The sequence below is a fragment of the Bacillus sp. T17B1 genome (genome assembly GCF_026796395.1).
Taxonomy (GTDB): domain Bacteria; phylum Bacillota; class Bacilli; order Bacillales; family Bacillaceae; genus Bacillus; species Bacillus spizizenii_A.
This window is the reverse complement of sequence record NZ_JALAYA010000010.1, coordinates 1-57,671: the sequence shown is the minus strand read 5'-3', so window position 1 is coordinate 57,671 and position 57,671 is coordinate 1. Positions and strand designations below refer to the sequence as shown.

General features: G+C 41.3%; 50 protein-coding genes, 2 tRNA genes, 10 pseudogenes and 1 riboswitch. Of the genes and pseudogenes, 42 read left to right on the top strand and 20 right to left on the bottom strand.

Annotated elements, in window-relative coordinates; all coding sequences use genetic code 11:
* Positions 1-36: 36 nt before the first annotated feature.
* Entirely contained in the window at positions 37-1,425 is a 1,389-nt protein-coding gene (locus tag MOF34_RS06740) for a PLP-dependent aminotransferase family protein (RefSeq protein WP_268399377.1), read from the top strand.
* A 300-nt stretch (positions 1,426-1,725) separates the two neighbouring features.
* On the opposite strand, the gene bslB is transcribed toward MOF34_RS06740, so the two are convergent.
* Complete coding sequence (gene bslB / locus MOF34_RS06735) at positions 1,726-2,250, bottom strand: biofilm surface layer hydrophobin BslB (RefSeq protein ID WP_019713414.1); 525 nt, start codon at positions 2,248-2,250, stop codon at positions 1,726-1,728.
* 655 nt (positions 2,251-2,905) lie between these two features.
* Between bslB and MOF34_RS06730 the strand changes: the two genes are divergently transcribed.
* From MOF34_RS06730 to MOF34_RS06710, 5 genes and pseudogenes are all read left to right on the top strand, one after another.
* On the top strand, positions 2,906-3,778 hold the full coding sequence (locus MOF34_RS06730) for a YitT family protein (protein ID WP_268399319.1): 873 nt from the start codon (positions 2,906-2,908) through the stop codon (positions 3,776-3,778).
* A gap of 473 nt (positions 3,779-4,251) precedes the next feature.
* A complete protein-coding gene (locus MOF34_RS06725; RefSeq protein ID WP_032728046.1) occupies positions 4,252-4,566 on the top strand; it encodes an ArsR/SmtB family transcription factor in 315 nt (104 codons plus the stop codon).
* A gap of 12 nt (positions 4,567-4,578) precedes the next feature.
* Positions 4,579-5,886 carry an arsenic transporter gene (locus MOF34_RS06720; protein ID WP_268399316.1) on the top strand — a complete coding sequence of 436 codons (1,308 nt, stop codon included), beginning with the start codon at positions 4,579-4,581 and terminating at the stop codon, positions 5,884-5,886.
* A gap of 15 nt (positions 5,887-5,901) precedes the next feature.
* Positions 5,902-6,321 (top strand): arsenate reductase (thioredoxin), encoded by a 420-nt coding sequence (gene arsC, locus MOF34_RS06715; RefSeq protein ID WP_019713418.1) that lies wholly within the window; start codon positions 5,902-5,904, stop codon positions 6,319-6,321.
* Positions 6,322-6,536: 215 nt separating this feature from the next.
* A pseudogene (locus MOF34_RS06710) lies at positions 6,537-6,671 on the top strand (GNAT family N-acetyltransferase); the annotation flags it as partial.
* A gap of 39 nt (positions 6,672-6,710) precedes the next feature.
* On the opposite strand, the gene MOF34_RS06705 reads toward MOF34_RS06710, so the two are convergent.
* From MOF34_RS06705 to MOF34_RS06695, 3 genes are all read right to left on the bottom strand, one after another.
* Positions 6,711-7,154: a carboxymuconolactone decarboxylase family protein gene (locus MOF34_RS06705; RefSeq protein ID WP_268358381.1), complete on the bottom strand. Its 444-nt coding sequence runs from the start codon at positions 7,152-7,154 to the stop codon at positions 6,711-6,713.
* Positions 7,155-7,239: 85 nt separating this feature from the next.
* Positions 7,240-7,419 (bottom strand): hypothetical protein, encoded by a 180-nt coding sequence (locus MOF34_RS06700; RefSeq protein ID WP_080010242.1) that lies wholly within the window; start codon positions 7,417-7,419, stop codon positions 7,240-7,242.
* The gene (locus MOF34_RS06695) at positions 7,416-7,586 is read right to left on the bottom strand and encodes a hypothetical protein (RefSeq protein WP_268399313.1); all 171 of its coding nucleotides are present in this window, start codon (positions 7,584-7,586) and stop codon (positions 7,416-7,418) included. The genes MOF34_RS06700 and MOF34_RS06695 overlap by 4 nt, the downstream gene beginning before the upstream one ends.
* Positions 7,587-7,916: 330 nt before the next feature.
* On the opposite strand from MOF34_RS06695, the gene MOF34_RS06690 reads away from it, so the two are divergent.
* From MOF34_RS06690 to MOF34_RS06670, 6 genes and pseudogenes are all read left to right on the top strand, one after another.
* Positions 7,917-9,080, top strand: a complete 1,164-nt coding sequence (locus tag MOF34_RS06690) for a sensor histidine kinase (protein ID WP_419901024.1) — start codon at positions 7,917-7,919, stop codon at positions 9,078-9,080.
* Positions 9,073-9,714: a response regulator transcription factor gene (locus MOF34_RS06685; protein WP_268399310.1), complete on the top strand. Its 642-nt coding sequence runs from the start codon at positions 9,073-9,075 to the stop codon at positions 9,712-9,714. Before MOF34_RS06690 ends, MOF34_RS06685 begins: the two co-directional genes overlap by 8 nt.
* Positions 9,715-9,833: 119 nt before the next feature.
* Positions 9,834-12,005, top strand: a complete 2,172-nt coding sequence (locus tag MOF34_RS06680) for an MMPL family transporter (RefSeq protein ID WP_268399308.1) — start codon at positions 9,834-9,836, stop codon at positions 12,003-12,005.
* A gap of 136 nt (positions 12,006-12,141) precedes the next feature.
* Positions 12,142-12,578: pseudogene (locus MOF34_RS20955) on the top strand (nucleosidase); the annotation flags it as partial.
* 444 nt (positions 12,579-13,022) lie between these two features.
* Entirely contained in the window at positions 13,023-14,348 is a 1,326-nt protein-coding gene (gene brnQ / locus MOF34_RS06675; protein ID WP_268399306.1) for a branched-chain amino acid transport system II carrier protein, read from the top strand.
* A 151-nt stretch (positions 14,349-14,499) separates the two neighbouring features.
* Positions 14,500-14,946, top strand: a complete 447-nt coding sequence (locus MOF34_RS06670) for a hypothetical protein (protein ID WP_268399305.1) — start codon at positions 14,500-14,502, stop codon at positions 14,944-14,946.
* Between the two features lie 343 nt (positions 14,947-15,289).
* Here MOF34_RS06670 and MOF34_RS06665 read toward each other — a convergent pair whose 3' ends face one another.
* The 3 genes from MOF34_RS06665 to mneP form a co-directional block, all read right to left on the bottom strand.
* On the bottom strand, positions 15,290-15,979 hold the full coding sequence (locus MOF34_RS06665; RefSeq protein ID WP_268399303.1) for a DUF554 domain-containing protein: 690 nt from the start codon (positions 15,977-15,979) through the stop codon (positions 15,290-15,292).
* 82 nt (positions 15,980-16,061) lie between these two features.
* On the bottom strand, positions 16,062-16,874 hold the full coding sequence (locus MOF34_RS06660) for a MerR family transcriptional regulator (RefSeq protein ID WP_268399301.1): 813 nt from the start codon (positions 16,872-16,874) through the stop codon (positions 16,062-16,064).
* A 192-nt stretch (positions 16,875-17,066) separates the two neighbouring features.
* Positions 17,067-17,960, bottom strand: a complete 894-nt coding sequence (mneP, locus tag MOF34_RS06655; RefSeq protein WP_268399300.1) for a manganese transporter MneP — start codon at positions 17,958-17,960, stop codon at positions 17,067-17,069.
* Positions 17,961-18,403: 443 nt separating this feature from the next.
* Between mneP and MOF34_RS06650 the strand changes: the two are divergent.
* From MOF34_RS06650 to MOF34_RS06620, 7 genes and pseudogenes are all read left to right on the top strand, one after another.
* Positions 18,404-18,868: pseudogene (locus MOF34_RS06650) on the top strand (nitroreductase family protein); the annotation flags it as partial.
* A 26-nt stretch (positions 18,869-18,894) separates the two neighbouring features.
* On the top strand, positions 18,895-19,833 hold the full coding sequence (locus MOF34_RS06645) for a ring-cleaving dioxygenase (RefSeq protein ID WP_268399298.1): 939 nt from the start codon (positions 18,895-18,897) through the stop codon (positions 19,831-19,833).
* 132 nt (positions 19,834-19,965) lie between these two features.
* The gene (locus MOF34_RS06640) at positions 19,966-20,355 is read left to right on the top strand and encodes a DoxX family protein (RefSeq protein ID WP_268399297.1); all 390 of its coding nucleotides are present in this window, start codon (positions 19,966-19,968) and stop codon (positions 20,353-20,355) included.
* Positions 20,356-20,533: 178 nt separating this feature from the next.
* On the top strand, positions 20,534-20,872 hold the full coding sequence (locus MOF34_RS06635; protein WP_019713436.1) for a thioredoxin family protein: 339 nt from the start codon (positions 20,534-20,536) through the stop codon (positions 20,870-20,872).
* Positions 20,873-21,155: 283 nt separating this feature from the next.
* Positions 21,156-21,755, top strand: a complete 600-nt coding sequence (locus tag MOF34_RS06630; RefSeq protein ID WP_268399295.1) for a TetR/AcrR family transcriptional regulator — start codon at positions 21,156-21,158, stop codon at positions 21,753-21,755.
* Positions 21,752-22,054 (top strand): DoxX family protein, encoded by a 303-nt coding sequence (locus MOF34_RS06625; RefSeq protein WP_268399293.1) that lies wholly within the window; start codon positions 21,752-21,754, stop codon positions 22,052-22,054. Before MOF34_RS06630 ends, MOF34_RS06625 begins: the two co-directional genes overlap by 4 nt.
* Before the next feature lie 205 nt (positions 22,055-22,259).
* Positions 22,260-22,733, top strand: a complete 474-nt coding sequence (locus MOF34_RS06620; RefSeq protein ID WP_268399292.1) for a GNAT family N-acetyltransferase — start codon at positions 22,260-22,262, stop codon at positions 22,731-22,733.
* 10 nt (positions 22,734-22,743) lie between these two features.
* Here MOF34_RS06620 and MOF34_RS06615 read toward each other — a convergent pair whose 3' ends face one another.
* Positions 22,744-23,127: an HIT domain-containing protein gene (locus MOF34_RS06615; RefSeq protein ID WP_268399290.1), complete on the bottom strand. Its 384-nt coding sequence runs from the start codon at positions 23,125-23,127 to the stop codon at positions 22,744-22,746.
* A 302-nt stretch (positions 23,128-23,429) separates the two neighbouring features.
* Here MOF34_RS06615 and MOF34_RS06610 point away from each other — a divergent pair, with 302 nt between their 5' ends.
* Both MOF34_RS06610 and MOF34_RS06605 read left to right on the top strand, forming a co-directional pair.
* Positions 23,430-24,611: an MFS transporter gene (locus tag MOF34_RS06610; RefSeq protein WP_268399289.1), complete on the top strand. Its 1,182-nt coding sequence runs from the start codon at positions 23,430-23,432 to the stop codon at positions 24,609-24,611.
* Positions 24,612-24,629: 18 nt separating this feature from the next.
* Positions 24,630-25,196, top strand: a complete 567-nt coding sequence (locus MOF34_RS06605; RefSeq protein WP_268399287.1) for a TetR/AcrR family transcriptional regulator — start codon at positions 24,630-24,632, stop codon at positions 25,194-25,196.
* A gap of 40 nt (positions 25,197-25,236) precedes the next feature.
* On the opposite strand, the gene vmlR is transcribed toward MOF34_RS06605, so the two are convergent.
* The 3 genes from vmlR to dinB all read right to left on the bottom strand — a co-directional run bounded on the left by vmlR (position 25,237) and on the right by dinB (position 29,241).
* The gene (gene vmlR, locus MOF34_RS06600; protein ID WP_268399285.1) at positions 25,237-26,865 is read right to left on the bottom strand and encodes an ABC-F type ribosomal protection protein VmlR; all 1,629 of its coding nucleotides are present in this window, start codon (positions 26,863-26,865) and stop codon (positions 25,237-25,239) included.
* Positions 26,866-27,197: 332 nt separating this feature from the next.
* Positions 27,198-28,571: an amino acid permease gene (locus tag MOF34_RS06595; protein WP_268399283.1), complete on the bottom strand. Its 1,374-nt coding sequence runs from the start codon at positions 28,569-28,571 to the stop codon at positions 27,198-27,200.
* Between the two features lie 172 nt (positions 28,572-28,743).
* Positions 28,744-29,241: a damage-inducible protein DinB gene (gene dinB / locus MOF34_RS06590; RefSeq protein WP_268399281.1), complete on the bottom strand. Its 498-nt coding sequence runs from the start codon at positions 29,239-29,241 to the stop codon at positions 28,744-28,746.
* A gap of 187 nt (positions 29,242-29,428) precedes the next feature.
* On the opposite strand from dinB, the gene MOF34_RS06585 reads away from it, so the two are divergent.
* Together MOF34_RS06585 and MOF34_RS06580 are read left to right on the top strand one after the other, a co-directional pair.
* The gene (locus MOF34_RS06585) at positions 29,429-29,887 is read left to right on the top strand and encodes a MarR family transcriptional regulator (RefSeq protein WP_268399279.1); all 459 of its coding nucleotides are present in this window, start codon (positions 29,429-29,431) and stop codon (positions 29,885-29,887) included.
* On the top strand, positions 29,884-32,541 hold the full coding sequence (locus MOF34_RS06580) for an MMPL family transporter (RefSeq protein WP_268399278.1): 2,658 nt from the start codon (positions 29,884-29,886) through the stop codon (positions 32,539-32,541). Before MOF34_RS06585 ends, MOF34_RS06580 begins: the two co-directional genes overlap by 4 nt.
* 57 nt (positions 32,542-32,598) lie before the next feature.
* On the opposite strand, the gene MOF34_RS06575 is transcribed toward MOF34_RS06580, so the two are convergent.
* A complete protein-coding gene (locus MOF34_RS06575; RefSeq protein WP_019713447.1) occupies positions 32,599-33,228 on the bottom strand; it encodes a nitroreductase family protein in 630 nt (209 codons plus the stop codon).
* Positions 33,229-33,243: 15 nt separating this feature from the next.
* A complete protein-coding gene (locus MOF34_RS06570) occupies positions 33,244-33,738 on the bottom strand; it encodes a MarR family transcriptional regulator (RefSeq protein WP_268399276.1) in 495 nt (164 codons plus the stop codon).
* Positions 33,739-33,965: 227 nt separating this feature from the next.
* Here MOF34_RS06570 and MOF34_RS06565 point away from each other — a divergent pair.
* Positions 33,966-34,192 (top strand): annotated as a pseudogene (locus tag MOF34_RS06565) (AzlD domain-containing protein); the annotation flags it as partial.
* 190 nt (positions 34,193-34,382) lie between these two features.
* Positions 34,383-35,588 (top strand): MFS transporter, encoded by a 1,206-nt coding sequence (locus MOF34_RS06560; protein ID WP_268399272.1) that lies wholly within the window; start codon positions 34,383-34,385, stop codon positions 35,586-35,588.
* 40 nt (positions 35,589-35,628) lie between these two features.
* Here the strand turns inward: MOF34_RS06560 and MOF34_RS06555 are convergent, their stop codons facing one another.
* The gene (locus MOF34_RS06555; RefSeq protein ID WP_268399270.1) at positions 35,629-36,366 is read right to left on the bottom strand and encodes a sulfite exporter TauE/SafE family protein; all 738 of its coding nucleotides are present in this window, start codon (positions 36,364-36,366) and stop codon (positions 35,629-35,631) included.
* A gap of 239 nt (positions 36,367-36,605) precedes the next feature.
* Between MOF34_RS06555 and MOF34_RS06550 the strand changes: the two genes are divergently transcribed.
* The 3 genes from MOF34_RS06550 to MOF34_RS06540 all read left to right on the top strand — a co-directional run bounded on the left by MOF34_RS06550 (position 36,606) and on the right by MOF34_RS06540 (position 40,013).
* Positions 36,606-37,280: a GntR family transcriptional regulator gene (locus MOF34_RS06550; RefSeq protein ID WP_268399268.1), complete on the top strand. Its 675-nt coding sequence runs from the start codon at positions 36,606-36,608 to the stop codon at positions 37,278-37,280.
* Positions 37,281-37,403: 123 nt separating this feature from the next.
* Positions 37,404-38,666, top strand: coding sequence for a glycoside hydrolase family 18 protein (locus tag MOF34_RS06545; RefSeq protein ID WP_019713453.1), 1,263 nt, complete (start codon positions 37,404-37,406; stop codon positions 38,664-38,666).
* A gap of 159 nt (positions 38,667-38,825) precedes the next feature.
* Positions 38,826-40,013, top strand: a complete 1,188-nt coding sequence (locus MOF34_RS06540) for a glycosyltransferase (RefSeq protein ID WP_268399267.1) — start codon at positions 38,826-38,828, stop codon at positions 40,011-40,013.
* Between the two features lie 37 nt (positions 40,014-40,050).
* Here the strand turns inward: MOF34_RS06540 and MOF34_RS06535 are convergent, their stop codons facing one another.
* Together MOF34_RS06535 and phoB are read right to left on the bottom strand one after the other, a co-directional pair.
* A complete protein-coding gene (locus MOF34_RS06535) occupies positions 40,051-40,761 on the bottom strand; it encodes a membrane lipoprotein lipid attachment site-containing protein (protein WP_268399265.1) in 711 nt (236 codons plus the stop codon).
* A gap of 65 nt (positions 40,762-40,826) precedes the next feature.
* Positions 40,827-42,215 carry an alkaline phosphatase PhoB gene (gene phoB, locus MOF34_RS06530; protein ID WP_268399262.1) on the bottom strand — a complete coding sequence of 463 codons (1,389 nt, stop codon included), beginning with the start codon at positions 42,213-42,215 and terminating at the stop codon, positions 40,827-40,829.
* 350 nt (positions 42,216-42,565) lie between these two features.
* Between phoB and MOF34_RS06525 the strand changes: the two are divergent.
* Positions 42,566-42,670: pseudogene (locus tag MOF34_RS06525) on the top strand (thermonuclease family protein); the annotation flags it as partial.
* Positions 42,671-42,967: 297 nt separating this feature from the next.
* Positions 42,968-43,585 (top strand): hypothetical protein, encoded by a 618-nt coding sequence (locus tag MOF34_RS06520; RefSeq protein ID WP_268399260.1) that lies wholly within the window; start codon positions 42,968-42,970, stop codon positions 43,583-43,585.
* A gap of 850 nt (positions 43,586-44,435) precedes the next feature.
* On the opposite strand, the gene MOF34_RS06515 is transcribed toward MOF34_RS06520, so the two are convergent.
* On the bottom strand, positions 44,436-44,921 hold the full coding sequence (locus tag MOF34_RS06515; protein WP_268399259.1) for a DUF4944 domain-containing protein: 486 nt from the start codon (positions 44,919-44,921) through the stop codon (positions 44,436-44,438).
* A gap of 18 nt (positions 44,922-44,939) precedes the next feature.
* Positions 44,940-45,417: pseudogene (locus tag MOF34_RS06510) on the bottom strand (GNAT family N-acetyltransferase).
* A gap of 245 nt (positions 45,418-45,662) precedes the next feature.
* Between MOF34_RS06510 and MOF34_RS06505 the strand changes: the two are divergent.
* Together MOF34_RS06505 and MOF34_RS06500 are read left to right on the top strand one after the other, a co-directional pair.
* A pseudogene (locus tag MOF34_RS06505) lies at positions 45,663-46,451 on the top strand (hypothetical protein).
* A gap of 136 nt (positions 46,452-46,587) precedes the next feature.
* Positions 46,588-47,202 carry a YdhK family protein gene (locus tag MOF34_RS06500; protein WP_268399375.1) on the top strand — a complete coding sequence of 205 codons (615 nt, stop codon included), beginning with the start codon at positions 46,588-46,590 and terminating at the stop codon, positions 47,200-47,202.
* A gap of 172 nt (positions 47,203-47,374) precedes the next feature.
* Here MOF34_RS06500 and pbuE read toward each other — a convergent pair whose 3' ends face one another.
* On the bottom strand, positions 47,375-48,541 hold the full coding sequence (gene pbuE, locus MOF34_RS06495; protein ID WP_268399257.1) for a purine transporter PbuE: 1,167 nt from the start codon (positions 48,539-48,541) through the stop codon (positions 47,375-47,377).
* Between the two features lie 54 nt (positions 48,542-48,595).
* A riboswitch (purine riboswitch) is annotated at positions 48,596-48,695 on the bottom strand.
* Between the two features lie 176 nt (positions 48,696-48,871).
* Between pbuE and MOF34_RS06490 the strand changes: the two genes are divergently transcribed.
* The 8 genes and pseudogenes from MOF34_RS06490 to MOF34_RS06455 all read left to right on the top strand — a co-directional run bounded on the left by MOF34_RS06490 (position 48,872) and on the right by MOF34_RS06455 (position 55,977).
* Positions 48,872-49,183: a PTS sugar transporter subunit IIB gene (locus MOF34_RS06490; RefSeq protein WP_019713462.1), complete on the top strand. Its 312-nt coding sequence runs from the start codon at positions 48,872-48,874 to the stop codon at positions 49,181-49,183.
* Positions 49,183-49,504, top strand: a pseudogene (locus MOF34_RS06485) (PTS lactose/cellobiose transporter subunit IIA). Before MOF34_RS06490 ends, MOF34_RS06485 begins: the two are co-directional and overlap by 1 nt.
* A 19-nt stretch (positions 49,505-49,523) precedes the next feature.
* Positions 49,524-50,852: pseudogene (gene celB, locus MOF34_RS06480) on the top strand (PTS cellobiose transporter subunit IIC).
* 17 nt (positions 50,853-50,869) lie between these two features.
* The gene (locus tag MOF34_RS06475) at positions 50,870-52,267 is read left to right on the top strand and encodes a glycoside hydrolase family 1 protein (protein ID WP_268399254.1); all 1,398 of its coding nucleotides are present in this window, start codon (positions 50,870-50,872) and stop codon (positions 52,265-52,267) included.
* A gap of 139 nt (positions 52,268-52,406) precedes the next feature.
* Positions 52,407-53,120, top strand: coding sequence for a transcriptional regulator GmuR (gene gmuR, locus MOF34_RS06470; RefSeq protein ID WP_019713466.1), 714 nt, complete (start codon positions 52,407-52,409; stop codon positions 53,118-53,120).
* 28 nt (positions 53,121-53,148) lie between these two features.
* Positions 53,149-54,048, top strand: coding sequence for an ROK family protein (locus MOF34_RS06465; protein WP_268399252.1), 900 nt, complete (start codon positions 53,149-53,151; stop codon positions 54,046-54,048).
* Positions 54,045-54,992 (top strand): mannose-6-phosphate isomerase, class I, encoded by a 948-nt coding sequence (gene manA, locus MOF34_RS06460; RefSeq protein WP_268399250.1) that lies wholly within the window; start codon positions 54,045-54,047, stop codon positions 54,990-54,992. Before MOF34_RS06465 ends, manA begins: the two co-directional genes overlap by 4 nt.
* A 143-nt stretch (positions 54,993-55,135) precedes the next feature.
* Positions 55,136-55,977, top strand: a pseudogene (locus tag MOF34_RS06455) (glycosyl hydrolase).
* 173 nt (positions 55,978-56,150) lie between these two features.
* Here the strand turns inward: MOF34_RS06455 and MOF34_RS06450 are convergent.
* The gene (locus MOF34_RS06450; RefSeq protein WP_268399247.1) at positions 56,151-57,005 is read right to left on the bottom strand and encodes a manganese catalase family protein; all 855 of its coding nucleotides are present in this window, start codon (positions 57,003-57,005) and stop codon (positions 56,151-56,153) included.
* 331 nt (positions 57,006-57,336) lie between these two features.
* On the opposite strand from MOF34_RS06450, the gene MOF34_RS06445 reads away from it, so the two are divergent.
* Positions 57,337-57,413: transfer RNA gene (locus tag MOF34_RS06445), tRNA-Arg, on the top strand.
* A 14-nt stretch (positions 57,414-57,427) separates the two neighbouring features.
* Positions 57,428-57,501, top strand: a tRNA-Gly gene (locus tag MOF34_RS06440).
* Positions 57,502-57,671 lie beyond the last annotated feature (170 nt).

The window sequence follows — 57,671 nt, the reverse complement described above, 5'->3', positions numbered from 1 at the left end:
AAAAAAATGCATACCAGTTAGGAGAACAACGTGCAAATGGATGTCACGCCTTTTTTGAATAGAAATCTGGATATTCCGCTTTATCAGCAGCTTTACCGCTATTTCAAAGAAAACATGCATCAGGGGCGTATTCAAAAAGGAATGAAGCTCCCTTCAAAAAGACTCCTGGCGAGTCAGCTTTCCATCAGTCAAACGACTGTAGAACGTGCCTATGAACAACTGGCTGCTGAAGGCTATATCGTGAGCAAGCCAAGAAGCGGTTGGTTTGCTGATTATCATGATTCTGATTTTGCCTATCGTAAAATACCAAGCGCACCAAGTAAAGAAAAAGCACAAGAGCTTACACAATGGATTGATTTTCATTATGGAAATGTAGATTCTTCTTACTTCCCTTTTTCCGCATGGAGAAGAAGCATGGTTAATAGTTTAGACCAATATGGCCACGAGCTTTATCGGCCGGGACATGTTTTAGGAGAGTTTGAGCTGAGAACGCTCATTACAGAGTACCTGTATCAATCACGCGGTGTTCATTGTGCCCCTGAACAAGTCATCATAGCTGCCGGGAACCCTATTCTCCTGCAAATCCTGTGCCAGGTTTTTGAGCCGAATATTTTGATAGGATATGAGGACCCAGGTTATCCAAGAGCACGCAGGATTTTTGAAGCCAATCGTATGAATATTCTTCCTATACCAGTCGATGATGAAGGAATCTGTATACAGAAGATTAAAGAACAGCAGCCACACCTTGTATATGTCACGCCTTCTCACCAATTTACGCTGGGAACCATTATGACGATTAACAGAAGAATTGAACTGCTCAAATGGGCGGCTGAAAATCAATCATTCATCATAGAGGACGATTATGACGGGGAATTTAGATACACAGGACAGCCGGTCCCATCCTTGCAAGGGCTTGACCAGCATCATCGTGTCATTTATATGGGCACTTTTTCTAAGTCTCTTCTTCCCTCGCTGCGTATCAGCTATATGGTTCTTCCTTCGCCTCTTATAAAAAAAGGCCATGAGATCACGTCCTTATATAAGCAAACGGTGTCCTGCCACAGTCAGCTCACGCTAGCCGACTTTATAAAAAATGGAGAGTGGCAAAAACACATCAACAGGATGAGAAAGCTTTACCGTAAAAAAAGAGCCATCTTACTAGAAACAGTGCAAAAAGAATTGGGGGAGTATGTCAGAATTCGCGGAGAAAACTCTGGACTTCGCATCTTACTTGACGTTTATTTGCCATTTAGTGAAAAAGATTTAATTGAGAAGGCAAAGGAATATGGAGTGAAAATTTATCCTGTATCTCTTTCCTACAAAGACCATCCTCCTACAAAAACGGTCTCACTTGGATTTGCGGGGGTTTCTGAATTCAACATACGAGAAGGCATCAAAAAACTGAGAGTTGCTTGGGAGATATAAGGAGCTTTCAGCTACTTTATTCAGGAGGAACGTTAATGGCCCTCTTTTTATGTATTGATTAGAAATCTTTTCACATCGAATTATTTTGTTACAATAACTATAAAAATAAAATAATACTGCTTCAAGTAGCGTAGAATTTAATGAACACGGTTCTCGCGGAACTGAGATTGGCTGGCATGCGTGGGGTTTAAAAGCTTATACTACAGTTGGTAGCAACCGTGGTATGCTTTTGATGTAATAATAAAAAAGGGCAACAAATGAATGTTACCCTTTAGGAAAACGGAATCACGTAAGAAAAGATTAACGGGGGTTAATAACCACCTGTGTTTCAGCAGATGTGCTGCCCAACTCTAGCCCTTTTGTAACAGCAGCTGTAATAGTATAAGAGCCTGCCCGCGGAAGTGTCTTGCGAACCATGACTAGTTTGAATTCAGTAGCTGATAACAGGTCAAGCGTAAGTGGTAGTCTAATTTTTTTCCCGTTATTTAATATTTGAGTTTCTTTAAGTGTTCTTCCGTTAATGGAATCTCTTGTATTCGCATGGAAGCCCTCAGGAAGAATAAATTCTACAGTACCAAGTGAGAGAAGAGCATTTGGTTTATATGTCACTTCAATATCCGAAGTTGTCCATTCGGTGCTGCTGTCAATCGTTTTTGCTTCGATAGATGCGTGCAAATTCGTTTGATAATCTGTGTTAGATGAAGCCTCTACATGTCCTCCTGTTTCTAATGACACTTGCGCATTGGCTTGTCCAGGAAACAAGACTGAAACTAGGACTGCTGAACTGATGAATAAAGAAGAAATTAATGAAGTTCTTTTTAACATGACATTTTTCCCCCTCAAGATCACTGTTGAAATTAGTCAGAGCGTCCTCTGCAGAAAAAGAGTAGTTTGTCATAATTCGCGAATTACCTTATCTTTTTCTTAAAATTAATCTAGCATTATTTTCTATGGAAGTAAATTATTTTTTTGGAATTTTATAATTTTTATTTCTCTGGTAATGCGTATGAAATTCGAAAGGTGCAAAATGCCTGTTTTTGAAGAAGAAATACCTCTTTAGAAAGCATAAAATAAGATAATAGCCTTGTTTATTAGTTGGGTATAAAGATTCAGCGCGAGGTGATATCTGATATCAATTAGAGTGTCTTTTAGTGAAATTTTACTTTACGTAGGGAAAATATACCAAATAAATTAACTTAGCTGAATATTTTCTACTGTATTATTACGGAAATTAAATAAAAACACAGATAATAAAATTAGAAAGAATGGGGCATTTGAAGGGTCAATATTGACTGCCCTTCATAATTAGGATTCGGATAAACCATAATATACAATATTGTAAGCATGTGCTGATGCATTTCAGAAAGATATCAGAGAAATTCCACAATTAGTGAAAAGGTATCCGTGTTGAATCCTTCAGATAAAAAATAAATGTATGGTATATTTAAAATAAGATTATATATTTGAAACGAGGTATCGCATGAATACAACAAAAAGACAAAAGCAATTCAAAATAAAAATGATATTCCAAATCATTATGGTTATCATTGGTGGGATTATAGCGGCATATGGATTAGAAACAGTCTTAATCCCAAACAGTGTCTCTGATGGAGGGGTGACAGGTCTAAGCATTGTTGGATCACAACTATTCAATCTACCGCTGGGAATTTTAATTGCTGTTATTAACATTCCATTTGTCTGGTTAGGGTATAAACAAATTGGGAAAGGCTTTGCACTATTATCTATTATCGGAATCATATCACTCGCCGCGGGGACAAGTGTTTTCCACCACACAGCAGCTATCATTGAGGGAGATACCTTGTTAATTACCGTTGTCGGCGGGATTATCCTAGGATTCGGAATGGGGTTGGCGCTGCGAAATGGCGGCGCGTTAGATGGAATTGATATGCTGGCTGTGCTGTTATCCCGAAAACTGCCATTCGGAACAAGCGATCTCATTCTATTCTTAAATCTTTTTGTGTTTATTTTTGTTTCCGTAGTATTTGGCTTACAAGGGGCATTACTTTCGGTTATCGCTTACTACATTGCATCAAAAGTCATTCATGTCGTTGAGGAAGGCTTAAGCGGCTCTAAAATGTTCCAAATTATTACAACTCAGCCTGAATTGATGGTAGAGACCATACGTGATCAATTAGGCCGAAGCGCCACATACAAAGAAGCTTACGGGGGTTTTTCCCACGAGAAATTTAAAGAAATTACATGTGTCATCAACCGCTTAGAAGAAACCAAACTAAAGGAAATTATTAATGATATTGATAAAACAGCGTTTGTTACCGTTTATGACGTAGCTGAAGTGAAGGGCAGCAATTTTAGAAGAGTCAATCATCATTAAAAAAATGATCTTTTTAACGATAGCTCTCGGAAGATTAGACATGACACCAGTCATGTTCTCTACGGACAATCCTTATTTTCAATAAGTGAGTTGGCAAAGCTGTTCCAAGCATATGCCAAAATAGTAGGCATTGCATTTCCGCCTTCCTTTGCTGAATATTGCACTAATGGAATTAGTGACCAAGGCAATAGTGAAAATCCTGTTCTTATCGGACAGGATTCTTTTCATTTTGTAAACTGCCTGGTTTATATAATAGAGGAATAAATGAAAGCGGCTATATGCCGTAATGGCTAAGGGATATACAAAGTGAAGATTTCATCTTTAATTCGACATAAACAATTGTTTATATAAATAAAAACTTATATAATGGCAGAGTAATCTAAGGAATTGAATTGCTGATCTTTATGATTTCAATATATTGATTTGAAGGAGGGGGTCATTTGATTAATGGTTCAAAAATAGGCGTTGCAGCGATGACCCATTGTTTAAAAACACTTAGTGATCCAACAAGGCTTGTGATGATGAAATTATTTCTTGAAAAAGAGTATTGTGTCTGTCAATTGGTTGATATGTTTGAAATGAGTCAGCCTGCCATAAGCCAGCATTTGCGAAAATTAAAGAATGCGGGATTTCTAAATGAGGATAGAAGAGGGCAATGGCGGTATTATTCAATAAATAGTTCATGTCCTGAGTTTGATACATTGCAATTTCTTTTACTTCAAATCGATCAGGATGACGAATTGTTAAAGCACATCAAACAGAAGGAAACACAATCGTCTTGCCAGTAAGGAGGTATTAGATTGACTTCAGTCATTTTGGCGGTATTGATATTTTTAGTAACTTTGGTCTTGGTCATATGGCAGCCGAGAAATTTGTCTATAGGGTGGTCAGCCTGTGGAGGCGCTGTTTTAGCTCTAATAGCCGGAGTTGTCAATTTTCATGATGTCTTAACTGTGACAGGGATTGTTTGGAATGCGACATTGGCATTTGTGGCCATCATTATTATATCGTTAATCCTCGATAATATCGGTTTCTTTGAATGGGCAGCGCTTCATATGGCGAAGGCTGCAAAAGGAAACGGTGTGCGGATGTTCGTTTATGTATCTATATTAGGAGCTATTGTCGCTGCATTTTTTGCAAATGACGGTGCAGCACTTATATTGACACCGATTGTATTAGCGATGGTCAGAGCATTACATTTCAATGAAAAATTAGTTTTTCCTTTTATCATTGCCAGCGGGTTTATTGCAGATACGACTTCGCTTCCATTAGTCGTGAGCAATTTGGTCAACATCGTTTCAGCAGATTATTTTCATATTACGTTTATTGATTATGCATCCAGAATGATTGTCCCGAACTTGTTCTCGTTACTGGCGAGTATCATTGTACTTTACCTTTTCTTTAGAAAAAGCATACCAAAACGTTATGATTTGACAGAGGTTAAAAAACCTGTTGAAGCCATAAAAGATCAAAACATGTTCAAACTATCATGGTATATCTTAGGCCTGCTGTTAGTGGGATACTTTGCAAGTGAATTTTTCTCTATTCCTGTATCAGTTGTAGCGGGTATCATTGCCATCTTTTTCTTAATTGCAGCACAAAAGAGCCCAGCCGTTCAGACAAAGAAAGTATTGAAAGGAGCACCATGGGCTATCGTGTTCTTTTCCATTGGCATGTACGTTGTCGTGTATGGTGTCCGCAATGCTGGATTGACAGATGTCCTTTCAGATGTGATTCAAGCCGTCGCTGACCAAGGGGTGTTCGCAGGTACAATTGGAATGGGCTTTATCGCGGCGATTCTTTCGTCCATTATGAATAATATGCCAACTGTCATGATTGATGCACTGGCTATTGCCGGCACAGATACACATGGGGTGATGAGAGAAGCGCTCATATATGCAAATGTCATCGGTTCAGATTTAGGACCTAAAATCACGCCAATTGGTTCCTTGGCGACACTATTATGGCTCCATGTCCTTTCACAAAAAGGTGTGAAGATTTCCTGGGGCACGTACTTTAAAACAGGAATCATTCTGACAATCCCAACATTATTGATTACACTTGTCGGCTTGTATCTATGGCTGATGATCATCCATTCATGTTTCTAAAAGGAGAAGATAAATATGTCAAAGAAAACAATCTATTTTTTATGCACTGGAAATTCTTGCCGCAGTCAAATGGCTGAAGGGTGGGGAAAAGAATACCTTGGTGACAAGTGGAACGTGTACAGCGCAGGAATCGAGGCTCATGGATTAAACCCTAATGCTGTCAAAGCAATGAAAGAAGTGGGTATTGATATTTCCAATCAAACTTCAGATATCATTGATCCGGACATTTTAAACAATGCTGATTTAGTTGTTACTCTCTGTGGTGATGCAGCTGACAAATGCCCAATGACGCCGCCGCATGTAAAACGCGAGCATTGGGGATTTGATGATCCGGCAAAAGCACAAGGAACAGACGAAGAAAAATGGGCATTCTTCCAAAGAGTCCGTGATGAAATTGGAGAACGCTTAAAACAGTTTGCTGAAACAGGGGAATAAAAAGTAGATATACTCAGCTTTTCCTTTGGTTTATATAAATGTGTTGTTCAACAGGTGTCTGCGGGCTAAGCGCAGGCACCTGTTTTTTTGGTTTAACTTGTCTGTGAAACGTGAGCTGTCCGCTTAAAAGGAAAGCTATTTGGCTTGTGACAGAGGAAATTGATGTTGGTAACAGAACCTTAAAGGAGACGCTGTTTGAAGGGAGTTGTCAGTTTGCAGGAGACCAAGGGAATCGAGCTTTTAATAATTTCATTGCAGGATATTATGAAGAACAAGCGAAATCAACAATACGGTTTACCCTGTTTTCTTCTAACGATATATGGGATAGGGTCATGAAAACAATAATGAGAAAGAAGGAGTAAGATTCGTTAAAATCTTACTCCTTCTCATTATCTTGAAGTTGCTTGATTCCCCATTGCAATAGAGATGCGATTCCAACTGTTTATCTGATTGATGATGAGAACTAGGTCAACATATTGTTTTTCATCATAATGTTCCCGCACTCGATGATATAGCTCATCAGGAACCCTTTTAGATGGAATGAGCGTGATGTGTTCAGATAGTTCGAGCGCTGCTTTCTCTTCAGGTGAATAAAAATCACATTCATTCCAAGCAGGTAAGCAGTAAATTCGCTGTTCCGTTTCCCCCATTTTGCGGGCATCAGAAGTATGCATATCTAAGCAGAAAGCACACCCGTTTATTTGAGAAACTCTGATTTTAATTAGCTCCCTCGTCAATCGGTTAATTGAAGATTGTTTCGTGTATTTCTCCATATCCATCATCATCTTCATACCTTCAGGTGCAACATCATAGTAGGACACTCTTTGACTCATAAGGCAAGACTCCTTTCCTTAAGATACATAAATTGTATCCCGGCATTGATTATTTTACCAATGTACAGTTTGTATGGCGTCTATTTCACGATCTTTTGGCAAGAAGCTGCTTTGAAAAAAAGTAAGGATAGCCAACAATGATGAGAGGAGCTGCTAATGCAAGGAGTATCCATGAACCTGAGTGACTGTCTCTAATGACCCCAATGAATATACAAGTACCAATTAGAAAATATAAAAAAACACCTATAAACCAATACATATTCATTCCTCTTTTTCTTTACACGTTCTATTTGATTGAACATTTTTGTTTCTATGCTCGTCTGTTTCTTCGTTCACATTGCTTAATCGATCAAGGCACTGATTTCTTAACACTTTCTCAGTTCGAATTCCTTTTCTTTTTAATGATAAAATGGTGAGATCAATCGATTTCAATGATGATCATTCCTTCAATGAATAGTGAGTTCCTCATTATTTTAAATGTAAAGTTGGAAAGATAAAACGTACATAAAGGCAGAATGCTTATGTACCTTTGGGCAATGCTCGTATGTTGGGAACATCTAATGGTTCACAGCACCTTGGTATTGTTGTGTTCCATCTCTTCCTATAAAATGATTGGATAAATGTATGTTGCACGTTCAATGAAATGGGTTCTATTTTCATTAGTCTCTGTTCGGTTAAACTGGTAAAGGAAGTGGATAAGGTTTGCAGATAAAGAATTCTATCAAAGAAAAATACTACCCACATGATAGGCGGGCATTAAATATGCTTGCCCTCAGAGTTCCAGGACTTGCATTTATTCTCATGATCTACATAGCCTCTATCGTGCTGCAATTTGTTTCTGGGAGCTGGTCCATTTTATTGCTTCATGTGTTTACAATATTAATCGCAATTTTTGTGTTACTGCATTGGCACTCATATCGGTGGGTGAAGAAGAGGGTGATTCTGTATTTCGTCGTACAAGGTTTTATCACTTTTACACTTGCTAATCTCATGACTGGCTTCTTAGTGCTGATCATCATTGGCCTTTATGCATTTTTGATTGGACAGATTATAGGAATGGCAGACAGAAGAAAGACTTTCCTCATCCTTTATTTATTGCTTCTGCTGTCAATCAATGTGCCAAATCAGATTCACAAAGGTGAATACTTGCATTTTCTTGTCATTGCCGTACCTATTATGATCGTGATTATTACTTATGCCGCTACATTTTTTTCCCAAGTTGATGAAAAGATAAAAGCGCAGCTGACTCTTGAAAGACTGGAGCTGGCTCATCAGCAGGTAGAACAGCTGACGCTGCAAAACGAGAGACAGCGTATGGCCCGGGACTTACACGATACGCTTGCTCAAGGGCTAGTCAGTTTAAATATGCAGCTGGATGCGATTCATGTTCATCTCGCCAACGGCAATATAGAGAGAGCAAAAGAAATCATTCAACAATCAATAAAAAGAGTGAGAGGTACATTAGCGGATGCGCGTTCAGCGATTGACGATCTACGCAGCAAATCAGAAGAAATCGGTTTTTTAAAAGAAAGAATTACTTCACTATTGGATCATTTTCAAGAGTCGACAGGCATGGGTGTGTTTTTAGACTACAGATTACATCAGGTGTTAGACGTTCGTACAGCTGAAAACTGTTATTACATCATTGGAGAATGCATAACGAATGCAGCTAAGCATGCTGAAGCAGAAACGGTCTCGGTATCTATCTGGGATGATGATAAGAGAAGGCTCTATTTAACTGTGAAGGACAATGGGAAAGGATTTGATGTTGAAAAGGGCAAGAAAAAGAGAGGACATTATGGGCTTCTCGGTATAGAAGAACGCGTCAGAGCAATGAAAGGCCAATTCAATATAAAGAGTGTAAAATCTAAAGGAACACAAACTGAGATCACTGTACCAATTCAAGGAGAGATGAAAGATGAATAAGGTTTTAATCGTTGATGACCACCTTGTCGTGAGGGAAGGTCTGAAGCTTTTAATTGAAACGAATGATCACTACACCATCATAGGAGAGGCGGAAAATGGCAAAGCAGCAGTCCGCCTAGCAAATGAATTAAAACCGGATATTATTCTCATGGATTTGTATATGCCAGAGATGAGCGGATTAGAAGCCATTAAACTAATAAAAGAAAAACATGACATCCCCATCATTATTTTGACTACGTATAATGAAGATCACTTAATGATCGAAGGAATTGAATTAGGGGCGAAAGGATATCTATTGAAGGATACGAGTTCAAAAACCCTTTTTCATACAATGGATGCAGCAATAAGAGGAAACGTGCTATTGCAGCCAGATATCTTAAAACGTCTGCAAGAAATCCGATTGGAGCAGATGAAGAAGCAGGGCAGTAATACGCAGCTGACAGAAAAGGAAGTCATTGTTCTAAAAGCAATTGCTAAAGGTTTTAAAAGCAAAGCGATCGCCTATGATTTGGGCGTCTCTGAGAGAACAGTAAAGTCCAGGTTAACGTCCATTTACAATAAATTAGGCGCAAATTCAAGAACTGAAGCCGTGACGATTGCCATGCAAAGAGGTATTCTGACATTAGACAAATAACATCAAATTTGAAATTTGCCCAAACGTACATGCCCGAATGTACGTTTTTTTTATTTCATTGTCAACTACAATGAGAAAGCAAAGAATGTTATCTAGCAATGTGATGAAAGGAGATTATCATGTCTAGAATGTTATATAAATTAGGAGGATGGGTTGCTCGCAATCGCATAAAAGTAATATGTGCGTGGATCGTTGTGTTAGTTGCTTCGGTAGGCCTTGCAATCACGTTAAAACCAAGTTTTTCTGAGGATATGTCCATACCTGACACACCTTCGGAAAAAGCGATGGATGTCATTCAAAAAGAATTTCCTCACGGTCCTGATAAAGGGAGCATACGGGTGATTTTCGGAGCTGAAGATGGAGAGAAACTTACTGCAGAGTCAGCCAAAAAAGCAATCGAAAATACGTTTAAGGAAATCAATAAAGATGATTCCGTAGACTCGATTGCAAGTCCTTTTGTGACAGGAACAATCGCGAAAGATGGCACAGTTGCCTATGCTGATATTACGTATAAATCTTCAGCAGATGATATAAAAGATTACTCTATCGAACATGTAAAAAACAGTTTGAAAATAGCTGATGCTGAGGGCTTGCAGACGGAGCTAAGCGGAGATATACCAGGAGCCGAGATGGAGATAGGCGGAGTGTCTGAAATTGTCGGCATTATCTTGGCCTTTGTCGTTTTAGCCATTACATTCGGCTCCTTATTAATAGCAGGTTTGCCGATTTTAACTGCGCTAATTGGTTTAGGTGTAAGTATTGGACTGGTGTTGATTGGGACACAAGTATTCGATATTGCTTCCGTCAGCCTTTCATTAGCTGGAATGATTGGCCTTGCTGTTGGGATAGATTATGCTTTATTTATTTTTACGAAGCACCGCCAGTTTTTAGGCGAAGGCGCACAAAAAAATGAATCAATTGCGAGAGCGACAGGAACAGCTGGAAGTGCAGTTGTTTTTGCGGGACTTACTGTGATCGTCGCACTTTGCGGATTGACTGTCGTTAACATTCCTTTTATGTCTGCAATGGGGCTGACAGCAGGGCTTAGTGTATTGTTGGCTGTTCTCGCTTCAATCACGCTTGTGCCTGCCGTTTTGTCGATAGTGGGGAAACGGATGGTTCCGAAGTCAAACAAGAAAAAAGAAAATCAAAGCGCTGAAACAAATGTCTGGGGACGCTTTGTCACAAAAAATCCTATCATGCTAAGTGTATGCAGCATTCTTATTTTGCTCGTCATTAGTATCCCGTCGATGCATTTGGAGCTGGGCTTGCCTGATGCAGGGATGAAAGCGAAGGATAATCCAGATCGCCGGGCTTATGACTTGCTTGCCGATGGTTTTGGAGAAGGATTTAATGGTCAATTAACAATCGTAGCGGATGCCACAAGTGTGACAGAAAATAAGGCGGAAGCCTTCGCAGATGCAGTGAAAGAAATAAAGGAGCTAGACCATGTATCAAGTGTCACTCCTGCACGGCCTAATGAAGAAGGGAACTTTGCCATCATTACGGTAGTTCCAACAACAGGCCCAAATGATGTGGTAACGAAGGATTTGGTAAAGGATGTACGCAGCTTATCAGATAAAAACGGGGTAGATTTGCTCGTTACTGGATCGACTGCAGTGAATATTGATATTTCAGACCGCCTTAATGACGCGATACCGGTGTTTGCTGTACTCATAGTTGGTTTTGCGTTTGTCTTGCTGACAATCGTATTCCGTTCGTTGCTTGTGCCTCTAGTTGCTGTTGCAGGATTCATTTTGACGATGACAGCCACACTTGGAACCTGTGTATTTGTTTTACAAGACGGTAATCTCATCGACTTTTTGAAAATACCTGAAAAAGGGCCGATACTCGCGTTCTTGCCGATTTTATCTATTGGAATACTGTTTGGATTAGCCATGGATTATCAAGTATTCCTTGTAAGCAGAATGCGTGAAGAATATGTAAAAACAAAGAATCCAGTACAAGCGATTCAAGCTGGATTAAAACACAGCGGTCCTGTTGTCACCGCAGCCGGCCTGATCATGATATTCGTTTTTGCAGGATTTATCTTTGCTGGTGAAGCTTCTATAAAAGCCAACGGGTTGGCTCTTTCCTTTGGTGTGCTCTTTGATGCATTTATTGTACGAATGACACTGATTCCAAGTGTCATGAAGCTGATGGGGAATGCAGCCTGGTATTTGCCAAAATGGCTTGACAAGATCATTCCGAATGTGGACATAGAAGGGCATCAACTCACGAAGGAAATACAGCCAGAAATAGATCATGAACAAAAGAAACAAATCATGTAATAGAAAAAGCAGATCTTTTATGATCTGCTTTTTTGCTTAACGTTTATTCCCTGATCATGCTGTAGGCGATTCTATAGCCTTTCAATATGGTAGTATTTAGAAGATGAAGCCCCGGCAGTTAAAAGGAGAAGACGTTATGGCACAATCGCTCATTTGCGATATGGTTGAAACTTTGTTTCAAACTGAAAAAATTAGAATGGTCACTAGATGATGCTTTCGATTATGTGAGGACACTTGGCAAATGGGATACGGCCCTCCCTATTGAGAAATACATGAGGTGTTCCTTTTATTTGTAAGGTTAATGACTAATATCAATCAGGGGAAAGGCGTATTATATTCTCATGTTAAAGGATGTTCGGTTATTTTAAAAACAATTATTCAATTTTTATAGCGAGTAATGGCTTAATAGAATATCAAAAAGCAATTGCGAGTTTACAGGGGGGAACTGAAACATTTAGTATTCAACAAATACATACACTGAATAAAAGTGATTTCTTTAATACTATTCTGCAAAAATACGTCATTCAACATGCAGTTGTCGGAGACGGTCTATCTGACATAAATGCGGCTAGGCTAAAACATCTTTCATGTAAATGACAAAGAAACATACCATGGTTTGGTATGTTCTTGGGTTACAGCATTCATTTTAATATCTTTTAACGCTTAGCGATCTAAACTAGCCTGGATAATGTTATTCTTAAATATCTAATGATTCTGTTGAAGTAAGCTTAACACTCGTAAATGGTTCTCTATTTATTATACACAGGATTATTGGGATCCTTACAGCGATCTTGTTTTTTGTATGGATTTTGTATGGTACATTAAATATGTTGCTCAAAGGTGTGAATCAAATTTGCGGAATGTGTTTCGAGGTGGATTATGTTATTTGAACTTAATAAAAATATGTAAGACTGAAACAAGCTTATGATTTTAGAATCAACGCCGTGCCAATGCAAATAGCAGCTGCAATGTTTGCTGGTCATTTAAAAAGTATTTACGGTAATCGGAGGATTTATCATGTCAAAGAAAGTTTCTTCTTCCTATATCATCATTATAGGATTAATGCTATTTGCATTGTTTTTTGGAGCAGGAAATCTCATTTTCCCGCCTATGCTTGGTCAAATGGCTGGAACAAATGTATGGATCGCAAACGCTGGCTTCTTAGTGACAGGAGTTGGCTTGCCGTTGCTGGCGATGACAGCATTTGTTTTTTCAGGTAAACATAATTTACAATCGCTAGCCAGCCGTGTGCATCCGGTGTTTGGAATTGTGTTTACGACGATTCTTTATCTGGCAATCGGGCCTTTTTTCGCAATCCCGAGATCTGGGAACGTATCGTTTGAAATTGGAGTGAAACCTTTTTTATCAGATGATGCAGGCCCTGTTCCATTAATCATATTTACAATTTTATTTTTCACAGTTGCATGTCTGTTATCGCTCAATCCTAACAAAATCATTGATGTAGTCGGGAAATTTTTAACGCCAATTAAATTGACATTTATCGGATTGCTTGTAGTGGTAGCTGTTGTCCATCCAATCGGAACCATTCAAGCACCATCAAAAGAGTATACATCACATGTATTTTTCAAAGGCTTTCAGGAAGGATACCTGACTCTGGATGCCCTTGTAGCGTTTGTGTTTGGAATCATCATCGTGAATGCAATTAAAGAACAAGGTGCTGCCACCAAAAAACAGCTGGTATTGATATGTGCAAAAGCAACTGCGATTGCTGCGACACTTTTAGCCCTTATCTATACTGCCCTTTCGTATATGGGGGCCTCCAGCGTTGAAAAGCTGGGGCTTTTAGAAAATGGAGCCGAGGTTTTGGCTAAGGTTTCATCCTTTTATTTTGGATCCTATGGTTCCATCTTTTTGGGCTTAATGATTACAGTAGCCTGTCTGACAACAAGTGTCGGACTGATTACAGCGTGCTCTTCCTTTTTTCATGAATTATTTCCAAACATTTCGTATAAAAAAATTGCTGTGATTTTAGCGGTGTTTAGTACGCTTGTCGCAAATATAGGGTTAACACAGCTCATTAAGGTATCGATGCCTGTCTTAATGATGATGTATCCAATCGCGATTTCCTTAATCTTTTTAACGTTTTTACATTCTGTATTTAAAGGGAAGGCTGAAGTGTATCAGGGCAGTTTACTGTTCACGTTTATCATAAGCCTATTTGACGGTTTGAATGAAGCTGGGGTGAAAATTGAAGTGGTGAATCGTGTTTTCACTCAGATTCTTCCTATGTACAGCATAGGGCTCGGATGGTTCATTCCAGCTATTATAGGGGGATTAGGCGGCTATATACTGAGTATGGTCCGAACAAAAAATTGTGATTAGCGCTGTGATAAAACGATTCAAGGATTAGCAGCGCCACTCATCTTCATAGACATTATTGATTTCCCTGGTCAGGGTACTAAAAATTGAACAATCACTCAGATTTGCAGGTGGAATAAAGCTTTTGTCCGCCTGCTTAATTGGGGGGAAGAAGATGGCTGATCAAAGAAAAGCTTTGTGTATGAGATTAGCACAAATAGACAAACATGAAATATCGATACTTCGTGAGCTCCAGTTGGAACGGGAGAAGATCTTTTCAAGCTTAAGAGCATTAGAAAGGTCTAGTAAAGAAAAGCAGCGCCCATCTCAAGTCGTGCTCGTTGAACAAACAGCAAATGATGTAAAGACATATCATATAACATCAAAACCAATCCAACAGAAAAAAAGAAGGCAGGGCAGAGCTGAATCAAAAGCTTCTCGTGAAGCAGCGTTACACATATTAAAGCAGCAGGATAAGCCAATAAACAGTATTGAGCTGAAAAGAAGGATTGAGAAGGAAACCGGTGTGCATATCTCTAATATGACATCATTTATGAATACTTTAATGAGAATGCACCCAGAGGTGAAAAAACCTTACAGAGGACAATATAAAATGATTTGATTCTTGCACGGTATTCGGCTTCTGAATTCGAAAAACTGCATAATCTTGTCTAGTGCGAAATCGCATAATGAAACTTTTTTACAATCAAAGAACATTTTCATTTTGATACCAAGGGTTGTGAATACCTTGGTATTTTTTGTGCGCGTGTTGTAGAGTGAACGGCTGTCCGAAACCTGCCGCCTAGTCATTAGGATTGGTTCATGTGAAAAAATAGAGCCCCATTACAGAGGCTCTATTTTTGTGAATATCAAATACGGATCCACCACTCACCATCTGTTTCACTGATAAAGCATGACGGCATTAGTGAGTGTTAATTTATTGAAGCATGTGTTGCAGGTCGCCATTAAAAGCGCAATCCACATACATGAATCACGAAAATAACAACAGGCGGAATCAACAGAGAGGGCAGCAGATTTAGCGTTTTAAACTTTTTCATTCCCAGAATGCTTAACCCTGAGCTGAGAATGAGTATGCCTCCTACAATTGTGATTTCATTTATGAGATCTGTATTGATTGCGCTCTCCATCACTTTAGCAAATAAATAGATCGAGCCCTGCCAGGCAAACAATACAATGGCAGCCGCTGCGATTCCAAAACCAAAAGTCGAAGCGAGCACAATGGAGGTAATCCCATCTAACATCCCGTTTGTCAGGAGATACGTATAGTTTTCATTCAGAGCCGCTTCAACAGGGCCCAGTATTGACAGCGAACCCATACAAAATAATAAGATCGCAGTTGATAAACCCTCCGCTAAATTGCTTTTAGAGAATTTATTCACCAGATTGTTGAATCGTAATTCCAGATTGATGCTCTGGCCAAGCAAACCTCCAAGGGCTAAACTTACAATAAAAAGAATGGGGTATTTACTATCAGGCAAATGCTGTGTAATCGCGTTGATCCCCAGCGCAACTGCAGCGAAGCCCATTGCCTGCATCAGGATATCCTGGTATTCATCTTTAATACCTTTTTTGAATACCCCGCCAATTATACTTCCTGCAATGATCATCACTGTGTTAAAAATGGTCCCAAACATAAGCTTTCTCCTCCAATAATGATTAAAATAAACCCTCAAGTTAGTAGAGAGTCAAGGGAGATTAAAAACATATTCATGAAATTTAATTGATGGGCAGCAGGATTTCAGTCACATAATTGTCTAGGTGATTGGTAATCCCATAATCAATGAGTGTGATTTCGATTGAATCTCCCGCTATATCATAATGATGTTCGTTCATATATGCCAGTAACTGTTTGTAATATGGTTCGGCTTCTGAATGTGACCCTTTAAACCTGATTTGCAGATAGTCTCTTGAAGGAAAAATGATTTCGGATGAAGTTTCTTCATTTTCATCTTCAAGAATCATGAATATGCTGGTATATTTGTCGAACAGATTTGCTTTTACATTTGCTGCTGAAATAGATAAACCGATCTTGCCTATAAATATATCCTCGTTCACATTCAGGTGAGTTCTCAATTTGGCTAATGAATGTTCGATATCATGGCCGAGAATATACTCATGCTGTAAATAAGCCACACGTAATGCGGGAAGTTTGATTTTTGTAATGTGCTGTAACGGCGTGTGGACGGCATCTTCTATTTGCATGATGCGGCGGGAGATCTTTTTTTCTATGCGTTCCAATTCCCTCTTTTTACGATCAATTTCAGTTTGCTGGCTTTTCAGTAAATGAAGCAGAGTGTTTGTATTTTGAGAATTATAAAAATCAAGAAGTTTATTGACGGGCAGGCCTAAAGCCCTCAAATACTTGATGGTATCTAACCGCTCAAACTGTTGGGTAGAATAATATCTATAGTTCGTTTGCTCGTCTTTATATTCCGGTTTCAAAAGGCCGATTTCATCATAATACCTAAGCGCAGAGATTTTCACGTTGAATAGCTTTGAAACTTCTCCAATCGAAAAAAATTCCTTCATTTTAACAACCTTTCTGTTCATCTGATTTATACATTCACATTATATAGTATGGCCAGTCCTAAAGGAAAAGTTTGCAAGGATTAGAGGAAGGGGATAAGGCGTGAACAAATTGACGTTCCTGAGGATAAAAACCGTTTCTGAACAAACGGCATAAAGAAAAAGCTCCTTTTGAAAAATTGAAAAGGAGCTTTTTCATTCTTCAAAATAAGGATTCACATGGATGAGCACTTCTTCAACATCTGAAAACTGTCTTTTGATTTCATTTCGGATTTCGCGGGCAATATCGTGACCCTGTTTAATCGTCAAATCATGATCCAAAGATAGACGGACATCAAGCAATTTATAGTGGCCATGTTCTCGCGCGCGGATTCTATCGATTCGCTTTACTTGATCACATTGAAAAATAACAGCTTTATATTCTTCTATCAGCTCGGGAGCAACACTTTTCTCCATAAGAACATCAACAGATGGCCTGATTAATTCCATTGAAATCTTAAAAATAAGGTAAGCCACGATTGCACTGGCAATTGCATCGGCGTACAACAGATAGGACCATCCGCGTGTGTTTCCGACAATCGCCAATAGGACGCCGATAGAAGCGGCAAGAGAGGCAACGATATCGCCTTTATGATCGTATGCAATCGCTATAATCGCTTTGCTGTTCCATTTTTCCCCCTGCTTAATGGAATAGCGATATAGGATCTCCTTGGCCACGTACGAAATCAGAGCGGCAAACAATGCGCTGTATTGTGGAACGCTTGGCCCTTCAACAAAGGACAGAATCGCTTCTATTAGGATATAAACTGATACGATCATTAAGATAATTCCTACAATAGCCTCACTAATGACTTCAGCTTTTCCATGCCCAAAAGGATGGTCTTGATCAGGCGGTTTATTTGAAATGCCGATCACTGCCAGGACAGCAATCGAAGCAACGACATCCGCTGCGGAATGGATTCCGTCCGCAAAAACCGCTTCACTATCGCCTATCAGCCCAAAAAAGACCTTTCCTGCCATTAAGATCAGATTGGCTATCAATGCAATCAAAGCAACCTTTTTGCTTATTTGTTCTCTTTCACTTGCCATTTTTTCCTCCTGTAAAACTGCACAAAAAAATAGGAGTGCTTTTTTATTCGCTCCCCGTATCCTTTCTTGTGTAATCACTTTGCTTATCATACCAATTCCATTTCGAGTGGGTCTATAGCAACGTTGTTTCCTGTTTACTAATAAATAAGGTGAAAGAAAAAAAGTTGGAGCCGGGCTAAAAGAGCACACAGCAAACATAACAAACGGTGATGGCCCACCAATTAATATTCCACTTCAGTGAAATTCCCACTCCTTTTTCAAAACTGTTGACAATAGAACATCCATAATTTATTATTATCTCATATTCAAGATAATTTAATTCGAGATAAATTAGTAACACCCAAGCGTAAACCTTCATGCCAATGTATTTTTTTATAAAGTGATATCTCGAATTCAAGATAAATAGTTTAGGTCATAAAAGCTGGAATTTTCACAGCTAGCCAAAGCGATCTGCAAGCAACTTCCTTTCCAGATTATCCAATCACGAAAGATGAACTAAATGAGATGTTTGAATGGGTTGCCTTGGCTCCATCGGCTTTTAACTTGCAGTATACAAAAGATGTGACGGTTCTAGACCGGATGTAAAAAGCCGAAACAGGCCGCAAACGGTCAATATAACGTGTTAAGCTCATCTGCGGTTCTATTGGTATTAGGGGATAAGCAGGTTGGCCGTGTGGTTCAAGACACCGTTTCGTTTAATAAAAGGGAGAACTATTTAAGAGGGATGAGGCGATAAGGAACGCTTCACTTTCTGCAATGATGTTTATGCTGAGTGCTAAGGATGCTGAAACCGTGGAACAGATTTTGAATATAGATGATCAATTTGAGGTTGTCATGATAATTACACAGAGAGCAGAAGCCCGCGCGGCAACCGGAAATCTATAAATGTGTTTGTTGAATATCTCTAAATGAACATGTAAAGGAGCATATAAAAATGGCAAAAAAAACGATGGGAATACATCATATTACAGCAATTGTCGGTCACCCTCAAGAGAACGCAGATTTTTACGCAGGAGTCCTGGGGCTTCGTTTGGTCAAGCAAACTGTCAATTTTGATGATCCTGGTACGTATCATCTTTATTTTGGAAATGAAGGCGGGAAGCCGGGAACAATCATCACCTTCTTTCCGTGGGCGGGCGCCCGCCAAGGAATCATTGGAGACGGTCAAGTTGGCGTGACTTCTTATGTCGTGCCGAAGGGAGCTATGGCTTTTTGGAAAAAGAGACTTAAAAAGTTTAACGTTCCATACACCAAAATCGAGCGTTTTGGAGAACAATATGTAGAATTTGATGATCCGCACGGTCTGCATTTAGAAATCGTGGAAAGAGAAGAAGGAGAAGCCAATACGTGGACGTTTGGAGATATAACACCTGATGTTGCCATTAAAGGCTTTGGCGGTGCAACCCTGTTATCAGCACAGCCTGATAAAACCGCTGAGCTATTAGAAAATATCATGGGGCTGGAACAAGTCGGCAAGGAAGGAGACTTCGTTCGTTTTCGTTCTGCCGGTGATATCGGAAATGTGATTGACCTTAAAATCACGCCTATTGGACGCGGGCAAATGGGAGTCGGCACGGTGCATCACATCGCTTGGCGTGCTAACGATGACGAAGATCAATTAGATTGGCATAGATATATCGCTTCTCACGGATACGGTGTGACTCCTGTTCGCGATAGAAATTATTTTAATGCGATTTACTTCAGAGAACATGGGGAAATTCTATTTGAAATCGCAACTGATCCGCCGGGCTTTGCACATGATGAATCACCAGAAACAATGGGTGGAAAGTTAATGCTGCCTATTCAGTATGAACCGCATCGAACACAAATTGAACAAGGGCTGCTGCCGTTTGAAGTGAGAGAGTTAGACTGATTGTAATCACGTATGAAGAGAAATAAAGAGACATATATTCAACAGGTGATTGCTGGAAGTTGCCGGCGGTAAATAACTAGACGTGCTGCCTTTCAGCGCAACATGTTACATCAAAAATAAGGAGAGATAAAAATGGAAGATGCAGGACTATTGCTTATTCGTATTCTGATTGGTGTGGTGTTTCTGTTTTATGGATCACAAAAATTATTCGGCTGGTTTGGCGGATATGGGATTAAAGGAACCGGAGAATGGTTCGAGTCAATTGGGTTGAAACCAGGTAACGTCGCGGCCGCTTTATCAGGTCTTGGGGAATTAGTAAGCGGAATTTTATTTATTTTAGGTGTATTCCTCCCGCTTGGAGCTGCTATCATAACGATCATTATGTTAGGTGCTATCGTAAAAGTTCATGGAGCGAAAGGATTTGCGAATGGCGCGGGCGGTTTTGAGTATAACGTGGTGCTGATTGCAGTCTCCATCGGGGTTGCACTCATCGGTTCAGGGGCTTACGCTTTGCATTTTTAATACGAAAGTATGTTAGAACAGTTACTGGCAAGCGGTAACTGTTCTTTGTTTTTCCATATTCGTGCAAGCTTGCAGGTAAAAGCAAAAAGCGGATATCATTCATATAAATGTGTATAGTGAATAATACGTATCGATGAGCTTGGTCATGAAAGACAGACCAATTTGAAGGAGTAAATGGATGAAAGAGATGACAGAATTACAATCATTAGATGCTATAGAGAATTTTATTAAACAGCATCCATTCAGTTTTATCTATATATCAAGACCCGGCTGTACAGTATGTCATGCTGTTCTGCCGCAGCTCAGAATTTTATTGGATCAGTTTCCAAACATCACATTGGCGCATATCAATGCTGACGATGTAGAAGAGGTCGCCGGCCGATTTTCAGTCTTCACCGTTCCTGTGCTTCTTTTGTTTATCGATGGAACTGAGTTTCTGAGAGAAGCCCGTTTTGTTCATTTTGAACAGCTTGAAGAAAGGCTGAAAAGGGTTTATCGGTTATATGAAGATGAATAAAGTTTACACTTATCAAATGACAAGCCCCCTGGGGGGTTCTTGAAAATGGCATAACGTCAGGCCGTCCCCTTGCTTAAAGTCGGACATCATGTTTTATGACATCAGAAAAACCATTTCATCGGTGAGGGGATGGCTGTTTCACAAGTAAAGAAATAATACATTGCAAAACCCTTGAATAGGGAAGTTGGCAGTTTGGGGTTGATTGGCATAAAATCAACAGCATGAAATAATACTCATGAGTAACATTACTTTTGAGTATTTTTTTTATGGAGGATGATCCTAGTTGAAAAGCAAAAAAGGACGTAAAGGGGAAGAAAGCCGGAAACGATTACTTAAAGCGGCTGCTAACGAATTTGCGATTCGGGGATTCCATGAGACGAAAGTAAGTAAAATTGTAAAAAGAGCAGGACTGACGCAGCCATCCTTTTATCTGTACTTTCAAAGCAAAGAAGCCATCTTTGAGGAGTTAATCGCCGATTTTCACTCTCGTGTCAGAAAGCTGACAGAGTCACTGCTCCTGGAAGGCGGATTAAATACGCAGGATGTGTCAAAACGGGTGCTGTCTGCTGTAGAAACTGTTTTTCAATGTCTGGCTGAGGACAAAGATGTAACCAAGATCGGCTTTTTTCTTAACCCAGAAGCGAAACAAATGAAAAAAGACTTGGCGGTGGTTTTGCAAGATAACCTAGAAGCAGAACAGCGGCTTGGCTATTTTCATTCCGAACTCGACATGGAAACGGTCGCTGAGTGTTTGATTGGCATGATCGAACATTTAACCGATTCATTTTTGTTAACCGGAATCAAGGATCCGGCAAGCCTCGCCGCACAGGTTGTGAATCTTTTAATATACGGGATGCTTCCGATAGAGAGGGATGTAAGATGATATCTATAATCATGAAAGTCAGTTTGGCAGTTTTTATGTTTGTGGGAGGCATGATAAAGGTGTGCCGCGCTCCCTTTCAAGTTGAGCATTGGCGGCATTATCAATATCCGTTATGGTTTCTGACTGTTACGGGAATTCTTGAAATTGCCGGGGCACTTGCTATGACAGCGGGAATTTGGAATCGGTATGCAGCGTTTGGAGCAGGCATCCTGTTTGTCGTTCTCATGGCGGGAGCGCTTCATGCGCATATTGTTCGAGCGCATCAATCGTTTCTCATGACGATACCCGCAATGATCTGATTGATTGTTTCGATCATGATCATGATTAGGGAGTTCATGTAAGCTTTTCTCTTTATATTTCCACAATCCTCACATCTTATTTTGCAGGAAATCTATTTCTCTTATCGAATGATAGAGTGTCAGAGGCTTAACCGGCTTATTTTTTTCATTTGTACGCAGTGATGTTCGGCATTGGCTGGACTTTTTTCATAGGGAGGAATACAGGATGACGTTAACCTTGGAAGATATGACTGTGGAAGAGTTCGAAGCATTTCGCGGGATGTCCGTGCAAAATTACGCGAAACAAAACATAAAATCGGGAACTTGGACAGAAAAAGAGGCAATTGAAAAATCGGAGCAGGCCTATGATAACATGATTCCGGATGGACGACACAGCAGCAACCATTATTTTTGGAACATTACAAATGAACAAGGAGAAAGGATGGGCTGGCTCTGGCTGTATGCTGATCCGTTTCATCCGCAAAAGGAAGCATTTATCTATTCCTTTGGATTGTATGAAGCCTTCCGCGGAAAAGGGCTTGGTCAATTGGCCCTTCAAACGCTGGATGAAAGAGCAAGAGAGCTTGGTGCGGAAAGACTTGCTCTTCATGTGTTTGCGCACAACGAGACAGCCGTCTATCTTTATCAGAAGATGGGGTATGCCATGACCAACATACGTATGCGGAAACAGCTGTGCTGATCAAAGCCGCTTACTTAAGCGGCTCTCCGAACACAATATGCCAATGTAGATGTTTAGAGTCCTGGTAAGCTCCTAAGTTGGTGATTACACGGCACGCGCCTTTTTCTTCCGTCACCATGGAAGCGACCTTTTGAATGACACTCATTAATTCAAGAAGCAACTCATGGTCGTTCTCTTCCAGGGTGATCAATGAGGAAATATGTTTCTTAGGGACAGCCACAATATGGACTGGATAAAAAGGCTTTGTATGATAGTATGCCAATACGTTATCTGTCTCTATTACTTTATTCACTTTCGTTTTGCCGCTAAAAACCTCATCACAGTAAAAGTCTTCAGTCATATGATCCATCCTCACTTTTTTTGTTTCATTTAATAATCTTCTGCATTTCTTCATCACCTCCCTTCTTTTGTGGGATTTCCATTTGGGGGCCGCATGCCCATGGAGAGAAAAGGACAACAGCTGTTGGTCTTTTTTTATGCAATAATTTGGAGCTGTTAAGGTTATATGGATCTTCTCACGTGTGAAGACAAATCAAACGTAATAATCTGACTATTGTCAGTTTATTAGTTGAAATAATTAAATAATAAACGATTACCATAATCTTTATATAGATTAACAGTTTACAGTCTGACTATAGTCAGGTAAAGTGAGTGTGATGAAATTAAACAATGAATAGAAAAAGGAGAAGAAACCTGATGGAGGTACAAGTAGAAAAAACACATACTGTAAAAATGTGGTCCTTATCATTTGTTTTTGTCACGCTTTCAAATGCGTTTTTATTTATGGTGTTTGAAATGTTATTGCCGACATTGCCTTTGTTTGTTACTGCTATCGGAGGCGGGGCAAAGCAAGTCGGGTTGGTTACAGGTATTTTTATGATATCTGCCATTGCCATACGTCCTTTTGCAGGGGTGTTGGCTAAACGATTCAACAAAAAATATTTACTTATATTTGGAATTGTTATTAGTGCTTGTTCAACCGGTGCATATTACTTGGCGTCAGATGTGAGCGTCCTATTGCTCATTCGCTTAATACATGGTGCCGGTTTTGGGTTAGCAACTACTTATTTTGCCACGATTGCCGCGGAAATTATTCCGAAGGAGCGCCGAGGTGAGGGGATTGGATATTTTGGGGTAGGTGAAACGATTGCGGTTTCGGTTGGGCCTATGATTGGTATCGTAGCGCTGGAGCTTTATGATTTTGAGAGGCTTTTTCTTGGCGGGATGTCCATTCTTTTACTGGCTGTGCTTATGGCTGTACTGGTGCGGAGGCGGCCAGAAGCGAGAGACACAGCTGAAAAGGGAAGGGTAAAGGTAAAGGTGTTAGAAAGACGTGTGCTGTTTCCTTCGTTTCTTATTTTATTAGTCGGCATTGCTGCATCTGGGATCATGTCCTTCTTTTCACTCTATGCGATCGAAAAGGGTTTCCGAAGTGTCGGAATGTTTTTCTTTCTGATTGCGGCAGCCAGTTTTTTGATACGTCTTATCTCCGGGAAAATATTTGACCGATTCGGAGCGGGAGCCATCCTTATCCCCGCCTCAATATTTTCAATAGCAGGCCTTTCAATAATATATATTGCCCAAACCAATGCAATGTTTTTTACTGCGGCGATATGTTACGGATTTGGATTCGGCTCAATATTCCCGGCTATCCAGACATGGTGTATCAATCTTGTAGAAGAGCATGAACATGAGGACGCTATGGGAACATTCTTTAATTTTTTTGATATGGGAATTGGAGGAGGCTCATTGTTATTAGGTGTGGTGGCAACGATCTATTCGTATCAGACGCTTTATATCGCTTCCGTTTTGGTGTACCTGCTGTTTCTTTTATTATATATTTTATTTATCTGTTCCAAGAGAAAACGGATGAAATAATGTGGGGAGGTCAGAACAGTGACCCGTGAGAATATAAAACGCACAGCTGTTCGCCAATTTAATGAACTTGGCTACGAGGGAGTCAAAATGGCGCATATTGCAAAAGAATTGGGAATTCGGAAACAATCTCTTTCCTACCATTTCTCGTCAAAAAAGGATCTGCTGATGGAAGTATACCCCGAGATTGTTGAAGAAGAAGTAGCGTTTATCAATGATTTTTTTGAACCCCGAAAGCATATGCCAGCCAAGAATCTTATATATGATTTTTTAAAAGAAACGCAGGTGCGCTTTCATGCTATGCCCAATGTAGCCTTTTTGCAGGCGATGTCGTTTAAGGCTCCTGCTGAAGTAAGTGATTTTATTTCAGCCCAGTACTTGATGTTTCTTCATGCTTTGAAAAGCCGGGTTGCACTTGTGTTTAAAGAATCGGGCATCACCTATCCGCCCGAGAAGTGTGCGATAGCCTTCATCACTCTTTTTGACGGGTTGAACATTCAGCTGGTTTACGAGAATAAACAATCATTTGAGCGATCTTTAGAGATTTCCTTCGATATTTTTTGGCGAGGGCTGAAGGCGGAAACTTAAAAGATACCAAGGGCGAACCGCCTTTGGTATCCCTTACACGCTAATGATCCAGCTCTTTCATTCGTTTCGTAAGCTCATTGAAAGCCTGATCAAGCTCCTTGTACCCTTTATCATTCGGCGTCATAAAACTGAGCTTGCCCAGCACTTCTTGTCTTTCTGTTTCAAGTTTTAAACGAAGCTCCTCCCGGTCATTTCTTTCTGATGAAACGTCAACCAATTGCTTTTCGATGCCATTGTCCGAGATGACGAGTTTGCTGTTTGTTGTTTTTTCGAGAAAGTATCGGTCATGTGAAACCGCCAGCAATGTGCCGCTATAGTGTGACAGTGTTTCTTCCAGCTGTTCGCGTGACGGCAGGTCGAGATGGTTTGTCGGCTCATCTAAAATCAGCACGTCTTTCTCCTCCAGCATATATGCCATCAGCTTGACCTTTACACGTTCACCCATACTCATATGCTTGATTGGCTCAGTCCATTGGGAGGCTGTAAAACCTAAGTGCTTCATCAGATTTTGAACGTGCCCTCTTGCCTTGTATGTTTCTTTCTCAAATAACTCTTCCGGAGTTTGTTCTAAAGGTAAATCAAACACCTCCTGCGTTAAATAGCCGATATTTGCCGACGGCGACACCCACACACTTCCCTCAGCCGATTCCTGTCCCAGAATGATTTTCAGTAATGTTGTTTTTCCGCTGCCATTTGGGCCTATGATCGCAACCTTTTCGCCGTGCTGAATTATAAAATGTGCGTTTTTAAACAGTGTTCTTTCGCCAAAGGCCTTCGTTACATGCTGAGCTTCTAAAAAGCGTTTACCTGTTTTTTTTGTTGTATCAATTGAAAAGCGGACAGTATATTCAGGCTCAACGGGTTCCGCCTTTGCTTTTTCCAGTTCTTGTTCAAGCCGCTTCCGCTTGGATTTAATCTGGGCATCCGTACGTTTCGCTTTTACGCGGTGATATTCTTTAAACCCTTCCTTTTTCGTCGATTGAGCGTGGGCTTTTTCCGACCAAGAAGCAAGCTCATTCATTTGTGCTTCAATCCGTTCAACCATTTTTTGCTGCTTTTCATATTCACGCTGCTGGGTGAGTCTTTTCTTTTCGCGGTACTTCATATACCCAGAGTAATTGCCTTTGAATTCAATCAGGGTTTGAGCTTCAAGCGACCATATTTTTGTTGCGGATTCGTCTAAGAAATAACGGTCGTGAGAAACAAGAATCACGGTGCCTCTATAACCTTTCAGCTGTTGAATAAGAAATTGCAAGCTTTCTTCATCAAGGTGGTTTGTCGGTTCGTCTAATAGTAAAAGGTCTGCACCCTCTGATAGTCCTTTCGCCAGCCGTGCTTTCAGTTTTTCACCGCCGCTTAACTGTTGGAAATCCCGGATGGGCACACGCCATTTCTCCAGTAATTTCTTTTCGGCAAGCGTCTGATCCGCAAAGGAATACGACGCGGTTTCCTGTTCAACCAACGTCATTTTTAAATCCTGCCGAAGGATTTGTCCTTGTGCAGGAGCTAAGTCATTTTGTATGAGGTGCAGCAGCGTAGATTTCCCAGCGCCGTTTTTGCCGATAATCCCAATGATATCTCCCTGCTGAACACTGGCGTTTACGTTTTTAAAAACAGTCAGATCCTTCACTTCATAGCTGACATTTGTTAAAGTCACGATCTCTTTCATTCATATCCCTCGCTTTAAAGGGAGAATAAAAAAATCCTCCCAAATGTGTTGGAAGGATTAGCCGCGCATGTGCATGATCAAATAAGCTATTATTTATAAATAGCACTGTCGTATATATAGAAAATGGGCAGACTAATCCTATTTTTTCTGATTTGAAATATTGATTTCAAACAACGGTAAAAATAAGATTAGTTAATCATTGTCCACCCATCATCCCTTCTTGTTTTGATTACGCATACTATAGCATAACTTCAAATTCAAAGGCAAAGGGCATTTGTCATTATTTTCATTAAAAAGCTCCTGCTCTCATTTCTGGGCAGGAGCTGCAAATCTTATTGATGCTTCGCTTTTCTCACTTTATAAATCACCATCAGCAAAATAAACCAAACCGGCGTGACAAATAAGGAAACACGAGTATCCTGAGCTAATGCCAGAACAACCAGGATAAACGCCAGGAACGCAAGAATCAGGTAATTTGTAAACGGATAAAGCGGAAGCTTAAACTTGTTTGTTTTCGCTAATTCAGGTCTTGTTTTACGGTATTTCATATGGCAGATGACCGTAATACCCCAAATATAGATAAAGCAGACGGTTGAAATGCTTGTGATCAGGGTGAATACGCCTTCTGGCATGATGTAGTTTAACGTTACACCGATTAAAATCACGATAGCTGAAAAGAACAACGCGTTTCTAGGTACCTTACGCGGAGTCAGTTTTGCCATTGATTCAGGCGCATTGTTATCTTTTGCCAGAGAATAGACCATACGGCTTGTACTAAATACAGCACTGTTGCATGCTGAAGCAGCGGAAGTCAACACAACAAAGTTGATAATGCTTGCTGCCCCGACGATGCCAACCGCGACAAACACCTGTACGAATGGGCTTTCGCTAGGGTTGATGACATCCCAAGGATAGATGCTCATAATCACAAGAAGAGCCCCAATATAGAAAAGCAATATCCGGACAGGGATATTGTTAATCGCCTTAGGGATTACTTTTTCAGGGTTTTCTGTTTCACCGGCTGTCAGTCCGACCAGCTCAATGCCGACAAAGGCAAACACAACCATCTGGAACGATAGGATAAACCCGTGCATGCCATTCGGGAACATGCCTCCGTGGCTCCAGAGATTTGTGAAACTGGAGACCCCAGAGCTTGTGGAAAAACCTTTAAAGATCATCACAAGGCCAATAACGATCAGTGCCAAAATGGCAATGACTTTAATTAACGCAAACCAAAATTCTAATTCTCCAAAAAGCTTGACGGTTGCCAGGTTCATAATCAGTAATATAATCAGAGCGATTAAGCCGGGCACCCATTGCGGCACACCCGGGAGCCAATATTGAGTGTAGAGCCCGACGGCTGTCAGATCAGCCATTGCAATCGAAATCCAGCAGAACCAATAGGTCCAGCCGGTGATAAAGGCTGCCATATCGCCTAAATAGTCTTGTACAAAATCAACAAAAGAGTGATAGTTCAAATTCGATAAGAGCAGTTCACCCAGAGATCTCATAATTAAAAAGCAAATGATCCCTGTGATCATGTAAGCAAATAGAATCGACGGTCCAGCAAAATGAATCGATTTTCCGGAGCCGAGAAATAAGCCCGTTCCAATGGCCCCGCCGATGGCGATGAGCTGGATGTGCCTGTTTTTCAAGCCTCTCTCCAATTTTTGCTGCTTATTGTCTTTCGTCATGTCGTCTGTCACTTTGTGTGTTCCTCCATTGAAAAATTGTTTATTGAGTCAGCGATATATTTTTAATGAATATTATAACACTAAAATTTATATCTTTTTTACTATACAGAAAATATGAAAAGAAATTTTAATGTTATGAACGATCCATCATGAAAAAAGCGGCTCCTAAATTGAGCCGCTTTTTTTATTCCATTTCAGCTTTTTTCAGATACAGATAGAGCCCATAATCTGTCGGAGCGGATGCGTATCCTGTCTGCCGCAACATTGCTGTGATATTGCCGCGGTGGTATGTCCCGTGATTGACAACGTGGGGAACCAGCTCAGAAACAGTCGTTTTCATGATTTTGCCTGACGGGTTTTTAATCTGGAGGGGCTTATGGAGCTGTTCTTTTTGCTGTAAAAATGATGTATAACGCTCGGACAACGTCAGAAACAAGGCTTCCATTTCCTCCATCTCTTTTGCCTCAGTCTGTTCTTTGAGCTGTTCAGCTAGCGCCAAAGCATCGGCCATGCTTCGGCCGGAAAACACTTCAATCCAGCCTAGATCCGAAAGATAAACATGAGACAACACATGGGATATCGACGGAAACACACTTTGAATCTCTTCGCGGTACACCTCTTTTGGGAGCTCTTTTAATCGGTTGAATATTTGCTGATTGGCCCAAACGTTATAATCGTGCAATGTTAATGAAAAATCTTACATGTTAATTTTCCCCTTTCATTTTGCTAATGTCTATTATACACGAACGAACGTTCTTATTAATTTGTTCGTAAATAAAATTTGTTGACAGATATAGTTTAGGGGAATAAACTATTTGACATTGATCATAAAGTTTAGAGGGGTAAACTATAGTGAGGAGGGGAAGATGTTGAATGAACAAAAGCTATGTCAGGCGATAAACCTGTTTGTGGAAGTATTACTTGAAGGCACAGAGTTTGTGCATCATGAAATCAATCAGGATGTCTTCAAGAATATTTCAAGGGAACAGGCAGACTTGTTAAAAATTTTAAAAGTCAAGGGCCCAACCTCTCCCGGCAGCCTAGCCATGTATCAAAATGTACATAAAAGTGCGATTTCTAATAGACTGAAAAAGCTGCTTGATAAGGGATTGGTTGAATGGGATGACTGTCCTACGAAAAGTGATAAGCGCTCTAAGCTTATTAAGATCACAACCAGCGGTGAAACCATACTGGAAGAATTAGATTCAGCCATTTTTAACGCTCTCAAAGAGTTGATCGATGATATAGATGAGAAACACTTAAATTCTATCATAGAGATATTCACCATTCTAAAAAGCAAATTTAAAGGAGGAGATTCTGCAAAATGAGAGCAATCATCAAATTCAAGTGGGCCATTGCAGCGGTTATATTAGCACTTACCGTCGTTTTGAGTTTGTTTTCTCCGAACTTAACGGAGCTGGCCAATCAAAAGGGGCAGGCCCAGCTTCCTGCAAATGCTGTTTCAGAAAGAGCAAATGCCATTTTAAAACAAGCGGGAGAAGACAATAATTCGATCAGTATCGTCTTTACATTAGATCACGCTTTTAAGAAAGAAACAGAGGATCGGCTCCGGACAATGATCGATAAAGTCAAAATGATCGACGGTGTAGAAGGAGTAACGTCTCCTCTAACAGCGGAAAAAGAAGTCAAAGACCAATTGATTTCAAAAGACAAGAAAACGGTTCTCATTCCTGTCACGATTACAGGTTCTGATAAAAAAGCGGAAAAAATCGCGGATGATATTTATAAAATCGTTCCTGATGATTTGACTGCATATATTACGGGAGCCTCTCTCATCAATCAGGATTTCGCCCACAGCTCAGAGGAAGGGCTCAAGAAAACGGAAGTAATCACAGTCTGCTTGATCATCGGTTTACTGCTGATCGTGTTCCGGTCTGTTGTGACGCCTTTTATCCCAATTGTGGTTGTCGGTTTCTCTTATCTGATCAGTCAATCTATACTGGGCGTCCTTGTGTACAATGTTGATTTTCCTATCTCGACGTTTACGCAAACCTTCTTAGTCGCCATCCTGTTCGGGATCGGAACAGATTACTGCATTCTGCTTCTGACCCGATTCCGTGAAGAGTTAGCAAACGGGCATGACAAAAAAGAAGCGGCGCTTATCGCTTACCGTACAGGGGGAAAAACCTTATTTATCAGCGGTTTTGCGGTATTGATCGGATTTTCTGCCTTAGGATTTGCGAAGTTTGCGATTTTTCAATCCGCAGTAGGAGTTGCAGTCGGTGTAGGGATCTTAATGATCATCCTCTATACATTGCTTCCATTATTTATGGTAACGCTGGGTGAAAAATTATTTTGGCCTTCTAAGAAAGTGCTGTCGCACAGTGACAACAAATTATGGGCGTTTCTTGGCAGGCATTCTGTTGTGCGTCCGTTTCTGTTTATTGCCATCACGGTAATGATCACGCTTCCGTTCATTTTGACCTATGATGACCAGATTTCATTTGATTCGACTGCGGAAATCAGCAGTGATTATAAATCAGTAAGAGCTCTCGAGGTCATCAAGGATGGATTCGGTGAAGGGAAAGCATTCCCGATCAATGTTGTCGTGAAAGAAGACAAAGATCTTACAACAGCTGATACAATCCCTTATCTCGGAAATATCAGCAAAGCGATCGAGAAAGTTGAACATGTTGACTCTGTCATGACCATCACGCAGCCGACTGGTGAAAAAATCAAAGATTTATATATTGATAAACAGCTAGGCTCGGTTTCAGACGGACTGGATAAGGCGGTAAAAGGAATCGCTGATGTCCAAAGCGGTTTAATGGATATAGAAAACGGGCTGAATCAAATGGCGGGGCAAACCGGCTCAGCCTCAAATAGCAGGTTCGGCGGTTCGCTGGGCGATGCGGCAGAAGGATTGGGCAAAATCAATCAGCAGCTCCAGCTCGTGAGCAAACAGATTTCCCAAACCGGCAATACTGCACAATCTGTACAGCAGCTTACGGCAATCAGCGGACAGCTTGGACAGATTCAAACCGGACTTGAACAAGCGAATCAGCAGCTCTCGGGCCAGCAGGCACAAGCCGGAACGCTGACAGAAAGCCTGCAGCAGCTTGCAGGGGGCGTGAAGAGTGCAAATGATGGCCTGACGAAAATCTCTGACGGCATGACAGCTTCCAGTGATATGTTAGAGAACATGAGCAAAAGCTCAACCGTAAGAGATACAGGCATATTCATTCCTGATCAAGTCATGAAGGATGAAGACTTTAAGAAGTCAATTGACCAATATTCCTTTGCAGACGGCAAAGGCGTACAATTAAGCGTCGTCCTGGACTCTAATCCTTATTCAGAACAAGCCATTACAACAATAAACCAAATCAAAAAAGCTGTAGCAAACGAAGTTGACGGCACTCCTCTCGAGAATGCACAGATCGTATACGGCGGGGTCACGAGTGTGAATGCAGACTTAAAAGAGCTGTCCACAACGGACTTCTCCAGAACAATGGTGATCATGATTATTGGGCTGTTTATCGTGTTAACGATTTTGTTCCGTTCAATGATCATGCCGATTTATATGATTGCGTCACTGCTGCTGACGTACTATACGTCGATATCCATAACAGAATTAATTTTTGTAAATGGCTTAGGAAACGCCGGCGTCAGCTGGGCAGTACCGTTCTTCAGCTTTGTCATCTTGATCGCGTTAGGCGTGGATTATTCGATCTTCTTGCTGGACCGATTTAAGGAAGAGGTGCACCTCGGCATTGCACAAGGTGTTGTCAGATCAATGAGCAAAATGGGATCCGTCATTATTACGGCGGCCATTATTTTGGCCGGAACGTTCGCGGCGATGATGCCTTCAGGCGTCAATACGCTGATGCAGGTGGCAAGTGTCATCATTATCGGGCTGCTGCTTTACGGCCTTGTCATTCTCCCGCTCTTCATTCCGGCAATCATCATGACTTTTGGCGAAGGCAACTGGTGGCCGTTTGGCAGGAAGAAAATCAAAGAATAACAGAGAGAAGAGTGATTGGACAAAAAGAGCCCAGAAAATAGGTCTGGGCTCTTTGTTTTATTTCCATTCTGCAATTGTATCAATCGGCAGACGGTAGGAAGCATAGCCTTCGTCTGCTGCTTTTCCAATAGAAAGAAGCATGACCGGTACATAACGTTCCTTATCTAAACCGAACGTTTCTGCGATGTTTTCTTTATCGTATCCGCCGATCGCGTTTGTATCATAGCCGTGCGCACGTGCAGTCAGCATCAGCTGCATGGAAACAAGACCTCCGTCAATCAGGATTGTTTCGCGGTTCACCTGTGCCGGAAGCTTTTCAAAATGAGCGGTCAGCGCGGCGATTTGTCTGTCTTTGACTTCCTGCGGCATGTAACCGAGTTCCACGGCTTTTGAATAGATTTCTTCTAGGTAATCTGCATTGTTCATATCTGCAAATACAGCGATGACGGCAGATGATGTTGTGACTTGCGTTTGGTTAAAGCTTGCAAGCGGTGCGAGCTTTTCTTTTCCTTCCGGGCTGTCAATGACGAGAAAACGCCATGGCTGCGCGTTGACAGAAGATGGAGCAGTTGTTGCTTCTTCTAAAATTTCTCTCATTTCTTCTTTGCTGATTTTCACTGTCGGATCATAGTTGCGAATAGAACGGCGGCCTTTCATAATCTCCATAAAATCGTTTGTTTTAATCATGTTGATACACTCCTCTTATGCTTCAATATTGTCTATGTTGTTCCGCATGCGCGCCAGCACATCAATGAGCAGGCGGCGCTCGTCTGCACTTACATTTGCAAGCATTTCCTTCATGAAACGCTCCTTTTCTTTCTTTGAAGACTCGATTCGCTCTCTTCCCTGGCCTGTTAACCGGACAAGGGTGATGCGGTTGTCTTCAGGCTTGCGCCGCCTTGAGACCATGCCTTTGGCTTCCAGCTGTTTCAGGTGTCTAGTGACGGCTGCGCTATCAATATTTACTTTCTTTTGAAGGTCGCTTTGACTAATCTCATCTGCATGATAAAGCAATGTCAGCAATTCCAAACGAGATTGGCTGATGCCCGTGCATGCCTCGAACTTCATGCCAATCACCTTGTTCACGCCTTGCAGCTGATATAAAATCTCGGCTTCCTCTGAACAAAATGACGCCAAAACCCATCCCTTCCTTCTTGTCAAAACTATTAATTGATATATCAATGATTGACCCATCAACTAATATACAACGATGGATTTCATCTTGCAAGCCATTTGCATATTTGAAAACCCTCCCAGCGTTAACTGGGAGGTTGTTAGTCATCCTTGCGGCTCCGGATAGTACATCAGCAGAAAAAAACTGGCCGTTTCTTCAGATGAATTAATGTAGTTGTCCCTGTAAACTGCAAGGCGTCTCCAGAGGCGAGTGCACACCTGACCGTTTATTCTGATTCCCTTTTTGTTGCACTTTGCCGGAGCTTGTGCTCAAGTGGCTTTCCTATGCGCCGGTGTGTATATTGACAGCGCTTGCGTAAAGGATTGTATGATTCAGTCTAATAGTACTGTGCAATTGAAATGGCCTGCAGCCGTCATCTTGATCCCGACTCTCTTGATTGCGATGAAACCAAAAAGCTTGTCCATTACTGTGATCAGCGGTGTACTTCTTATGGCGGGTTTGCAATTATGGGCATAAAACAAGATCGGCACATACTTGATCAGGGCAGAAGACCCTGATTTTTTTGTATCTTTCGTTCAAGCTTTAAAGCTGCTTTCACAGGCTGAGAGTTATGATACAATATACAAATGTTTCACAGCTTCAATCCATCGTTGGAGTTGACATCGATTTGACATAAGGGACTAGGTTGAAGGGAAGGTTTGATAACATGCTGCATAATCCAACTGGAAAAGAACGCTTGGCATTGGCTTTTCTGCTCGGCATGCTTGCTATATTGGGCCCGCTTAATATAGATATGTATTTGCCAAGTTTTCCTGAAATAGCGAATGATTTATCTGCAAGTGCGTCACTTGTACAGTTAAGTTTAACAGCCTGTCTGGTCGGGCTTACGATAGGCCAGCTGATTGTAGGGCCGGTCAGTGACGCGCAGGGAAGACGGAAACCGCTATTAATCTGTATTTTTTTATTTGCGTTATCTTCTCTGTTTTGTGCGCTTTCGCCCAATATTACAACATTAGTGTGTGCGCGTTTTTTACAGGGATTAACCGCTTCCGCAGGGCTTGTGCTGTCTCGCGCAATCGTCCGCGATGTATTTACTGGAAGAGAGCTTTCTAAATTTTTCTCGCTGTTAATGGTCATTACAGCTGTTGCGCCAATGGTTGCGCCAATGACAGGCGGTGCTATTTTGCTATTGCCATTTGCAACGTGGCATACAATTTTTCACGTATTAACGATCATCGGATTTTTACTAGTTCTTTTGATTGCTTTTCGTTTAAAAGAAACACTGCCGCCGGAAAAACGGATTCCAAGCTCAATCGGAACATCTGTCAAAACGATGGGCAGCCTGCTGAAGGATCGATCCTTTATGGGGTATGCGTTAACGGTCGGGTTTATTCACGGGGGAAGCTTTGCATATGTGTCTGGTACGCCTTTTGTATACCAGGATATATATGGAGTGTCGCCGCAGGTGTTTAGTATTCTTTTCGGCATTAACGGCCTGGCGATTATATCGGGCAGCTTTATGATCGGGCGCTTTGGCGGAATCATTCATGAGAAGAGCCTACTTCGCATCGCAGTCATTACGGCTATGATAGCGACCGCTGTGCTTTTGACCATGACCATGATTCACGGCCCTCTCGCTACATTAGTCATATCCATTTTCATTTACATGATTACGATCGGCATGGTTCTGACCAGCACGTTTACGCTTGCCATGGAGAGGCAGGGGCACCGTGCCGGAAGTGCAAGTGCGCTGCTCGGCATGCTCCCGCTGCTCCTCGGTTCGATCGTGTCGCCGCTTGTAGGCATTAACGAAACGACAGCCATTCCGATGGGAGCGATCATGTTTGTGACAGCGGTCATGGGCGCACTGGCGTTTTTTGGATTAACGAAAGAACGAACGAAGCAAAACTGATAAAAAGAACCTGACATGACGTCAGGTTCTTTGTTTTTATTTAGAATAACAACAGCAGGCCCGCAATCGCAGGAGTCAAGAAAATGGCCGATTTTAAGACCACCTTTGGCATGAGGTTGGTGAACTTCGCACCTATATAGGCACCGCACATAGTGCCGACCAAAACTTTGATCAGCAATACATAATCGACAAATCCTTCTGTGATATATCCGATGCCTCCGCCTACAGCGAGAGGGATGATCACAAGCATTGTCGTTCCGACAGAATGGCGGATGGACAGGTTCAGCATAATCATTAAACCGATTTGAATAAAAGGGGCCGAACCGATGCCGAATGTGCCGGAAAGAACGCCGGCTGCAATTCCTAAGATGACCGCTCTCGTATATGTTGAAAGAGAGCTTTGATTTACTTGTGCCTTCTCTTTTAAAAGAAACAATCTGATTAAAATGAGAATTGCAGATAAAAATAACATCCCAGCCGTCAAGTAATGAAGCAAATCGGCCGGAATGAAAGCTGTCAGCTTGGCACCGAAAAATGAGCCAACCGCAGCAAAGCATCCGACTGTCAATCCGATTTTCAGTTGAATGTTGCCCTCGCGATAGTGGCTGTACGCACCTGATAAACTGGTGAAAGCCATTCCGGCGAGGGAAGTACCTAAAGCCGTATGAATCGGAACATGGAATAGAAGAGTTAAAAGGGCAATGACAAAGCCAGCTCCTCCGGCACCAATAAAGCCTAAAATAATACCGAGAAGTAACATAACAAAAATGATAAGCATATTTTTTTCCTCCATTGAAGATCTAAAAAAAGTAATAGTGCGCTATTCTGGCGGGGGTATAGTGCCCTGCTGCCGATGAAAAACATGCCGGTTTTTCATCGGCAGTAGTCCGTCGACCGTCGTTCAGCAAACTTATCGTACCTCAGATTCTGAGATCTGACAAGGCAGTTTGTTGCTTCCCACTACCATCTGTTATATGATTTTGATGAAGAAAAGCCTATTCAAAAGAGGTATTATATATGGACGATTTTAAATTACACAAACCGACTCCTTACTACCTGCAATTTTATAACCAGCTGAAAAAAATGATCTTCAACGGGACTTTTAAGCCGGGGGAACGGATAAACGAAACACAGCTGGCGAAAAGCTTTGGCGTCAGCCGCTCTCCGATAAGGGAAGCCATGCGACTGCTTGAGAAAGACGGTTTGTTAAAAGCGGATGACCGCAATGGGTTTTCCATCACATCGTTAACGGCAAAAGATGTAGATGAGATTTATAGAATCAGAATTCCGCTGGAACAGCTGGCAGTCGAGTTAGTCATAGACGAAGCAGATGAGGAAGAGCTGGCCATACTTGAAAAACAGCTTGAAATAACAGAAAAAGCCATTCGCGACGGCACGGAAGATACAGAGATCATTCATTTAAACCAAAAATTTCATGAGCTGCTTGTTGATTTCAGCCATAACAGACATTTAAAAAATTTGCTTGAACATGTAAATGATTTAATTCACTTTTGCAGAATCCTTAATTATACTGGCGACCATCGTGCAGAAACAATACTGAGTGAGCACCGCAAGATATTGGAAGAAGTGAAAAAGAAAAACAAAGAAGCAGCCAAACAGTATGTGATGGCTCATTTCAATCATGACTGTGAGCATTTGAAGCATGTGCTTGAACAAGGAAAAGAGAATTGATCAGCGTGATCCGGTACCAAGGGGAGTTGTCCTTGGTATTTTTTTTTGTATTCACAAACATATAAATGGGCTCCCATTAATAACATTTTATGATGGATTTATTAACAATAATGGGGGTTAAACATGTTTATCCATATCGTCCGGCCTGGTGATTCTTTGTTTTCCATAGGCAGAAGTTACGGTGCTTCTGTTGATCAAATCCGGGGTGTGAATGGGTTAGACGAAACGAATATCGTGCCGGGGCAGGCTCTTCTGATCCCTCTTTATGTGTATACAGTCCAGCCGGGAGACACCCTGACCGCGATTGCGGCAAAATCGTTTGTTCCCTTAGAGCGACTGCGGGCCGCAAACCCTGGCATCAGTCCAAATACACTACAAGCTGGAGCAAAAATAACAATTCCTTCTATTTCAAATTACATTGCGGGAACGTTAAGTTTTTACGTGCTCCGAAACCCTGACCTCGATCGGGAATTAATCAATGATTATGCACCATACTCGTCTTCGATTTCAATTTTCGAATACCACATTGCACCTAACGGCGACATTGCAAACCAATTGAATGATGCGGCCGCTATTGAGACAACATGGCAAAGACGAGTGACGCCGCTTGCCACCATAACAAACCTTACATCAGAAGGCTTCAGTACAGAACTCGTTCACCAAGTCTTGAACAATCCGACAGCAAGAACCAATCTGGTCAACAATATTTATTACTTAGTCTCCACAAGGGGATATGGCGGTGTCACAATCGATTTTGAACAGGTGAGCGCAGCGGATCGAGATCTTTTCACTGGGTTTTTACGTCAGCTGAGAGATCGTCTTCAGGCGGGAGGATATGTGCTGACGATAGCTGTTCCGGCAAAAACAAGCGATAATATCCCATGGCTGAGAGGCTACGATTACGGAGGAATAGGTGCGGTTGTCAATTATATGTTTATCATGGCTTATGATTGGCATCATGCTGGAAGCGAGCCAGGTCCTGTAGCACCGATTACTGAGATCAGGAGAACCATCGAGTTTGCGATTGCGCAGGTGCCGAGCAGAAAAATCATTATCGGAGTTCCGCTCTACGGGTACGACTGGATCATCCCGTACCAGCCGGGCACAGTTGCTTCAGCTATTTCAAATCAAAACGCAATCAAGACAGCGATGAGGTACCAAACCCCGATACAATATTCAGACGAATATCAATCACCGTTTTTTCGGTACAGTGATCAGCAGGGACGAACGCATGAAGTATGGTTTGAAGATGTCAGGAGCATGAGCCGGAAGATGCAGATCGTCCGCGAATACAGGTTGCAGGCTATAGGCGCTTGGCAGTTAACCTTGGGCTTCACGCCAGGACCATGGCTTCTGCGGAAATTTTTTACGATCAGAAAGGTTTAAAAAAAGGCACCAGAGCTCGGTGTCGTTTTTTTGATTCAGTCCAGAGGAGCAGAATAGTTCAATCATTTGTCCCTTGCGTGGGATTATGTCTCCATTTTACGATTAGTAGTAGTCTGATCAACAATGATCCAGTATACGATTTGAGAGGGAGTTGTCTAAATGAAGACAGTATTGATTTTAAATTTTCCTGCGGAAGGCCATGTGAATCCTACATTAGGCATTACGAAAGCCTTTGCCGATAGAGGATATGATGTACATTATATCTCCACTGAGAAGTATAAAGAAAGATTGGAAGCAGTAGGAGCGAATGTCCACCTTCATCAGGATTTACTGAGAACAACACCTATTAATATTGCTTCGCCAAATGGTATTCTTGATTTCCTGAAAATACATATCAAAACCTCCTTGGACATCCTATATATCGTAAAAGAGTTGTCGAAAAGCATCCAGTTTGACTTTGTCTATTATGATAAATTTGGTGCGGGGGAATTGGTAAGTGATTACTTAGATATCCCAGGGATTGCTTCATCAGCGTCCTTCCTTTTTGGCGAAGAGCAACTGAAAATTCTGCCCCTGCATCCTGAGTATGGAGCGCCGATTGAATTAGATCAAGAGTGCGAAGACCTCTTGGCAAAAATGAAAGAAACGTACGGTGTTGCCCCGAAACATCTGGTACAATTCATGAACAATAAAGGGGAATTGAATATAGTGTATACAAGCCGTTATTTTCAGCCTGAAAGCGATCGTTTCGGGGATGATTGTCTGTTTATCGGCCCTAGCTTTCCAAAGAGAGCGGGAAAATCAGATTTCCCGATTGAACAGTTAAAAGATGAAAAGGTTATTTATATTTCAATGGGGACTGTTCTGGACAATACGGAGGAATTCTTCAACCTTTGTATAGATGCATTTTCTGGCTTTAATGGAAAAGTCGTCATCGCTGCCGGAGAGAAAGCGGATCTGACCAATTTAAAGCAGGCGCCGGAAAACTTTATTATTGCCCAGTATGTCCCTCAACTGGAGGTGCTTGAGCATGCTGATGTGTTCATTACACACGGCGGAATGAACAGCGTAAATGAAGGCATCCATTTCAATGTGCCTCTGGTTGTAATGCCTCATGACAAGGATCAGCCGATGGTGGCGCAGCGTCTTTCTGAACTCCATGCAGGCTATGTCATCTCTAAAGATGAAGTTGATGTACAAAAATTAAAACAGGGCGTAGATGAGGTTTTGCATCACGATCAATATAAGGAAGGCATCAAAAAAATCAATCAAAGCTTTCAAGAGTCTATGAATATGGACGAAGTGATGGAGAGGATTGATGAATTAATTCGTCAAAAAAACAAATGAGCAAAGAACTCCCGTATCTGGTACGGGAGTTCTTCATTTAAAACTTGATTTTGATCTTTTGAGCATCACTAATCTTCTTATGATTTTGATCAAAAACGTCACTTGTTGTGATTTCAATCCACTTGATCTCTTTTTCTTTCTTTTTATCATCAGCATCTTCATCATGAGCATGGCCGCTTGATGCGTTCACAATAAAGCCGAGATTTCCGGACTTTTCGGCTCCGCCTTCCAATTCGCCATTTAACTCTTCAAGATAAATATCTTTGTTCCAATCAAACGTTTTCCCTGTGTTTGTTTTCATCAAGGCAATCGGCGCAACATTTACTTTCTTTGAAGATGTGTTCTTGATGTCAACGAAGACCTTAACGAAATCAAACTCTTCATCATGTGTTAACACATGAAAATAATCAATCATGCTGTAATCCGGACGCAAATGGATCAGCTTCATTTCTTTTATTGTTAACTCCACGTCGCCAATCTTGTAGGTTTGATTCACTTGCTTGATATCCTTTAAAACAGCTTTTCCCTTGTCATCAGAAAACGTTTGGCCAACCTTCAGCAATGACCGGTCATCGGTTACTTGGGAATTAGGCTGATACTCATCTATACTGTCTTTTTGAGATGATGTGCTTTGCGGAGTGGCTTTTACCGCTGGCTCTCCGCCCGCATTCTTTTTTTCTGTATTGGCGTTTGATGAGCAGCCCGCAAGCACAATGGCAATAACAAAAATTGAAAGAATTTTTTTCATGATGATTCCTCCATTAAAAAGAGATCCCGTTGCTTCATACAAGCAACGGGCAACCTTGTATCCTATTACTTATCGTTAATCTTAATGTTGTATTGTAAAGTCTTGAAGACATTTTTAGCGATTTGTGTATTATCAATTTGGCCGGCAAATGTCTCACTAGACGGCCCGTACGCATAGACGGGAACATCTTCACCAGTATGTCCGCCTGTCGTCCATCCAGTGTGAGATCGTTTATTGAAAATCTCCTCAATTGCATTATCGATTTCAAGCACTTCTTTTGATGTTGCGGCTTTTTTAACAGATTGAATTTCTGATTCAGTTAAAGCCAATTTCTTTTGGTCAATATACGTTTTTAATGTTTTTTCAACATCCGCGCCGTCAGCAATTTTTTCTGCCATAAAGTCAGGTGTGCGTTTTGCGGCTTTAATTGGTTCGCTGAACCAGTTGTAGATGCCGTCTGCACCGATGGAGTATCCGCCGGTTGAGTGGTCAGCCGTTGCGACAACCAATGTATGCTTGTCCTTTTTGGCGAAATCAATAGCCGCCTTATAAGCTTGTTCGAAGTCTTCCATTTCACTCATGGCACCGACGATATCATTGTCATGCCCCGCCCAGTCAATCTGACTGCCTTCCACCATGAGGAAGAATCCGTCTTTATCCTTGCTTAATTTTTTAATCGCTGTGTTTGTCATATCTTTTAATGAAGGAATATCCTTCGTGCGGTCAATCTTTTTAGGCAGGCCGCCGTCAGCGAATAAGCCGAGAACTTGGCTGTCGTTATTTTTCAGCATGTCCTTGCGGTTATCCACATAGCTGTATCCCGCTTTTTTGAATTCCTTGATCAAATTGCGGTCCTTGCGGTCAAAGTTGCTTTTTCCCCCGCCTAGAAGGACATCAATTTTGTGCTTGCCGTTGACCATTTCATCAAAATAATCATCGGCAATCGAGTTCATATTTTTTCGACTGTGATCATGTGAACCGAAAGAGGCCGGAGTGGCATGTGTAATTTCTGAAGTGGCCACCAGTCCTGTTGATTTTCCTTTCTCTTTCGCCGCTTCAAGTACTGTTTTGGCTTCTGAACCATCGTTATCCACAGCAATCGCATTGTTATATGTTTTGATCCCGGCTGACATAGCCGTTGCTGCAGATGCAGAATCTGTTACGTTTTGTTCTGGATCTTCAGGATAAGTCGTTTGCTGGCCGACAAGGTATTGATCAAAAGCGGTAGGCTCTACAAACTTTGTCTTTTTATTATCTTTTAAATAGCGATGGGCAGATGTATAGGACACACCCATACCATCACCAATCAGAACGATAACATTCTTTATTTCGTCTTGATTCCCCTTTTTCTTTTCCTGGGCGCTGGCTTCAGGCACACTGCCGCTGGCTAAGCTGCTGAACGCTATAGATGATAAAACTGCGATAGGCAGTAGTTTCTTCGGGAATTTTTTCAACTGGATAACCTCCTAAAAATAGATGAATCTCATTGACAACCCCATTATATTTTTAAACTGTTAAGCTAGTATTAATTGATTTTAAAGATTGGATTTACAAGAATAAGAGGCAATGACGGAAATGGGAGAGGGTTAACTGCATATGATATGTGAGTTGAAAAAAGTTGATTATCCCCCAACCCACGATAAAAGAGAAGGCAGCAAAACTTTTTCAACATCTTTAACAGAAATAGACCGGGAATGAGGAGGGGATCAATGCGCAACTTACAAGTAAGAAAGAGAGACTGACATTCCAGATCAACGGGAGAATGAGTGAAAATAAGCCAATGATCTATATAAATTCCCATTAGGTAACAGTTAGTCGCGTTATCGATGGAGACACATTTATTGCCGATGTTAATGGTACTGAGGAAAGAATCCGTTTAATATTGGTCGATACTCGGGAAACAGTCCAACTCTTTGGATATATTCCGGATAGTCTATATAATTCTTTTCTTAAAAAGCACCTGGATAAGATAAAAAATGGGAAAAAGACCAATCGAAAAATGAAGGTATATTCTAACTGAGAGGACACTAGTATAAGTGTTTAAATAATTAATCTTTACATGAACATTGAAATTATAAAGAGATTGTAAACCTAACTTTAGAAAGATTTACATAAATAGGGTTTATTGAAAACCTAAGTTCCTCTAGAATAAAACCCACTGGGATTTCTTGTATTTCTCATTAAATCTTTAAGGGAGGGTTTAACCTTGAAAAAGAAACTATTACTACCACTATTCACTTTAATTTTAGCTCTCTTCTCTTCTGGCTTTACGAATAGTGCTGCTGCTGCAACCAATGATGATTTTAAAGAAGAACTATCAAATTTAACTCAGGAAGAAGTAGTATCCAATATTCAACGAATTGATCAGGAATATGAAATAGGAGAAGCGTTCTCAGAAAAAGATCAGGTTTTTATTCAAATGTATGCAAAACCAGTTAATGATGGAATGTTTAGTATAGCTATGTCAAAATATATTTCTGGTTCTAAAAGTGCGAATGGTGTGACAGTAAAAGTTAGTGGAACAATTAAAGATGATATTCAAAACCTAATCAATCAAAGTTTTGGTGCATCAAATTTAAAAACCAGCACGACTGCAGGTTCTAGTAAAGTTACATCAGTAAAAACAGCTGTTCACCATAACGCATATGGACTAGTAGGAAGTGGAGGTATTGGCAAAGTATACTCAGGATCTCTTACTACTTCAGGTAAAAATACTACTCTAACCGGAACAAAGAGATACACAGCAGTTGTAGCGTATGCTACAACATGGTGTTCTGTAACGGTTAATCACACTGGTGGTACTTTTACAATAAACCCTAGCTAAAATAAAGGAGACTTCAAAAATGTTAGAAAGCTTCGGATTCCCAGGAAGTATCATTACTTTAGTAGTTTTGATAGGATTAGTTTTCTTGTTCAGAACAATAATAAGAAGAAAAAAAACAGCTGATAAAAATTAATAAAAGCTATTGTTTTATACAATCCTTTGTAAAATGTATTATTGAAGTCAATCTTTGTGCTTGAGGATTGGTTTCTACCGGCCCCGGAATTAGACCCTCCGGGGTTATTTTTTGCAAAGAGAACAACATGTTGCGATTTTTAATAAAAGTAAGGAAAATCGATATACTCTGTGTGTTAATTGGGATCCTGACAAAAGTAAAGTAACTATACTGATGATGAACCCAAGTCATGCATGCTTTTATTAGTGATAATAACCTCTAAATCACGTAGTATATCTATTGGATTTCTCAAAGAAACGCCACCACGTTTTTTTCCATTCGTTTATTCTGCATAAAATTGCAATTCACCGGTTTTATCTGGTAGCTTCATAAATCCTTCTAGTGCTTGAAATTTTTTTGACAATATCTTTACCTCTCTTTTTAGGCGCTTATCTCTTTCATATCACTAACCAGTGTGCTCTCCCCCTTTCTCATCTTATAATACCTTTTGACTCTTCGATATGAAATCAGTTAATTCAGTTAATTAAGCAAATGCAAATTGTGCTATTTTAAAAATTAGCATGATACCAGCAATCACCAATGAAACACTTATTAAACCATATAGCATTCTAAAGAAAGCATATACTCCTAATATATTAGCGAATGAAATAAACATACAGATGCCTTAAAGAGGTGTCTATACCATTTAAAGCAGGGATCTCTATACAATCCCTGCTTTTAGTCAAACAAGTTTTTTTCGTTTAGCGTAAGCTGACTTGCGGAATAACGATTACCTTGCTTCCACTTCACTTCAATTGTAATATCATGGCCTTCAAGCTCCCGTTCATCCAACCGCTCTAAGAAAGAAACGGACTCCTCTTTTGCGCTTCCATCGCGAGAAGTGCCGCCGGAATAATCTCGAATAGGGATTTCTGTATCAGAGCTGAGCAGATCCTCACCATCCTTTTTTACAATTAGTGCTTCCACATAAGTGCTGTCTGCTTTATCTGTATCACCGATCCAATACAGATTGCCGCTGTATTCATTCGGTGCATCTTCATTTTTTGTGAAAACAGCTTTCCAATCCTGATCTTTGCTTTCTCCCTGCCAATTTGGATACTCCATTCGCACATGATGAATCAGCTGATAGGAAAAAAAGATCAAGCAGAAAGCCAATAATAGGGATGCCATGAAAATGAGAGGGTATTTATAATGACTGGACATAAAAAAACTCCTATTCATTTAATCAATAACCTTTGAAAAAAGAATTTCATCCCGAATCAAAGCCGTTTTCAGCTTTCTCGGGAATCTCTGGCTTGAGTCGCCTCGCTTTTTCAACTGCATTCGGAAACAATGCGGCGAATTGATAGCCTCTCTTTTGATAAAACGCCATCGCATGTACATTATCATTCGTTGTGATAAGCTTTATTCGTTGACAATGTGCATGTTTAGCCGTCTCTTCAACCTGCTGCAGTAAAGCTGTGCCGATTCCTTTCTTTTCAATGATACTATCTAATGAAATAATCTCACAATCTTTTCCATTTATTGCGTGTGTAATACAACCAATGATTTCGCCATCCTCATCTAAAGCGGCATAGCCATCTAATTCATCACATCGAAACATGCCGCTGGAAATCACCATCTCGGGTGAACCCCAATGCTTGGCATAAAAATCGGTCATTACATGTTTCGATAACTCACTGCTTGAGACGATTTTCATCTTAAATCTCCTTTCTAGAAAATGTGTAATTTCAATTTATACAATAAATAATAATAAGGAAATAGTTTGAGGTGACGGCATGGAAATCAACATGTCATTTACGGGAGCACCATATAGACGGAGTGCTGGAAGAGCTTATCAAGAGCGCTCCAGTGCAAAGATTAAAAGGAATCTACCAAGGGGGAGCAAGCTTTTTAGTTAATTCAAAATGGGATGTGACCCGGTATGAGCACTCTATCGGCGTGATGCTCCTCATCAAAAACTTGGGAGCCGGCCTGCTCCACGACGTGTCACACACGGCTTTTTCCCATGTAATCGATATTGTCTTTGAAAATGAAGCGGAAGACTATCATGAAAATAGCTTTCAACAAGTCATTATTCACTCTGAGATCCCGGGTATTCTAAAAAAACACGGTTATGATACCGAAGAAATTTTATCAGACGATACGAGATGGACATTGCTCGAGCAGCCCACACCAGAGCTGTATGCCGATCGGATTGACTACACGCTGCGGGACATGTACCGTTATGGGCACATTAGCCTGAACGAAGCACAAACCGTTTTGAATCATCTCATTATGAGAAACGGAAGGATGTTTCCGGATGGAATCGAAGCTGCCGAATGGTTTGTCTGAGTGTATTACATGGAAGTGATAGATTTCTTTTTGAATCCCGTGAATGTATACGGATATGAGTATTTAGCGCAAACGTTGAAAGCTGCGTTGCGGCATAATGTCATATCCGCAGAAGATCTGCTGAAAATGGATCAAGAAGTACTCGACATCCTGCACGCAGCAAAAAATAAAGAAGTACTGAACTTGCTTCAACATATTCATCCCCGCATCCAAGTAAAAGAAGATAACACTCAGTACGATTTCCATCAAAAGAAAAAAATGCGCCTCATCGATCCATCCATTTTTTATCATGATGAATGGGTCAAAGTCTCAGCTGTCTCCGAAAACGTCAGAAAAATGGGAGAGGCCGCTTATCAAAGAGCAAAAAAAGATGTATGTATAAAAGTGATGCATCACTAATTGCCGCGTAACAGCGGTTTTTTTCATGTTTGACTATGTAAACCAAGGGGAATAGGACAAACTGCGGGACCGTTTTATGAGAATATCAGCGTATTTACATACCATTCGGGGGTATAGTATTCTCAAAAGAGCATGTTTGATTGCAGGCAAAATGAAAGTAAAAATGAAGCAAAGGAGAATGAACATGAAAGTCTCTAAAAAAGCACTGGGAATTCTGATGTTATCTCTTATTTTTGTTTTATCAGCTTGTGGAAATAACAGTAGCACGAATGAAAACAATCATGAAAATCATTCAGGTTCGTCATCACATGAAGAAATGGAGCATTCCGGATCGGCTGACGTACCAGAGGGATTACAGGAATCTAAACATCCGAAATATAAAGTAGGCAGCCAAGTGGTCATCAATGCATCTCATATGAAAGGCATGAAAGGTGCAGAAGCTACAGTGACAGGCGCCTATGACACAACAGCGTATGTAGTCTCTTACACTCCGACAAACGGAGGGCAGCGCGTAGATCATCACAAATGGGTGATTCAAGAAGAAATTAAAGATGCCGGAGATAAAACATTAAACCCCGGAGATCAAGTGATCTTAGAGGCTTCTCATATGAAAGGCATGAAGGGAGCAACAGCCGAGATCGACTCCGCCGAAAAAACAACCGTATACATGGTTGACTATACATCGACAACGAGCGGTGAAAATGTGAAAAACCACAAATGGGTGACCGAAGGCGAGCTTTCAGCTAAGTAATAAAAAATCCTCCTTTTACAAGGAGGATTTCAGCGTGTCGACAAACCCTCGCATTCGTTGTCAGTCCTGCGCGTTGGTGCTCACGAATTTCTACATTCGCTGCGCTCCAACGCTCGTCCTTCCTAGACTTCAAGGGTTTTCAATCACGCTGAAAGATGAAAAAATCCTCCTTTTACATGGAGGATTTTTTTGCTGTCTGAACAGGTCTTGTTAAAGAAATGAAAGCAAACAGGACAGCGATAATGACAATCGATCCGCCGCACCATGCCGTTGAGACAACAGTCCCCGTCTGATCCAAAACAACACCGCCAATGGCTGAGCCAAGGGCAATTCCGACTTGGAGGGCAGAGGTATTAAAGCTTTGCTGAATGTCAGACGAATCTGGTGCAATTTCAATTAAATAGCTTTGCTGAGCCGGGGCGAGACTCCAGCTTAGCAGACCCCAAATGACCATAACAGGCAAAAAGAAAATCATAGACGATGTAGATAGCGGCAGTAAGAACATAATGATGGCAAAGGAACCGGTCACCAGCAAAATGCTCTTAAAGGAACCAAGCCGGTCAGAAAGCGCTCCTCCGAATGGGCCTCCGCATACAGCGGATATCCCGAAAAGGAAATAACAAATGCTGACCCAGAAAGAGCTCAGGTGAAGAGTCTCTTCTAAAAACGGAGCGAAGTAAGCGTATAGCGTATAATGCCCCGCCAATGTAAACATCGTGACGAGATGTGAACTTGCGATTTTCAGATTGCCAATCGTCTTGAGCTGATCCCTGAAAGGAATCATTTTTTCCGCTGGTATCTTTTCTAAGAAGATTGAAATAATCAGCATAGAGACCAGCGCCAACAGGCCGATGCCAAGGAACAAAATGCGCCATCCGAAAGAGTCACTGATTAAGATTCCGAGCGGCACGCCTAATGCAATAGCGGAGCTGAATCCCATAAAAATAATTCCGATTGCGCGGGCTCTGTATTCAGGCGCCACAATTTTCGGGGCAATCGTTAAAGAGAGCACAACAATCAGACCTGTACTCATTGCTGCTAATACCCGAGATACCATCAATGTTGCAAAATTAGGGCTGAAATAGGCAACAAGGTTGCTTAGGAAGAAAACAAATAAGGCAATTAAATATAAACGCTTCCGTTCAATCTTCGCGGTCAATGCCATAAGCAGCGGCCCTGACACTGCATATCCCAGCGCGAACACACTGATCAGCTGCCCGGCTGAGACAATGGAAATGTCTAAATCATTTGCGATCTGAGGAAGAATTCCTCCCACAATTAACTCAACCAACCCGACTGCAATCGTAGAAGCTGCAAGCAGGAAAACTTTAAAATTCATAACAAACTCCTTTACTTAAATGTTTTGACAAATAAAAAAATCCTGATTACAAAAAATGTCATAAACAATTTTTGTAATCAGGATTTTACGGTTCCTGGTAGACACCCTCAAACCATATTATTGAGGTTATACAAGAGATAATTGCTATTTAATTGATTCGTTGCTGTTGATGAGTGTATCACATTATGAATGAATCTTCCATAGAAAAATTTACAAAGCAATGAACCGGACAAGAATATGATTATATTTATCTAATAAAAGTATAGACATTTAATGTTTAATGTCTATAATAACAGTTGTAAGCGTTTTAATCACAAGGGGGGAAAGCAGTTGAAAAAAATATTACTGGCGTGCAGTTCAGGAATGTCTACCAGTTTATTGGTGACAAAAATGAAGGAATACGCTCAATCCATCGGAGATGAAGCGGAAATTTGGGCAGTCAGCCAAGATAAGGCGAAAGAAGATATGAGAAATGCGGATGCTGTTTTGATCGGTCCGCAAATGAGCTTTCTGAAAAGCGAACTCCAAAAAGAGGCGAATCAATACAACATTCAGGTTGAAGTCATTGACATGATGGCCTACGGAATGGCGGACGGCAAAAAAGCGTATGAGCAGGCATTGTCTTTAATGGGGAATCAATAATGGAACAGATGAACATCACGGATTTAAAAGACGAACAAATCAGTTTTCAGCTTATCCTGTACAGCGGCAATGCCCGAAGCTCCATCATACAATCTCTGCGCGCCTATAAGGAAGGGAACAAGGAGGAGGCGGATGCCCTCATTGCGAAGGCTGAGCAGGATTTATCCGCGTCACTTTCAATTGATACAGAAAGAATCCAGCGGGGATGAGGCGGCTTTCTCCTTGCTGCTCATGCATGCGGAGGATCACCTGATGTCAACATTAGCCATGAAGGAATTAGTGAAAGAGCTGCTTGATCTCTTTAAAACAAAAAATCTATAAAAAATCGGGGTGGATAAGGTTGTTCGAGAAAATCAGCCAATTCCTTGTTCCAATTGCAGGGACGTTAAACAATAACCGCTATTTGCAAGTGTTGCGTGATGCATTCATGCTGGCTTTCCCGCTTACGATATTCGGGTCCATTTTTGTGGTGTTAACGAACCTGCCGTTCTTAAACAAATTTATGAATGCCTCAATGCTTACATCGTTTCAGTCTCAATTCGGCATTGCCTCCACTGCGACTATGGGCATTATGTCTGTCTTTGTCGTTTTCGGGATAGGCTATTACCTGTCAAAAAGCTATCAGGTTGAAGCTGTATTTGGCGGCGCGATCGCTTTGGTTTCCTTTTTGCTCTTAACGCCATTTATCATTCAGCCGGAAACAGGAGATGCCGTTACAGGGGTTATCCCGGTCGACCGTCTCGGTGCAAAAGGGATGTTTCTTGGCATGATAACGGCATTTCTATCTACTGAAATCTACAGAAGAATTGTTTAAAAAAACCTGACAATCAAAATGCCTGCCGGCGTTCCGCCTGCTGTGGCAAAATCATTTGCCGCACTTATTCCGGCTTTTATTACATTGACAGTGTTTTTGCTGATTAACGTTCTGGTGACACAGCTTTTTAGAACAAATATGCACGACGTTATTTATCATGCGATTCAGGCGCCGCTTGTCGGACTTGGAAGCGGTATCATTCCGACGCTGATTGCCGTGTTTTTCATTCAAATCCTTTGGTTTTTCGGCCTGCACGGACAGATTATTATCAACTCCGTGATGGACCCGATTTGGAATACACTGCAGGTAGAAAACCTTTCTGCTTATACAGCGGGAAAAGAAATCCCTCATATTATTTCAAAGCCGTTTATGGAGATTTATACAGTAGGGATGGGAGGAACCGGGATGACGCTTGCGATTGTGTTTACCATTCTTATATTCATGAAAAGCAGGCAGATGAAGCAAGTATCGAAACTCGGCCTCGCCCCCGGTATTTTTAACGTAAACGAACCGATTATCTTCGGGCTTCCAATTGTCATGAACCCGATCATTATTGTGCCTTGGGTTTTGGCGCCGATGGTTGTTACGCTCGTCACCTATCTGGCCATGTCAGCGGGGCTCGTTCCGCCACCGACTGGTGTGACGGTGCCGTGGACGGTTCCGTTATTCATTAATGGCGTCATGGCGACGAACTCGATCATGGGGGGCGTGATGCAGCTTGTCAATCTGCTGATTGTTTTCGTGATATGGTTTCCGTTCCTGAAAGCAATGGACAAATTAAATCTGGTAAAAGAAAAAGAACAGGCTGTCCAAGAGTCAGCTGCTCAGCAAAATGATAACAATATCAAAATGTGACATAAGGGGAGAGAGACTTGGCACAAACAGAACAATATCGTTTTCCGAAAGATTTTTGGTGGGGGTCATCCGCCTCAGCAACACAAACGGAGGGTGCCGCCGATAGAGACGGAAAAGGGCAGAATATTTGGGATTATTGGTTTGAAAAAGAACCGCATCGTTTTTTTGATCATGTCGGACCCGCAGCTACATCTCAATTTTACGACAACTATAAAGAAGATATCAGGATGATGAAGGAGCTTGGCCACAATTCGTTCCGGATGTCGATTTCCTGGTCGCGTTTAATACCGGACGGAGTAGGCGAGATCAATGCCAAAGCAGCGGATTTTTATAGTAGTGTCATTGATGAGTTGATCGCGAACGGAATAGAACCTTTTGTCAATTTGTTTCATTTTGATATGCCGATGGAACTTCAAAAAAACGGCGGCTGGGTAAATAGGGAAACGGTTGACGCTTATGAAAATTATGCGAAAACAAGCTTCCGTTTGTTTGGCGATCGGGTGAAAAAATGGTTTACGCATAATGAACCGATCGTCCCCGTAGAAGGCGGATATTTATATGATTTTCATTATCCAAACAAGGTCGATTTTAAAGAGGCCGTCCAGGTCGGATTTCATACAATGCTATCAAGTGCCCGTGCCATTCAGGCATACAGGGAGATGAAGCAGGACGGAAAAATAGGCATCATCTTAAATTTAACCCCTTCATACCCAAGAAGCAGCCATCCTGCGGATGTAAAAGCAGGGGAAATAGCAGACGCGTTTTTTAACAGGTCCTTTTTAGACCCTTCTGTTAAAGGAGAATTCCCTAAAGAGCTGGTTGAGATTTTGAAGAGAGAAGGCTTTGTGCCCGACTATAAGAAAGAAGATCTTGAGGCCATCAAACACAATACAGTTGATCTGTTAGGTGTGAATTATTATCAGCCGAGACGTGTAAAGGCAAAAGAACATCTTCCGAATCCCGACGCTCCTTTTTTGCCGGACAGGTATTTTGGTCCTTACATCTTGCCGGGCCGCAAAATGAATCCTCATCGCGGCTGGGAGATTTACGAAAAAGGCGTTTATGATATTTTGATCAATTTAAAAGAAAATTACGGGAACATTGAGTGTTTTATTTCAGAAAACGGGATGGGAGTTGAAGGCGAGGAACGCTTCAGGGATGATCAAGGCATTATTCAAGATGATTACCGGATTGAATTTATTAAAGAGCACCTCAAATGGATTCACCGTGCCATCCTGGAAGGATCAAATGTAAAAGGCTATCACTTATGGACATTCATGGACAACTGGTCTTGGACTAATGCCTATAAAAACAGATACGGGTTTGTATCAGTCAATCTCGATAAAGACGGAGAAAGGACCGTCAAAAAGAGCGGAAAATGGTTTAAAAAGATTGCTGAGCAAAACGGTTTCTAGATTTACAGATTTTCCGGCAACCATCATGAAAATTAGAGTTCACAGCAAAGCCACAACATTGATGAAACAGGGAAAAGAACTTATGATATCCGTAATAGCTTATGTGATATCAAACTCTAACAGCTGCCGGAGGATACCAATGAACAAATACGAAATCATCGCAAATGAAATGAGAAATAGAATCAAAAATAACGTCTATCCGATCGATCAGCCGATCCCTGATGAAGTATCTCTTGCAAAAGAATTTAACTCAAGCCGCATGACAATGAAGAGAGCCTTGGATAATTTGGTTGCCGAGGGTCTGTTGTTTAGAAAACGGGGCCATGGCACATTTATTATTCAATCAGCAATACAGGATGACCATGTCCATGTAGTCAGCAATGAGATTTTGGGATTGACCAACTTGCTGAAAGATAAAAAAATCAAAAGTAAGGTCATTCAGTTTGAAGTGCAATTTCCTACTGAGGAAGTGGCCGCCCATTTGTCTATTGATCAGAAAACACCGGTTTATTATGTCGTAAGGCTGCGCATTGTAGAAGATGAACCCTATGTATTGGAAAAAACATATATGCCGACTCATTTAATACCGGGCATTAATGATGATGTCCTTCATGATTCGATCTACAATCATATTACCAACGTGCTGCAGCTCAAAATCGCCGGAACGCATCGGAAAATCAGAGCCTGCAAATCTGATCATATTGACCAGCAGCATCTGGGCTGCAAACAGGATGATCCAATTCTTGAAGTTGAACATGTCGGCTTCTTAGACAACGGCATTCCTTTTGAGTATTCCTTTTCACGTCATCGGCATGACAAATTTGTTGTTACTTCTGTAAACATACGGCGCTGATTGCGGAGACAACAAGGAGGCCATCTGCATGCTTGGCGGTATTGAAGCAGGCGGCACAAAGTTTGTTTGTGCTGTCGGTAAACAAGATGGAACGATCATTGACCGGATAGAGTTCCCCACAACGACGCCGGATGAAACGATAGAGAAAGTGATTCGGTATTTTCGCCAATTTTCTTTACAGGCAATCGGCATCGGCTCCTTTGGTCCCGTTAATAACGATAAAACCAGTAAAACATACGGAACCATTACGGCGACGCCGAAAGCGGGCTGGGGACACTATCCCTTTTTGCAAACCGTTAAGAATGAAATGAAAATCCCAGTCGGTTTTAGTACGGATGTCAATGCTGCGGCGCTGGGTGAATTCCTTTTCGGTGAAGCGAGGGATCTCAACAGCTGCCTGTATATCACAATTGGCACTGGGATAGGTGCGGGTGCAATTGTAGAGGGCAAGCTCCTTCAGGGGCTGTCACACCCAGAGATGGGCCATATTTATATCCGGCGGCACCCGGATGACATATACCAAGGGAAGTGCCCGTATCATAAGGACTGCTTTGAAGGCTTAGCTTCCGGTCCCGCTATAGAAGCACGCTGGGGAAAAAAAGCTGCTGATGTATCAGATATGAATCAAGTCTGGGAACTGCAAGGATACTATATTGCCCAAGCGTTGGCTCAGTATATTTTGATCCTGTCACCCAAAAAAATTATTCTTGGCGGCGGCGTCATGCAACAGAAACAAATATTTTCTTATATTTATCAGTATATACCGAAAATCATGAACAACTACTTAAATTTTTCTGAATTATCAGATAATATAGGCGGTTATATTGTACCTCCACGTTTAGGCAGCAACGCCGGAATCATCGGCACGCTTGTCTTAGCGCATCAAGCCTTACAAGCAGAATCAGCATCCGGGGAGGTGCGGTCATGAAACACCCTTTATTTTTGGAGCCTGTCTTTAAAGAAAGAATATGGGGGGGAACAAAACTTCGAGATGCCTTCGGCTATGCGCTACCCTCAGAAAGAACAGGTGAGTGCTGGGCCGTTTCTGCACATGCCCATGGCTCGTCGGCTGTTAAAAATGGCCCGCTGGCAGGAAAGACACTTGATCAAGTATGGCAGGATCACCCGGAAGTTTTCGATTTTCCAGATGAAAAGGTGTTTCCGCTGCTGGTAAAGCTGCTGGACGCCAATATGGATCTCTCCGTGCAGGTACATCCTGATGATGATTATGCGACACTTCACGAAAACGGCGATCTCGGAAAAACGGAGTGCTGGTATATAATTGATTGCAAGGATGACGCCGAACTGATTTTGGGCCATCACGCAAGCACAAAGGAAGATTTTAAACGGCGAATGGTAAGCGGCGATTTGAAAGGGCTGCTGAGGCGAATCAAAATCAAACCCGGAGATTTCTTTTATGTGTCAAGCGGTACGCTCCATGCCTTGTGTGAGGGCACCCTTGTCCTTGAAATCCAGCAAAACTCTGATACAACGTATCGCGTTTACGATTATGACCGTTGTAATGACCAGGGCCAAAAAAGATCTCTTCATATAGAAAAAGCTATGGATGTCATAACAATACCGCATATCGATCAAGTGTATGCACCGGAAGTGAAAGAAGTTGATAACGCGGTGATCACTGCTTATGTACAATCGGATTATTTCTCAGTGTACAAATGGAAGATTAGCGGGCGAGCTGTTTTTCCTTCTCATCAAACCTATTTGCTGGGGAGCGTTCTGTGCGGATCAGGACGAATCGTAAAACATGGTATTCAGTATGAGTGCAATGCAGGCTCACACTTTATTTTGCCTGCGCATTTTGGCGAATTTTCAATAGAAGGAACATGTGAGTTGATGATATCTCATCCTTAATGAATGGGGGAATGACATTTGTTTAAGAAACATACTCTTTGCTCATTTTCTTTTTACTTGCGTCTTTTATTTTAGCAAAACCAATTGAAGCGCACACTGTGTCGCCTGTAAATCCTCATGCACAGCAGACAACAAAAGCAGTGATGAATTGGCTTGCTCACTTGCCGAATCGAACGGAAAACAACGTCCTTTCCGGAGCGTTCGGAGGGTACAGTCATGACACATTTTCTATGGCTGAGGCTGATAGAATCCGAAGCGCTGCAGGACAATCACCTGCTATTTACGGCTGTGATTATGCAAGAGGATGGCTTGAAACAGCTAATATTGAAGATTCGATTGATGTAAGCTGCAACAGCGATTTACTTTCGTATTGGAAAAGCGGAGGAATCCCGCAAATCAGTTTGCACCTGGCGAATCGGCTTTTCAGTCAGGGCATTTTAAAACACCGATCACAAACGATCAGAATAAAAACATACTAGATTCATCAACAGCGGAAGGGAAGCGGCTGAATGCCATGCTCAGCAAAATTGCTGACGGACTTCAAGAATTGGAGAATCAAGGTATGCCTGTTCTGTTCAGGCCGCTGCATGAAATGAACGGTGAATGGTTTTGGTGGGGACTTACATCATATAACCAAAAGGATAATGAAAGAATCTCTCTATATAAACAGCTCTACAAGAAAACCTATCATTATATGACCGACACAAGAGGACTTGATCATTTGCTTTGGGTTTACTCTCCCGACGCCAACCGAGATTTTAAAACCAATTTTTACACGGGGGCGTCTTACGTGGATATTGTCGGATTAGATGCATATTTCCAAGATGCGTACTCGGTTAACGGCTACGATCAGCTAATAGCGCTTAACAAACCATTTGCCTTTACAGAAGTCGGCCCGCAAAATGCAAACGGCAGCTTCAATTACAGCCTGTTGATCAATGCAATAAAACAAAAGTATCCGAACACCATTTACTTTCTGGCTTGAAATGATGAATGGAGCCCAGCTGCAAACAAGGGTGCTTCAGGTTTATATAACGACAGCTGGGCACTCAATAAGGGTGAGATATGGAATGGTGATTCTTTAACGCCTATCGTCGAATGAATCCAAAGCTGAAGGTGCTCAAGACATTTCTTGAGCACCTTCATACATGGATTAGGCTAGGCATTCATATCGCCTAACCCAGGACTGTGTTCATTTGCAATTTCCGGAAGCACTGGTACAGGGAACCCTGCCGGAGGCTCTATTACTTGTAACTCTCCGCCATTTCTGCTCGGAGATGTTCCTTGAAAGATTTCGCCGATTCTTGTTTCATCCAATCTGAAATTAAACTGTGCATTGTGGTAGCCTAATTCAACATACTTTCTGCACTCAGGATATTTATTAATGTCGTAATTCGGCACAGGTAAGAGCTTCGCCCACTCAACACCCAATGTCTCGAGCGCTTTCGCAAACGCATTTTGGTGAGCATTGTCACGCACAATCAGAAAAGCAAGAGTCTCCCGAAACGTCTGATTAGAACTCATTTCATAAATCCTTGTTTTCTGCAGCACGCCTGTTGACTCAAGAAGCAAGTTATCCAACAGGTCGGTAATTAAGTTTCCATGGTTATATACCCATGACCCATTCCACGGATTGCCCCCTGCATCAACTGGAAGGGAACTCTGCGCCCCAATAATGTAATGATGAGGATTAGCATGTTTAACGGCTTCATCAAGTGGTGCCTGATCTGCACCTTGACTGCCGACACCTGCACCTCCTGATTCATCTAATAAAGCATTAATTGTGTTTTGAACCAGTTCAACGTGTGCGATCTCCTCTAAAAAAATGCCACGGAGCAGATCACGGTACTGTTTCTGTTTTCCTCTGAAATTGGAGCTTTGGAAAAAAAACTGCATCATCGTACGCATTTCTCCGTAATGGCCGCCTAATATTTCCTGGAGGACCTTAGCAGCTGACGGGTCTGGCTTGTCCGGTTTAATGATATTGATCAGCTCTTCTTTGTAGTAATACATAACACACCTCATTTCTAGTAATTGTTTTCTTATATACTTTGTAAAAATAGATAAAATATACGCATCACTAAGCCCGTAAAAGAATCCGATAAAAAAATATAGAAAAAGTGTTGACCGCAGAAATTGCACATGGTATATTATTAAACGTCGCTGATGAACAGCACGAAACAAAACGAAAACAAAAAAATTTCTCAAGGTGTTTACAAGTTTTTAAAAATGTGTATAATAAGAAAAGTCGAGTTGAAAAAGATTCGATCTTCGAAAAAACATTTTTAAAAAACTTCTTGACTTCAACATCAAATGATAGTATGATAGTTAAGTCGCTTGATAAGCGCCCGTAGCTCAATTGGATAGAGCGTTTGACTACGGATCAAAAGGTTAGGGGTTCGACTCCTCTCGGGCGCGCCATTATAAAATACCACGCGGGTGTAGTTTAGTGGTAAAACCTCAGCCTTCCAAGCTGATGTCGTGAGTTCGATTCTCATCACCCGCTCCATTGTTTATTGAATGATCTTTGAAAACTAAACAAGACAAAACGTACCTGTTAATTCATTTTTTATAAAATCGCACAGCGATGTGCGTAGTCAGTCAAACTAAGGCCTGCACGACGCAGGTCACACAGGTGTCACCGCAGGATGCGGTGGACTTAACCTGTGATCCATTTTA

Coding starts and splice junctions, on each gene's coding strand:
- MOF34_RS06740 (WP_268399377.1), top strand. CDS start 37: ATGGATGTCACGCCTTTTTTGAATAGAAATCTGGATATTCCGCTTTAT.
- bslB (WP_019713414.1), bottom strand. CDS start 2,250: ATGTTAAAAAGAACTTCATTAATTTCTTCTTTATTCATCAGTTCAGCA.
- MOF34_RS06730 (WP_268399319.1), top strand. CDS start 2,906: ATGAATACAACAAAAAGACAAAAGCAATTCAAAATAAAAATGATATTC.
- MOF34_RS06725 (WP_032728046.1), top strand. CDS start 4,252: ATGACCCATTGTTTAAAAACACTTAGTGATCCAACAAGGCTTGTGATG.
- arsC (WP_019713418.1), top strand. CDS start 5,902: ATGTCAAAGAAAACAATCTATTTTTTATGCACTGGAAATTCTTGCCGC.
- MOF34_RS06705 (WP_268358381.1), bottom strand. CDS start 7,154: ATGAGTCAAAGAGTGTCCTACTATGATGTTGCACCTGAAGGTATGAAG.
- MOF34_RS06700 (WP_080010242.1), bottom strand. CDS start 7,419: ATGAATATGTATTGGTTTATAGGTGTTTTTTTATATTTTCTAATTGGT.
- MOF34_RS06690 (WP_419901024.1), top strand. CDS start 7,917: ATGCTTGCCCTCAGAGTTCCAGGACTTGCATTTATTCTCATGATCTAC.
- MOF34_RS06685 (WP_268399310.1), top strand. CDS start 9,073: ATGAATAAGGTTTTAATCGTTGATGACCACCTTGTCGTGAGGGAAGGT.
- MOF34_RS06680 (WP_268399308.1), top strand. CDS start 9,834: ATGTCTAGAATGTTATATAAATTAGGAGGATGGGTTGCTCGCAATCGC.
- brnQ (WP_268399306.1), top strand. CDS start 13,023: ATGTCAAAGAAAGTTTCTTCTTCCTATATCATCATTATAGGATTAATG.
- MOF34_RS06670 (WP_268399305.1), top strand. CDS start 14,500: ATGGCTGATCAAAGAAAAGCTTTGTGTATGAGATTAGCACAAATAGAC.
- MOF34_RS06665 (WP_268399303.1), bottom strand. CDS start 15,979: ATGTTTGGGACCATTTTTAACACAGTGATGATCATTGCAGGAAGTATA.
- MOF34_RS06660 (WP_268399301.1), bottom strand. CDS start 16,874: ATGAAGGAATTTTTTTCGATTGGAGAAGTTTCAAAGCTATTCAACGTG.
- mneP (WP_268399300.1), bottom strand. CDS start 17,960: ATGGCAAGTGAAAGAGAACAAATAAGCAAAAAGGTTGCTTTGATTGCA.
- MOF34_RS06645 (WP_268399298.1), top strand. CDS start 18,895: ATGGCAAAAAAAACGATGGGAATACATCATATTACAGCAATTGTCGGT.
- MOF34_RS06640 (WP_268399297.1), top strand. CDS start 19,966: ATGGAAGATGCAGGACTATTGCTTATTCGTATTCTGATTGGTGTGGTG.
- MOF34_RS06635 (WP_019713436.1), top strand. CDS start 20,534: ATGAAAGAGATGACAGAATTACAATCATTAGATGCTATAGAGAATTTT.
- MOF34_RS06625 (WP_268399293.1), top strand. CDS start 21,752: ATGATATCTATAATCATGAAAGTCAGTTTGGCAGTTTTTATGTTTGTG.
- MOF34_RS06620 (WP_268399292.1), top strand. CDS start 22,260: ATGACGTTAACCTTGGAAGATATGACTGTGGAAGAGTTCGAAGCATTT.
- MOF34_RS06615 (WP_268399290.1), bottom strand. CDS start 23,127: ATGAAGAAATGCAGAAGATTATTAAATGAAACAAAAAAAGTGAGGATG.
- MOF34_RS06610 (WP_268399289.1), top strand. CDS start 23,430: ATGGAGGTACAAGTAGAAAAAACACATACTGTAAAAATGTGGTCCTTA.
- vmlR (WP_268399285.1), bottom strand. CDS start 26,865: ATGAAAGAGATCGTGACTTTAACAAATGTCAGCTATGAAGTGAAGGAT.
- MOF34_RS06580 (WP_268399278.1), top strand. CDS start 29,884: ATGAGAGCAATCATCAAATTCAAGTGGGCCATTGCAGCGGTTATATTA.
- MOF34_RS06575 (WP_019713447.1), bottom strand. CDS start 33,228: ATGATTAAAACAAACGATTTTATGGAGATTATGAAAGGCCGCCGTTCT.
- MOF34_RS06560 (WP_268399272.1), top strand. CDS start 34,383: ATGCTGCATAATCCAACTGGAAAAGAACGCTTGGCATTGGCTTTTCTG.
- MOF34_RS06555 (WP_268399270.1), bottom strand. CDS start 36,366: ATGCTTATCATTTTTGTTATGTTACTTCTCGGTATTATTTTAGGCTTT.
- MOF34_RS06550 (WP_268399268.1), top strand. CDS start 36,606: ATGGACGATTTTAAATTACACAAACCGACTCCTTACTACCTGCAATTT.
- MOF34_RS06545 (WP_019713453.1), top strand. CDS start 37,404: ATGTTTATCCATATCGTCCGGCCTGGTGATTCTTTGTTTTCCATAGGC.
- MOF34_RS06540 (WP_268399267.1), top strand. CDS start 38,826: ATGAAGACAGTATTGATTTTAAATTTTCCTGCGGAAGGCCATGTGAAT.
- MOF34_RS06535 (WP_268399265.1), bottom strand. CDS start 40,761: ATGAAAAAAATTCTTTCAATTTTTGTTATTGCCATTGTGCTTGCGGGC.
- MOF34_RS06515 (WP_268399259.1), bottom strand. CDS start 44,921: ATGTCCAGTCATTATAAATACCCTCTCATTTTCATGGCATCCCTATTA.
- pbuE (WP_268399257.1), bottom strand. CDS start 48,541: ATGAATTTTAAAGTTTTCCTGCTTGCAGCTTCTACGATTGCAGTCGGG.
- gmuR (WP_019713466.1), top strand. CDS start 52,407: ATGAACAAATACGAAATCATCGCAAATGAAATGAGAAATAGAATCAAA.
- MOF34_RS06465 (WP_268399252.1), top strand. CDS start 53,149: ATGCTTGGCGGTATTGAAGCAGGCGGCACAAAGTTTGTTTGTGCTGTC.
- manA (WP_268399250.1), top strand. CDS start 54,045: ATGAAACACCCTTTATTTTTGGAGCCTGTCTTTAAAGAAAGAATATGG.
- MOF34_RS06450 (WP_268399247.1), bottom strand. CDS start 57,005: ATGTATTACTACAAAGAAGAGCTGATCAATATCATTAAACCGGACAAG.